We start from the raw sequence: 53,408 nt of genomic DNA, 5'->3' as shown, positions 1-53,408 counted from the left end.
ACGGCGTCGTGGACCGCCACGGCGTCGTCGCACTCGACGCGGACGCCCGGCATGTCGAACCCGCCCGCCCGGCGGGAACCGTCGGCGACGTCGGTCACGCGGTCCTTGGGCATGCTGATCGCCCAGTCGTTGTCCTCGATCACGAAGACGACCGGCAGGTCGTGAACCGCCGCGAGGTTGAGCGATTCGAGAAAGGCCCCTGACTGATCGCGCCCTCACCGAGGAAGGCGACCGCCAGGCTGTCGGTGTTTCGCCGCTTCGCGGCGAGTCCCGCCCCGACCGCCGGTGGACAGCCTTGGGCGATGATGCCGCTGCACGCGAAGTTGACCTCGGGGTCGAACAGGTGCATGTGCCCGCCCTTGCCGCTGCTCAGTCCCGTCTCCCGGCCGAAGATCTCAGCGGTCATCCGATTCAGATCGACGCCCCTCGCGATGGCGACGTGGTGGGGTCGATGCGGCGCCGTCACTACGTCGTCCTCGTGGAGGTGCCGACAGACCCCGGCCGCGGCGGCCTCGTGGCCGGCCGCGAGGTGCAACTCTCCGGGGATCGGCCCCGCAGAGATGTCGAACGCGGGCTGTTTTCCCTCTAGGTACTCCTCCTGAAGGCGCTCCTCGTAGTATCGGGCCGTCACCATGTCCTCGAACATGGACTGTAGTACGGTAGCAGCTACCATTGTGGGTCCCGATACGAACTCGTTACGGACGATAGTATAGTTACCGTTCAGGTCACGAAACCGTTGGATTCGGGCCGCTCGTTCTACAGCCACCGATGACGGTTCAGTTCGCCTTCTTCGACCCGCTCAACGCCTTTTTGACGAATCGGTATCCCGCGAGGGCGAGCACGGCCGAGACGAGCGCGCCGGGAACGCCGTATCTCTTGTAGCCGAACGTCGCCGCCTTCTTGACGATCGCGAGTAGGGCAACCATGGTACTCGTCAGTTGGCGGTCTCTGCTCAAAAGCGTTCGGCAGGAGCCCGTCAGCCACCCGTCGGACTGGCTGAGGCGTCCCACAACGCTTTTTCGCGCTCGCGGAGTGTCTTTGGATAATGGACACTGTCTCCGAGCTCCTCTCCGACATCGTCGAGAACGCGGATGCGGTCGCACTCTTTTCGCCGACCGGCTCGCTCTACGAGCGCTTCGTCGATGCCGATATCGACCTCGACGTGATCGTCGTGGGCACCGAAAACGGGGTCGACGCCGACGCCTTCGTCGAGATCCCTCTCGAGTTTACCGACATCACGGATCTCGTCGAGTTCGGGATCGGCGCGGCCGTCGGCGACGGCTACATCGAGGAGGGAGACGTCGTGATCTGTGCGACGAGCGTCTTCGACGAGGAGATCGACACCGTCTCGCGGGTGCGCGCCGCCGAATCGGTCCACTCCGATCTCTACGACCTGTTCGTCAACTCCCGGGCCGAACCCGAGGTGATCCGGAGCGTGCTGGAGGTCGCGATCGATCTGGGCAAGAAGGGCCAGAAGGGAAAGCCCGTGGGCGCGTTGTTCGTCGTCGGCGATGCGGGCAACGTGATGAACAAGTCACGCCCGCTCTCGTACAACCCCTTCGAGAAGTCCCACGTCCACGTCGGCGACCCGATCGTCAACGTGATGCTCAAGGAGTTCTCCCGGCTCGACGGCGCCTTTGTCATCTCGGATTCGGGCAAGATCGTCTCCGCGTACCGCTACCTCGAACCCGACGCGAAAGGGATCGACATCCCGAAGGGACTCGGCGCGCGCCACATGGCCGGCGGGGCGATCACGCGCGATACGAACGCCACCTCGATCGTCCTCTCGGAGTCGGACGGGCTGGTCCGGGCGTTCAAGGGCGGGAACCTCATCCTCGAGATCGATCCGGAGGAGTACTGAGATGCAGGTCTCGATCCTGCGCGAACCGCTGGTGCTCGCGCTCGTCGTGTTCGTCGGGATCGTCGCCCTCGGGTACGTCTTCGGCCAGTTCACCAAGCGGGTGCTGACCGCCATCGGCGTCGGCACCGCCGTCGAGGGAACGGCCTTCGAGCGGACCGCCCAGGGGCTGGGGAGTTCGACCGTCTCGGTGGTCTCGCGACTGAGTTCGTGGTTCATCTACGGCGTTGGTCTCCTGTTCGCGCTCTACGTCGCGGGCGTCCTCGACGTGAGCGTCCTCTTCGCCGAACTCACGTGGTTGCTCCCTCGCGCGTTCATCGCGCTGTTCGTGATCATCGTCGGTATCATCGCCGGCGACAAGGTCGAAGTGCTGTTCAACGAACGCCTGCGCGGCGTCAAGTTCCCTGAGGTCGGCCTGATCGGGACGGTCGCGAAATACAGCGTCATCTACGTCGCTGTCCTCATCGCGCTCGGCCAACTCGGGATCGCCACCAACGCCCTGCTCGTCCTGCTCGCCGTCTACGTCTTCGGGCTGGTCTTCCTCGGCGGGATCGCGGGCCGCGACCTGCTGGCCTCGGGGGTCGCCGGACTCTATCTGTTCCTGAACGAACCCTACGGGATCGGCGATCGGGTGCAGATCGGCGATCGAGCGGGCGTGGTTCAGGAGATCGAACTGTTCGTCACCCGCATCGAGGACGACGGCACCGAGTACATCGTCCCCAACCGGACGGTGTTCGAGGAGGGCGCGAGCAAGCGCCTCCCGTGATCCCGACCGTTGACACCGAGGGGACCGACCCGTTCGACATCGTCCCCGCTGACGGTCCGACTCGGACCGTCAGTCCTCGGTGCGGATCGCCGCGGGGACGCCGACGGCGGTCGCCCCCGGCGGGACGTCTTCGGTCACGAGCGAGTTCGCGGCGACGCTCGCGTCCGCACCGATCTCGACACCGGGTAGGACGACCGCGCCCGCACCGATCATGGCCCGCTCGCCCACTCGAACGGGTCCCGTCCGATACTCGTCCTGCAGGAACTCGTGGCACAGCAGGGTCGCGTCGTAGCCGATGATCGCGTCGTCTTCCACGGTGACGAGATCAGGCCAGAAGACGTCGGGGGTCGATTCGAGCCCCCACGAGACGCCCCGCCCTACGGTGACGCCGATCCGCCTGAGCAGCCAGTTCTTCAGCCTGAGGCTCGGCGAGTGGCGCGCCAGAACGATGGCGAGGTAGTTGAGCGCGACTCGAAGGGGGTGGCGCGCGTCGGGCCAGTGCCACAGCGAGTTCGCGCTGCCGGGGGAGGGATGGCGGGTCACGCGGTCGTGGCGGGGCGGGGTGTCGTCGCTCACGCTCCCTTGTAGGCCCGAGCGTCCCTTGAACTAGCGTGATTACTCGGGGTCGGTCTCGTCCTGTCCGAGCGCCTCCTCGTCCCCATCCTCCTCGTCGTTCTCCTCTCGCTCGTCCGTCTCGCCGCCGGCGCTTCGCTTCTCGTCGCCACCGTCCTCGGTGCCGCCGTACTGTCCGTCCTCGTCTTTCACGTCGTTGCTTCCGTAGGCCTGCTCGTCGTCTTCACTCATAGCTGAGGGGAGATCGGCCACGCCTGAAAACGTGGGGCCGTCAGGTGCCATCACTTTTCACGCGCCGCCCGGCGCGGCAGGTCCTCGATCGCCGGCCCGTCGAGTACCCGGCCTTCGGGGGTGAAGCGCGAGCCGTGACAGGGACAATCCCAACTGGCCTCGCCGTCGTTCCACCGGAGCACACACTTCATGTGCGGGCAGACGGCAGAAACGGCGTTCAGTTCGCCCGACTCGGATCGGGAGATGCCGACCGGCCCGTCGTCGGTTCTTACGACCGTCCCGTCGCCGGCGCGGAGCCTCGCCTCTTCACCAGCGAACAGGGAGCGCGCCCAGTCGGCCGTGAAGTTCGCGCCGACCTCGGCGTTGTGGGTGAGAAACGACTTCGCGGACTCGCCGTTCACCCGCGCGGGCGAGAACACCTCCTGATGTGGGTGTTCGCCGTCGCGGATCAGTCCCGAAAGTATCCGTCCGGCCGCGACGCCGCCGGTCATTCCCCAGCCGCCGAAGCCGGTCGCGACGGAGGCGTTCTCGCCGACAGGCCCGAGCCGGCCGATATAGGGCACCCCGTCGAAGGTCTTGTAGTCCTGTGTCGACCAGCGGTACTCGACCTCCTCGACGTCGAAGGTCCCGCGGGCGAACTCCTCGAGGCGGTCGTAGCGCTCGCTCGTCGAGCCCCCCTGGCCCGTCTCGTGGTTCTCCCCGCCCACGAGGACCAGCGGTTCGCCGTCCAATCGGTGAACGCGGATCGAGCGGTAGGGGTCGCCCGCCTTGTAATACATCCTCTTTGGGAGGTCGCCCGCAACCCTGACCCCGATCACGTGCGAGCGTTTGGTCTTCATCCGCGCGAAGTAGCCACCGCGGTCGAACACCGGGAAGTGGGTTGCACAGACGACGTGGTCAGCAGTGAGGGTCCCGACCTCGGTCTTGACCTCACAGGGCTCGCCCACCTCGAGGTCCGTTGCCCGGGTCTCCTCGAAGACCGCACCCCCCTCGTCCTCGACCCGTTCTGCCAGCCCGAGGACGTACTTCCGAGGGTGGAACTGACCCTGTTCCGAAAAACGGACCGCGCCAGCCGTCTCGTAGGGGAGGTCGACCTCCTCTCTTTCGACGAACTCGGCGGGCAGTCCCAACCGTTCGGCCGCCCGCGCCTCCTTGCGGACCTGCTCGCGGCCCTCGGCGTCGTCGGCGTAGACATAGGCGTCGGTCCGCTCGAACTCGGCGTCGAATCCGGCACTCCGGTCGGCGACCTCCTCTAGAGCGTCCCCGTTCGCCTCGGCGTACTGGCGGGCGCGCTCCTCGCCGACGGTATCGATCAGGTGGTCGTACTTCAGGCCGTGTTGGGAGGTGACCTTCGCGGTGGTGTGGCCCGTCACGGCCGCCCCGACCCGGTCGCGTTCGATCACCGCCACGCTCTCGCCGCCCTCGGCGAGGTGAATCGCAGTCGAGAGCCCCGCGATGCCCGCGCCGATCACCGCGACCTCGATGGTTCGATCCCCGTCCAACGGGGAGAATCGCGGCCCGTCGGTGGTCGCGAGCCACGGCGACTCGTCGCGGGTTCGTCCGTGATCGTCCATGAACGAACCATCACGGGAGGCATCCTCGTCGTTGCGCCTGCACTCGCCGGGCTACTCGCCGCGGAGGTCGCTCATGTGGTCGATCCGCGAGCGGACCAGTTCCTCGGTGCCGATGTCGTGGCGAATCCTGACGCCCTCGGTCGCTCCCGAGAGGGCGTCCTCGGCGATCGTCTCGGCCTCCGCGATGCTCCCTGCGATCCCCACGACCGCGAAGGCGCGCGAGGTCGTGGTGTAAATGCCGTCCTCGCGGTCGTCCACACTCGCGTAAAACAGCTGTGCCTCGCCGCCCTCGGCTGCCGCCCGCGCCACGCTCTCTCGCGGTTCGTCACTGCCCTCTCCGCTCGATTGTCCCGTAGCGCGCCCCGCCCGCGCCACGCTCTCCTCGTCGATGGTGATCCGTGTATCTCCCTGTGGCTCCTCCGGATATCCCTCGGGAACGGCGTACTTACAGACGGTCGCGCGGGGGGCGAACGACAGTTGAGGCAGGGCATCCCCCTCGCGGGCGGCCACGAGTACGTCGAGGAAGTCCGTGTTCATCACCGGGAGGGTGTTCATCGCCTCGGGGTCGCCGAAGCGGGCGTTGAACTCGACGACCTTGACACCCTCCGCCGTGAGCATGAACTGCCCGTAGAGAACGCCCGTATAGTCGCCCAGTGCCGCGACCGTCTCGTCGAGGATCCCGACGGCTTCGCGATACTCGTCCTCGCTCATGAAGGGTAGTTCGAGTCCCGCGTCGCTGTACGAGCCCATCCCGCCCGTATTGGGCCCCTCGTCGCCCTCGTAGGCGCGCTTGTGGTCCTGAACCGCTGGAGTGACTCTGAGAGAGCCGTTCGCGACGAGCCCCTGCACGGTGAACTCCTCGCCGACGAACCGTTCTTCGAGGACGACTCTCTCGTACCCCTCCTCCCGGAGGTACTCCTTCGCCCCCTCCTTGGTCACCTGATCCCCGATGACCTTCACGCCCTTGCCGCCGGTCAGCCCCGCGGGTTTCACGGCGAGATCAGTACTCGAAGAGTCGATGTACTCACAGGCCGCCTCGGTGTCCTCGAAGGTCTCGAACGCCGGACAGCCGGAGATGTCGTGTTCGCGCATGAACCGGCGCTGGTAGGCCTTGTCCGTCTCGATGCGTGCGGCCTCGGCGCTCGGCCCGAACGGATAGACGCCCGCCTCGGCGAGAGCGTCCGCCACGCCCGCCTGCAGGGCCGCCTCCGGACCGATGGCGGCAAGCGTCGCGCCGACCTCCTCGGCATAGGTCCGCACGGCGCTCGTGTTCGTCGTATCGAGCGTCTCGAACCCCGCGGCGATTCGGGCGATCCCCGGGTTCCGGTTGTCCGCACACGCATAGAGGTCACAGTCGCTCCCTTCGAGCGCCCGTGCGATGGCGTGTTCGCGTCCGCCGCCGCCGACCAGCAACACGGTCTCTGACATGGCTGAGAGACGCGCGGGCCACGGGGTAAAGATTCCCTTTCCGCGTCGAGTGACCGACGGGGCGTTCGACTCGGCGGACCGTCTCGACGGTGAAAAACCGCCTGCCGGATCGAACCGACAGCCGTTACCGGTGGGCGCGTGACGCTCGGCCCGTGAACGACACCGAACGCCGGATCCGCGAGCGCCTGCTCGCGACCCGTTCCGAACCGCTGGCGGCGACGATCGAAGCCGCCGACGCCGTCGCCGCCTCGTGGGATGGCCCGGCGACCCGACGCGAGGCGGTCGTCGAACCGCTCTCGGCCCTCCTCGAACACGCGGGGCTTCGAGAGGGGTATCCGGCACTGCTCGCGACCGGAGCCGAGGTCCTCGGGGAACCGCTGCCCGCACCGCCCGTCGCCGCCCCGCCCTACGTAGTGATCACGGGCACGGGACCCGTGTTGCGCGCGTCGCTCCCCTCGGGGAGGCTCGTTCTTCGACTCGCCGTCTTCGCCATCGAACGCGATCCGAAACGGTACGTCAGGTGCGGCGAGCGCCCCGAGGAGATCCTCGAAGTCGAACTTCGTTAGGCTTCGAGCAGTTCCTTCGTCTTTTGGTGGCGATACCGGAACATGGGCTCGAAGCCGACGACCGCGAGCGGCGAGGCCGGACGGGTGAGTCCGGGCAGTTCGTAGTGAACCGTATCGCGCAGGCGCGTCCCCTCCCCGTCGCGGCGGAACTGGTGGACGTGAGCCCACCGTGAGAAGGGGCCACCGCGCATCTCGTCTTTGAACAGCGCCCGCTCGTCGCTTTCCGCGCGCTCGGTGATGACCGAGGTCCACGACTGGGCCGGCCCGCCGAGCGGACGGAGTTCCATATCGATCTCTGCAGCCGCCTCGAGGATCTCGGGATTTCGCTCGCCATCGGGTCCACGGACCTCCCGAACGGAAAGCCCCATCCAGCCCGGAGTAAGTGCTTCGAGACCGCTCACTCGCGAGTGAAACTCCCAGACGTCTTCGAGCGAGGCCTCGACGTGCGTCTCGCGCTCGTAGGTCGCCATACCGGGCGTAGGGTCCGGACGCCTAAAACTACTTGAGCCGTTCCTGCAGGAAGGAGGGATGGGCGGCTGTCACGCCGTCGACGGAAAGGATCTCCTCGCTGATGATCTCGCCGACCGCGTTGCCGTCGGTCGCGCGGACCTCGGCCATCAGCATGTGATCGCCGGAGGAGGAGTACAGCGCCTCGACCGCCTCGATCTCGCCAAGTGCGCGCGTCGCCTCGACGTAGCGTTCGCTCTCGACATCGATGCCCACGAGCGCGATCGAGCGCCCCGAGAGCTTCTTCGGGTCGACGTCCGCGGAGTAACCGACGATCACGCCGTCGGACTCCAACTGGTCGATGTATTTCCGTACTGTTGGCTTCGAGACGCCCGCCCGGCGTGCGATCTCCGCGTACGACGCTTGCGCGTCCTCCTCGAGGACGGCGAGGATCCGATCCGATGTCGAGTTCGTCGCCACACTCGCTCTTTCGCGTCCGGGAAAAAATACCTTGCGAACCGACAATCGATATAGCGCATGACACAACGTCGGCTACCGGAACCGATACCGGTCCTCAACGGTGCCGGTCGAGCAGGTCGTAGCTTCGTTCCCACTCGTAGTCGTCGTCGAAGTACCGTTCGGCGAGCGGTTCCTCGGGCATCTCGCCGATCGCCTGTTTCTCCTCCTGATAGGAGGGACGATCCTCGTCGACGTAGAACCGTCCCGTCAGCACCGTTCCCTCCTTCAGGACGTTCTCCGTCTCGTACATCATCTCCTGGGCCTCTTGGCGGTCGTGGACGTCGAAGTCGTAATCGTCGGACTCCTGAACGTCGATGTACGGGACGTACTGTTTTGCGTCCTTGTTCCAGGTCGGACACTGGGTGAGGAAGTCGACGTGCGCGAAGCCGTCGTGCTCCATCGCCTCCTTCAGGATCTCCTTTGCCTGGTTGGGGTTGACCGCCGCGGTCCGGGCGATGTAGGAGGCTCCGGAGGTCAGCGACAGCGAGAGCGGACGGATGGGGTCCTTCGCCGAGCCGCTCGGCTGGGTCTTCGATTTGTGACCTTTGGGGCTTGTGGGCGAGGTCTGGCCCTTCGTCAGGCCGAAGATCTCGTTGTTGAACACGATGTAGGTCATATCGTGGTTCTCCCGGGCGGTATGCATGAAGTGGTTCCCGCCGATCCCGTAGCCGTCGCCGTCGCCGCCGGCGGCGATCACTTCGAGGCCGGGGTTTGCGAGTTTCGCCGCTCGCGCCACGGGAAGCGAGCGCCCGTGGATGGTGTGGAAGCCATACGAATCGAGGTAGCTGTTGAGCTTGCCCGAACAGCCGATCCCCGTCACCAGCAGCGTCTCCTCGGGGGTGCGGCCCACTTCGGGCAGGGCCTGTTTCAGCGATTTGAGCACGCCGAAGTCGCCACAGCCCGGACACCACGTCGGCTGGGGCTCAATACCCGGCGTGAACTCCTCGCGGTCGATCTCTCGCTCCTCTCCGATTGCGTTGAATGCACTCATTGTCTTAATCGCTTACCGCCGGTTCGAGTCTGGTGTTCGCGGTCGGTGCCTCCTCGTTGCCGGCGATCTGGATCTCGAAGCCTTCGACGACCTCGGCCGGCTCGAACGGGTTTCCGTCGTACTTCAGCAGGCTCGTCAGCTTCTCGCCGAACTGGCCGAGTTCGCGCTGGGTCAGCCCGCGGAACTGCGCCGTGGCGTTCATCTCGACGACGAGCGCCTCGTCGACGCTCTCTAAGAACTCCGTGACCTCCTTCTCGGCGAAGGGCATCAGGTCGCTGACGCCGATCGCTTTGACCGAGTGGCCGTCGTCGTTGAGGCGTTCGACGGCCTCGCGGACCGCGCCCTGACTCGACCCCCACGTGACGATGCCGTAGTCGGCCTCGTCGGGGCCGAAGTACGTCTGGTTTGAGGTCTCGGGGTCGCTGTCGAGGTCCTCCCGAATGGACTCGAGTTTCTTCATCCGCAGGTCCATCTGCGTGATCCGGTTGTCGGGGTCCTCCTCGATGTGGCCCGACTCGTTGTGCTCGTTGCCGGTCACGAGGAAGCGTCCCCTCTTCTGACCGGGCAGCGAGCGCGGTCGGACCCCGTCGTCCTCGGGGTCGTCGTGGCTGAAGCGCTGGAAGATGCCCGAGGGGTCGTGTGGGGCGTCTTCGAGTTGCGCCTCGGTGAGCGTCGGTCCCAGCGACGGGTTCGGGTCGCGGTCGAACGCGCTCGCGGGGACGTTCTGGTTCTCCCCCGAGAGCTTCTGGTCGATCACGACGATCGCCGGGATCTGGTAGTTGTACGCCATCTCGAAGGCCGTCCGCGTCTGCTCGTAGGCCTCCTGGGGCGTGCCCGGTGCGAAGACGACCCGACAGGAGTCGCCCTGACTCGTATAGAGGATGTGTTCGAGGTCTCCCTGTTCGGGTTTGGTGGGCAGGCCCGTCGAGGGGCCCGCACGCATCGCTTCAACGAGGACGATCGGCGTCTCAGACATCTCGGCGAGGCCCAGTGGCTCGCTCATCAGGGCGAATCCACCACCGGAAGAGCCGGACATGGCCTTGACGCCGGCATGGGACGCGCCGAGTGCGAGCGCCGCGGCGGCGATCTCGTCTTCGACCTGCTCGGAGATACCTCCGAATTTCGGGAGGTGTTGGGACATGATCGTGAAAACGTCGGTCCACGGGGTCATCGGATAGCCCGCGATGAACCGACAGCCCTCGTCGAGCGCGCCGTAGGCGACGCCGTTCGAGCCCGAAATCAGGACCTGTTCCTCCTCGTGCTCGCCCGTCGGGACCCGCAGGTCGTGGTCGAACTCGTACTCCTCGTTGACCATCTCGTAGGCCTCGTGGAGGATCGTCCGGTTGGGCTCGAGGATCTTCTCGGGCATCGCGTTCTCCATGAGGTTCTCGATCTCGTCGAGGTCCATCTCGAGGAGCGCGGCGGTGACGCCGATACCCGCCGTGTTGCGCATGATCTCGCGACCGTGTTCGCGGGCCATGCTCCGGAGGTCGATGTCGAAGACGTGCCAGTCGTTTTCCTCTGCTCGCTCCTCGAAGTCGGGAATCTCGCTTGCGTCCAAGAGTCCGGAGTCGTAGACGATGATCCCGCCCTCGCGGAGTTCGTCGAGGTTCTCGCTGAGTGGTTTGACCTCCTCGTTGCCGTAGTAGGCGTTCTCCTTCGGGTTGCGTGCGAAGGAGTCACCCAGTGCGAGCAGGAAGTTGTAGCCGTCCCCCCGGGAATCGACGACCTCGTCGCTCGCTCGGATCTCGACGTACGTGTGACCGCCCCGAATCCGTGAGGGGTAGTGTCGATGCGTGAATACGTTGAGCCCCGAGCGCATCAGGGCTTTTGCGAAGTTCTGGCTCGTCGAGTCGATCCCGTCCCCGGAACCCCCCGCGATTCGCCAGATGAGTTCGTTGTCTGCCATATGTGAAATCCCGGCCCGGATGGGCCATTGGAGACAGTTCGATTGGGGCAAAGTAAAGCCTTTGCCATCAATTAGCAAGCATCGATAATGAAGGATTCGGGGCTTCTCTCCGCCGATCACGCGCGATCTACGGCTGGGGTTCCGAGTTCCCATCGCCGACGTCGGTCGGGAGATACGTCGCGGACAGGTGATCGATAACGTACCTGACCGTGTCGGGGTCGTAGGTCCAAAAGCCGTAGAACTCGCCCGGTAAGCGCTCCTCTGCGAGCAATGCACACGCACTCCCGTCGAGGCCGTCCCCGTCGAAGGCGACGAACCACGAGGTGGCGATCTCCTCGCTTTCCTCGGCGTGGACGAGGAACGCCCCCCGAGTCCGGATCTCGGCGTCGGGCACCCCGTAGGTGTGGACGGTCAGCCCGTCGTGCTTTCCGAGGGCACGATAGGTCTCCAACTGGGGGCGGAGCGTCGAGAGGCGCTGGAAGCCCGCGTGGAGTTCGCCCCTCCCGACCCGCCACGCCCGGTCCTCGATCTCGCGGGAGGCCGCGAGCATCTCCCCCCGGTCGTAGGAAGTAAACAGCGTCTCGTCGAGATGGTCGAGGATCGGGCGGTAGGGATCGCTTTGGAAACCCGCTTGTTCGGCGTCCGGATCCGCGAGTAGGGCCTCGATCCCCGTCGCCGAGACGCACTCCCCGCTGCGACTGAGAACGGCGAACCGGTCGGGACCACCTGTTGCCGTGCCGACCTCGACGGTGAGGTTCCTGTCAGCGAACCGTTCGCGGAGGTCGGTCACGGCTTCCTCGGCGTTATAGACGGTCAGCGTCGTCTCGTGGGCCTCGACCCCCGCGATGAGTTCGGTGAGCGACATCCGACTAATGGGACGGCCGGCAGCGACATTTACGTACCGTTTGTACGACTGTTTCGATCGCTCGAACCGACGGGACGACGGGTTGATCTCTGGAACGGGACTCAGACCAACGAGTCGGGACGCGTCGAGAGGTACTCGAAGACCGATCCGAGCGCGAAGCCGTACGTCCAGTGGGCGACGAGCGTCAACACGGCGTACGCGACGAGCGCCAGCCCCGTGTAGTCGACGTAGAAGGCGAGAACGAACCCCGTCCAGAGGACCGTCCCGAAAACGACGCCCTTCAGCGGGTCGCGTCCGCCCGGCAGGTACTCCTTGAGCGAGGCAAAGAGCAACGGCCACGGGAACATTCCCCCCAGAAGGAAGACGAGATAGCCGAGCGCGACGGGGGGCAGGAATCCTTCGAGGCCGATCAACAGTGCGAGTTGAGCGAACGACTCGCGCGAGAACGCCCCGATCGACTCAGCGATGAGCAAGACCACCGTCATCGTCGCCGTCCCGACCAGTCCGCCCGCCGCACCGACCAGTCCGTCGGCGACGATACCGAACACCGAATCGAACTCCTCGAGTCCGCTCGACCGCTCCTCGCCGAGTACTGGATCGAGCTCCTTCCCGTTTGCCTGGTCGTTCACCCCGGACGTCGGATCGTTCATGATACTAACTACCACGCCAGTCGGCATAAGCTATTGGTGAACTGTCATTCTATCGGACTCGGACGTGACCCGATCCTCGTCCGAACGCCCTGTCGGAGCTCCGAGCCCGTTATCGGTTGTCGGGACTACTCGGGTGGTAGTCAGTGTCGTACTCGCCCGGCCGGCCGTCCATGCGATCGGGGTTGATCCGCCCGGCCAGCAACATGAAGTCGACGACCGTCAGCGCGCACATCGCCTCGACAACGGGCACGCCCCGTGGCGGCAGGACGGGGTCGTGTCGGCCGATCACCTGTACCGTCTTCTCCTCGCCGGTCTCCCAGTCGACCGTGGTCTGTTCCTTGGGGATCGAGGTCGGGGCATGTAGCGTCACCTCGCCGGTGATCGGCTCTCCTGTACTGATCCCGCCCTGAATTCCGCCGTGGTCGTTGCCGACGGGGACGGGATCTCCCTCCTCCGAGAACTCCCAGTCCTCGTTTCGCTCCGAGCCCGCGTACTCGCTGGCTTCCTTGCCGAGTCCGAACTCGAAGGCGGTCGTCGCGGGCACGCTCATCATCGCCTGCCCGAGTCGCGCCGGCAGGGAGTCGAAGCGGGGTGCGCCGAGCCCGCGGGGTGCGCCCCGGATCTCGAACTCGATCGACCCGCCGATGGAGTCGCCTTCCTCCTGATAGCGCTCGATCAGCTCCTGCATCTCCCGCGCGACCTCCGGATCGCCACACCGGACGGCGTTCTCCTCGCTGTGCTCGACCATCCCCTCGAAGCTCACGCCCTCGGCCTCGACGTCCCCGATCCGGTTGACGTGGGCCTTGATCTCGACGCCCTGCGAGGAGAGGACCTTCTTCGCGATCGCGCCCGCGGCGACCCAGTTGACGGTCTCGCGGGCCGAGGAGCGCCCACCCCCGCCCCAGTTGCGCGTGCCGAACTTCGCCGAGTAGGTGAAGTCGCCGTGGGAGGGCCGGGGCGCGGTGATGAAGGGCTCGTACTTGCCCGACTGGGCGTCCTTGTTCTGGATGACCATTCCGATGGGGGTCCCGGTGGTGTAGCCGTCCTGCACACCGGATTTGATCGAGACGGCGTCGGGTTCGCCCCGGCTGGTGGTGATCATCGACTGGCCGGGCTTTCGCCGATCCAGATCGCCCTGAATGTCTTCCTCGGAGAGTTCGAGGCCGGCGGGACAGCCCGACACCGTACAGCCCATCGCCTCGCCGTGACTCTCGCCAAAGGTCGTCACCTGAAACAGCCTGCCGAAGGTGTTGCCGTTCATTGTCGCTGGATGGTGGCTCCGAGGTCATAAAGCACGTCGAAGAAGTCCGGAAACGAGACGTCGACGTGTTCGGCTCCCCTGATGGTCGTTTCTCCCTTTGCGACCAGCCCCGCGACCGACAGCGCCATGATGACGCGATGATCGTCGTAGCCCTCGACGGTCGCTCCCGACAGCGCCGACTCGCCGCCGTGAACCACGAGTTCGTCCTCGCGCTCGGTGACCCTCGCGCCGAGTTTCTCCAACTCGTCGGCCATCGCGCTCACCCGGTCGGTCTCCTTGTACCGGACGTGCTCGCAGTTGGTGATCCGCGTCTCGCCCTCCGCGGCGGCACCCAGCGTGGCGATCGTGGGTAGGAGGTCGGGCGTGTCGCCCACGTCTACTTCCACACCCGACAGGTCGGACTTCGAAGCTTCGAGTATCCCCTCCTCCCGATTCCACTCGACCGCCCCGCCCATGCGCTCGACGATCCCGACGATGGCGGTATCGCCCTGCGCGCTCGGTTTGGCACCGCGGACCGTCAGCCCGTCCTCGGCGGCGAGCACGCCCGCCGCCAGCAGGTAGGAGATCGAGGAGAAGTCGCCGGGGACGCGGTACTCGCCGCCCTCGGGCTCGTAGGACTGGTTTCCGGGAACTCGAAAGCCCGATGCGCCGGCCGAGCGAACGTCGCCGCCACCGGCCCCCAGGGGTTCGGCTTCGACCCCGAACTCCGCGAGGACTTCGAGGGTGATGTCGACGTACGGCGCGGACTTGAGTTCGGTTTCGAGGTCGATCTCGATTCCCTCCTCGGTGACCGCGCCGGCCATCAACAACGCGGTGATATACTGGGACGAAACGTCGCCGGGGATCGAAACCGTCCCTCCCGAGATCGGCCCCCCGATTACTAAGGGGGCTTGTCCGTTCCCGCGGGTGCTCTCGGCACGCCCGCCCAACTGCGAGAGGGCGTCCAGAAGCGGCCCCTGCGGGCGCGAGCGAAGCGAGTCGTCGCCCGTGAGGACGGTGATCCCGTCGGCGAGCGCGGCGCTCCCGGTCACCAGCCGCATGGTCGTTCCGCTGTTTCCACAGTCGACGACGTTATCGGGCACGTCGGGAACTCCTGCAAAGCCCTCGATTTCAAGGCTTCCGTCGACCTCGCTCACGTCGCCGCCGAAGGCTTCGACCGCGCGGGCGGTCGCGTGCGGGTCGGCGCTGTCGAGCGGGTCGTATACTGTCGCGCCCGTGGAGTAACCCGCCGCGAGGATCGCTCTGTGAGTATAGCTCTTCGAGGGCGGGGCCCGTACGGTCCCGCGCAGCGCGGAGCGGGAGATGGTGGCGTCCATGCGCGAGCGTGCGTCCCCCGCACCATCACGGTGTCGATGGCGACAACCCAAAGGCCGTCGGCGCGTAGCCCCCCAGTATGTCCTCGGACGCTCGAAGGATTCGCTCGATCGCCGTCACGGCCGAGGACGCCGTTTCGGCCTACGAGGCCGCAGAACGAAGCGCCGCAGACCCCGTCCTGCGGGTCACGCCACCCTTTGCCGGACGGATGCGCGCCCGCCTCCACATGCCCGGGGATGACTCGACCGAGACGGGATCGGTCCACGTGCCCCCGAAGGACCTCTTCGATCCCGAACTGCTCCCCGCCTATCCGGAGCCTGCCGATACCGAAGCCGAGATCCGTACCGACCCCGATCTCGACTATTCGACGGAACTGCACCACGACCGTCACGTCGAGCGGGTCCGCGAGTGGCGCGCGGCGGCGAGGGGGGCGTTCGTCGAGTCGATCGGGATCGATACCCGAGACGGACGCCATCGAATCGGGGTGAAGATACTCGGTGATTGATACGTCTCGGAACCGATAACAGGGTCTGTCACCTACGATAGTCATGGTAGCCATCGAAGTGACCGATCTCACGAAGCGGTACGGGGAGGTGATCGGCGTCGACTCGCTTTCCTTTTCCGTCGAGGAGGGCGAGGTATTCGGGTTTCTCGGCCCCAACGGAGCGGGCAAGACGACCACCATCCGTACCCTTTTGGGATTGCTCTCGCCGACCGATGGCACCGCGCGGGTGCTGGGTGCGGACGTTCGCGACGAGGCCGCGCTGATCGAGGCCAAGCGCCGGATCGGCTACCTGCCCGCCGATCTGGGGTTCGACGAGGGCCTCACTGGAAAGCGGGTGCTCGACCACCACGCCTCGATCAAGGGCGACGCTCGCCGCACGGAACTGCTGGAGCTGTTCGATCCGCCCCTGGAGCGGGTGATCCGCGAGTACTCGACGGGCAACGAGCGGATGCTCGGGATCGTCCAGGCGTTCATGCACGACCCCGAGCTAGTGATCATGGACGAGCCCACCTCGGGGCTCGACCCGCTCAAACAGGAGCGCTTCCACGAGTTCATTCGGGCCGAGCGCGAGCGCGGCACGACGGTCTTCTTCTCCTCGCACGTGCTGAGCGAGGTGCGCCAGGTCTGTGACCGGGTCGGAATCCTCCGGGAGGGGCGACTGGTCGCACTCGAGGACGTCGAGACCCTGCTGAACCGCGGCGGCAAGCGGGTGCAGGTCCGACTGGTCGGGGAGACGAGTCCCGAGAAGTTCGTGACCGAGGGCATGGTCGACGTCGAACCCATCGCCGGCGGCCTCCAGTTCACTTACACGGGCGAGTACAACGCGCTTCTGGACTATCTCGCGGATCACGACGTTCTCGACATCGACATCGGTGAACCGCCGCTCGAGGACGTGTTCATGCACTACTACGGGGACGGGTTCGAGCGGGAATCCGAGTCCGCGACACCGAAAACGGAGGCGCTCGATGCTTGAGATCGCCCGCTACGAGACCGAAAAGCGTCGCCGGGGAACGGTCGCACTCGCCGTCGGAATCGGGGTCCTCGCGCTGGTGTTCGTCGCCTTCTTCCCGTCGCTGGATTCGGCCGACGTCGACATCGACGCCATGCTCGCGGCGTACCCGCCCGCGATCCAAGAGGCGTTCGGGATCGCCACACTCAGCACGATCGAGGGCTTTCTCGCCGTCGAGATCTACCAGTTCGTCTGGTTGCTCCTCCTCGGACTGTATTTCGCCTACAGCGCCGCCGGGCTGATCGCGGACGACGTCGAACGCGACCGGATGGACCTGACTCTCTCGCTGCCGGTCTCCCGGTCGCGCGTCCTCGCCGAGAAGTTCCTGTCCCTTCTGGTGCCGATCCTCGCGCTCAACGCCGTCGTCGCCGCCGCCGTCTACGTCGGCGTGCTCGCGATCGACCAGTCGATCGATCCCCTCGATCTGGCGATGGTCCACGCGCTGTCGGTCCCCTACCTGCTGGCCTGTGGGGCGATCGGGCTCGTCCTCTCGGTGCTGGTCTCCCGCGCGGACGTCGCCAAACGGATCGCCATCGCGCTGGTGTTCGTCCTCTTTCTGGTCGAGTCAGTCTCGGCGAGTACTGAAGAACTCGAATGGCTCGGCTACGTCAGTCCGACCCGCTACTACGACCCGACGGCGATCCTCGTCGAGGGGAGCTACGACTTCGTGGGCGCGGCCGTGTTGCTCGGCGCGGCCGTCGCGCTGGTACTGCTCGCCCGATTTCGGTTTTCCGGAGCCGATATCGGCACGTGAGGCCGCAGGATCAACCGTTATCGTTCCGGAGGTCACAGCGGGGATATGGACCCGGACCTCTCGGCCCTCGATTCGTTCCTCGCGGAGGCGGACGCCGACGGCTACCTGATCGACGCCGATTCCTCGGATTCGGATCAACGGTACCTCTCGGGGTTCGACGCCCACGACCCGTTTTTCACCCTCTATACCGGTGACACGCACCTGCTCGTCTCCGGACTGGAGTACGGCCGCGCGAGAAAGGAGAGTCGCGCCGACTCCGTTTCGCGCTATTCGGATTACGATTACCAGTACGGCTCGCCCGAGGAGCGCTATCGGATGCTCGCGGAGTTCCTCGCCGATCACGGCGTCTCTTCGCTTGCCGTCCCAGCGCGCTTCCCGCTCGCGAGTGCCGACGGTCTGCGCGAGCGCGGGGTCGGCGTCGAAGCCGAGACCGATGACGTGATCACGGGGATCCGCGCGACGAAGACCGACGCGGAGATCGACCACATCAGGGAGGCCCAACGCGCAAACGAGAAGGCGATGGCACGGGCCGAGGAACTGCTCCGAGAGGCCACCGTCGAGGACGGCCTGCTCCGCTTCGATGGCCGCGCGTTGACCAGCGAGCGCGTTCGTCGGGAGATCGAGATCGCCCTGTTGCGCGAGGACTGTGCCCTCGACGAGACGATCGTCGCCTGTGGGGCCGACGCCGCCGACCCCCACGACGATGGCAGCGGCCCCCTCGAAGCGGGCGAGACGATCGTGATCGACATTTTCCCGAAGAGCAAGGAGACGCACTATCTCGCCGACATGACCCGCACCTTCTCCGTGGGCGAGCCCTCGGCGCGCGCCCGCGAGTGGTACGAGCTCACTGCGGAGGCGAAGGAGGCCGCGCTCGCGGCGGTCGAACCCGGCGCGACCGGCGAGGACGTCCACGACGCGGCCTGTGACGTCTACGAGGAGGCGGGCCTGCCGACCCTCCGGGACGACCCCGCGACCGAGACGGGCTTCATCCACTCGACGGGCCACGGGATCGGGCTGGACGTCCACGAACTTCCCCGATTGGCTCCCGGCGGCGCGGAACTGAAGCCGGGCCACGTCATTACCGTCGAACCGGGCCTCTACGACCCCACTGTGGGGGGCATCCGAATCGAGGACCTCGTGGTCGTCACCGAAGGCGGGTACGAGAACCTGACCGACTACCCCGAGGAGTTCGTCATCTGAGACCCGACGAATTTCGTCGATCGTCGTACCTATCTTTATACACTGTCGAATCGAGGGGGAAAACAAGATGGACTGTCCAGAGTGTGGCGACCGACTGGCGAACGTACAGGGCTACGAGACCTGCCCCGACTGTGGCTACGTCAGGCCCCGCGAACGGACGCCCCCAGCGGCATAGCGTCCGCCGATCCGCCGTTTTTCGAGCGCGTGCGACCGGAGCGTATGCCAACGCCTTTTTCCCCGGACGGGTAATGAGGCGTCGATGGACGTACTGATCGTCGGCGCGGGGGCGATGGGGCGCTGGTTCGGGGAGGTGGTCGGGGGCGATGGACGGGTCGCGTTCGTCGACCGCGAGGCAGAAGCCGCCCACGAGGCCGCCGAGACGGTGGGCGGACGGGCGGTCCCCGAGGAGACCGCAGAACGCTTCGATCTCGTCTGTTTCGCGGTGCCGATCCCGGCCGTCGAGCGAGCGATTTCGCTGTACGCTCCCCTCTCAGATCGGGCGATCGCGGACGTCAGCGGCGTCATGGGCGCTCCCGTCGCCGCGATGGAGAGGTCCGCCCCCGAACGCGAACACGTCAGCCTCCACCCGCTGTTCTCCCCCGAAAACGCCCCCGGTAACGTCCCGATCGTCGCCGACGAGGGACCGGTCGCCGGGTGGATCAGGGAGCGTCTCCGTGAGGCCGGAAACACCGTCGTCGAGACCACGCCCGAAGAACACGACGCGGCGATGGAGACGATCCAGACGAAAGCCCACGCCGCGATCCTCGCCTTCGCGCTCGCCGCCGACGAGGTCCCGGAGGGCTTCGAAACGCCCGTCTCGCGCGAACTCGACGACCTCGTCGAGACGGTGACCGGCGGCAATCCCCACGTCTACGCCGACATCCAGTCGACCTTTCCGGGCGCCGACGAGGTCGCCGAGGCCGCCATCGACGTCGCGGAGGCCGACCGCGAGGGCTTCGAGGCGCTGTACCGCGAGGCGGGCACCGGACGGAGCAGCGAGCCGGGTCCGGAACCGGAACGATGAGCCGACAGTCGATCCTCGACGTCGCGAAATACCTCAGGAACGTCCGCCCGATCGACCCCGAGGAGGTCGTCGAGTACGTCGAGGGCGGCGCGCACCCGGCGGTCGTCCGCCAGACCCTCCGGGAGAACGCCCTCTCATTGGGACTGGTCGAACGTGAGGACGGCACCTTCGTCCCCGCGAGCGAGGGGCCGCTCTCGCCGGATTTCGACGGGGTACGCGAGGTTCCGGAACGATACCTCTCGCGCCTCGAGGACCTGCTCGTCGAGCGCTTCGGCCCCGACTGGTCCGACGGTGAGAGCGGGGCCGCTCTCAGGGAGGAGATCCGCCGTCTCAAGGAGCAATACTACCGCCAGCACCCCGTCGAGTACTCCTCCGAGGCGGCGCTGGGCTACGCGATCTATCACCTCCCCGACTACTACGCGGCGACCGGGTACGCGCTGGACGAACTGGGTTCCCGGAACCTGCTCCCCTCGCGGCTCCGGGTGCTCGACGTGGGCGCGGGCGTCGGCGGCCCGGCCCTCGGTCTGGCCGACTACGCCGAGGACGCGCTCGTCGAGTATCACGCGGTCGAACCGAGCGCGGCCGCAGACGTTCTGGAGGAGTTGCTCGCGGAAACGCCCCGGAACTTCCACCCGACGGTCCACCGGAGCACCGCCGAGGCGTTCGAGCCCGAACTGGAATACGACCTCGTCCTCTTTGCGAACGTGCTGATCGAGCTCTCGGATCCGGTCGCGGTTCTGAAGCGGTATCTGGCCCACCTCTCCCCCGACGGCTCGCTGCTCGCTCTCTCGCCGGCCGATAAGAACACCGCGACCGGCCTGCGGGAGGTCGAACACGAGGTCGTTTCGGGGGGCGAGTACACCGTCTTCGCCCCGACACTGCGGCTGTGGCCGGGTCGTGAACCGACCGATCACTGCTGGTCGTTCGACTGCAAGCCCGACCTCGACGTGCCACCGCTCCAGCGCCGCCTCGACGAGGGACGACGCGCCGAGGACGAGCGCGGCGAGCGCGACGCCGCGACTGGCGAATTCGTCAATCGGGACATCCAGTACGCCTACTCGGTCCTCCGGCGCGATAGACGAACCCGACTCGACGCGAGCGCGAGCCCCGAACGGTTCGCCCCGTTCGCCGAGAGCGAGGCCCACGTCACCGACCGGATCGACTGCATCGCTGTCAAACTCAGTCACTCCCTGTCGGAGGGCAATCCCCTCTTCTTGCTCGGGGACGGCAGCCAATCGGAGAGCCATTACGCCGTTCTCACGCGGGAAACGGGGCTCAACCGCCCGCTCGTCGAGGCCGACTACGGCGACGTGCTGGTCTTCGAGTCCGTGTTGGTCCTCTGGAACGACGACGAGGACTCGTACAACCTCGTCGTCGACGAGGAATGCGTGATCGACCGGGTCGGATGACCGTGTTTTTGTCGTCCGCCCCCGAGGCGGGCGTATGGACACGGACCTCGAGATCCTCCTGACCAACGACGACGGGATCGACAGTCCCGGGTTTCGCGCGCTCTACGACGCCCTCTCGGCGGTGGCGAACGTCACCGCTATCGCGCCCGCCAGCGACCAGAGCGCCGTCGGACGGGCGATGTCGAGCGAGGTGGGTGTCGAGGAGCACGAACTGGGCTTTTCCATCGCGGGGACGCCCGCCGACTGCGTGGTCGCGGGGCTGGAGGCGCTCGGTCCGTCGACCGATCTGGTCGTCTCGGGCTGTAACACCGGCGCGAACCTCGGGGCATACGTCCTCGGCCGGTCCGGAACGGTGAGCGCCGCCGTCGAGGCCGCCTTCTGCGGGGTGCCCGCGATCGCCGTTTCCCTCTACATCCCCGAGGACGAGTGGCCCCGCGAGACGGACGTCGAGGAGTACGCGGAGGCCTGTCGCGCCGCCCAGTATCTCGTCGAGCGCGCACCCGCGCGGGGCGTCTTCGAGCACGCCGAGTATCTGAACGTCAACGCGCCCCTACCCGGCGACGAGCCCGCGTCGATGGTCGTCACCCGCCCCTCGACGGTCTACGAGATGGGCGCCATCCAGAACGACGACTCCATCACGCTGCGCGACCTCTCGTGGGAGGCGATGAGCGAGGGGACGATCGACGACCCCGATGGAACGGACAGACGAGCGATCATGGAGGGCAAGGTCAGCGTCTCGCCGCTGACCGCGCCCCACACCACCGAACGCCACGAGGTGCTCGACGGCCTCGCGGCGGAGTACTAGAGCGATAGCGCCGAGAGGACGACCGCCAGCGCGAACAGCGCGAGCAGGACGACCCCGGCCCGCACGAGCACCGACCGGTAGGTCCCGAGGGCCACGGCGGCGTCGGCCGGCCCGCTCGCCCGTCTTCGGTGTCGACCCCGGTCCCGGACGACCCGCCGGGAGCGCCGGCGTCGCGGTTGCGGTCGGGACCGCTGGGAGCGCGACTTGCCAGCGGCCCGTGGCGGCTCCTCGACCGGCCACTCCTCGCCCAAGTGGTGGCGGGCGTACCGGCGATGACCCAGCGCGTCGTAGCGCGCTCGACTCTCCCCGTCGAGCAATACGTCGCGCGCGGTCGTGAGCCGGCGGAACGCCGCCGCGTCGCCACCGTCGACGTCCGGGTGGTGGCGTTTGACCCGTTCGCGATACGCGGTGCGGATCTCCCCCGGACCGGCGTCCGGATCGACGCCGAGAACGTCGTACAGCGTCTCCATCCGGCGGTTCGTAGGGACTCCGCCGTCAAAGCCGCTCGGATCCGACCCCGTCAGGTCCCGTCGTCTCCTGACTCCTCGCTCGCTCGCGTGATCGCGAAGTACGGTCGTTCGCCGGGCTCCTTGTACTCCTCACGGTAGTAGCGGCGGGCGGTGACGTAGGTCGTGTACATCAACACGACGAAAAACAGCGTGAAGGGCAGCGCCATCACCGGGGAGAACGCCTCCATCGCGCTGAAGGCGGGCAAGTTGAGCGTCATGACCCCCAGTACGGTCAGCAACGCGCCCCACCACGCCCGGTTTCTGGCGTTGGGCTCTTCCTCGCCCAGCGTGATCGCACTCAGCATGTACACGGCGGAATCGAGTGTCGTGAGCACGTAACCCGCCATGATGAGGACGAGTAGAACGCCAATCACCGTCCCGAACGGCGTCAGCGTGATCGCGGTTGCGACCGCCGTGGGGATGTCGTTCTGTGCGAACGCCTCGCTCACGGGTCCGACGTAGCCCGGCGCGAGCACCCAGCCGCCGATGATGCCGTGCTGGAGCCACGTGAGCAGGGTGGGTGCGGCGACCAGCGCGACGAAGGTCTCCCGGATCGTTCGGCCCTTCGAGACGCGGGCGACGAAACTCCCCACGAAGAGGCCCCACGCGGCCCACCACGCCCACCAGAAGCTCGTCCAGCTCTGGGGCCACTGCGCGCCGCTCGTGGGGGCGGTGTACAGCGCGAGCCGCGGGAGGTTGTTGAGCCAGATCCCCGTCGCGTCCAGCGTGATGTTGAGGATAAAGAGCGTCGGGCCGACGGCGAGCAACACGCCCGAGGTGACGAGCATCAACACGAAGGTGACCCGCGCGGCGTTTCGGATCCCCTTGTGGAGCCCGAGCCAGACGTCGCCGAGGAAGACCAGTCCGATGAGCGCGAACAGCCCGTAGGTGACGAGGTTCGTCTCGGCCCCGAAGACGTCGCTCAGGATCGTCGCGAGCTGCTGGGCAGTGAAGCCGAGCGTGGTCGCGAGCCCGCCGACGATGGCGATCAGCGCGGCCAGATCAACTAGCCAGAACAGCCAGCCGTAGCGCTCCCTGTCGAGGACGACCGACATCATCGAGCTGATGCGGTAGTCGTCGCTCTCGGTCGTATACGCCATCAGGCCGAAGCCGAGCGCGAAGGGGAGATACCACATCGCCATCCCCGGGAACGACTCGTGGAGGAACATGAAGGCCAGCGCGAGCGACTCGATCGACGCGCCCGGCACGGGCGAGGTCGGCGGCGGCTGGGTGACGATCGAGATGGGTTCTCCGACCCCCCAGACGACGATCGAACTCCCAAATCCGACGGTAAAGACCATCGCGATCCACGAGAACACCCCGAACTCGGGTTCTGCGTCCTCGCCGCCGATGCGGATCCGGCCGTATCTGGAGAACGCCATGAAGAACGTAAAGGCCACCAGCGCGACCCCCAGCGCCATGAACCACCAGCCGAAGCGGTACAGCACCCAGTCGAACGCGCTGTTGAGCGTGGTTTCGAGGGCCGCGGGATAGAGCAGTCCCACGCAGACGAGCGCCGCGAGGGCGGTGATCGTCCCGAAGAAGAATCCCTTGGTCGCCCGATCGGTGCCTTCCAGCCCGAAGACGTTCCAGCGGTTCATCGTCGGGTGACCTCCGAGTCGTGTTTGCGGCCCTGTTCGACGTCGTAGACGCGTCTCTCGCTCCCAGTGGATGTCATGAGTGAACGGATCGTGCCGACCGATCGGTTCCCGCTCGATTCGTCCGAACAGCACCGCCCCGCGTGGAACGCCACGTCCGAAGTGCTGGCGCTTCCTCTCGTTTGAACCTGTCGTTCTCGACACCGAACCGTTCCCGTCTGCGAAACGAATCCATTTGGTTCCGAACCGAGTACTGTCCGTATGGCCGAGACCGACGTCCGAGTGTGGCTGGTCGAGCGCACGTACTCCGACGACGAACAGAATCTCATCATCCTCGTGTATGCAACCCCCGACGGCGAGCGCTACTTCCGGAAGGAACGCGCCCTGACGAGTTTCACCGGCGACTCCCGGAACACGACCGCCGCCCTCGACGTCGACCCCGACAACCTCGGATCCGTCGACGAGGCGGACCTCCGCGAGCAGTACGCCGCCGAGGCCACGCGGATGGCCGACGAACACGACCCAGAGGACCCGATCTAGCGCCGGCGATCAGCGCCCGTCGAGGCGCTCGCCCACGAGCACGCCGACCTGGTCGTGGACCCGCCGGGCGTGGGTGATCGCAAAGCCCGCCTCGGTGAACGCCTCGACGAGAGTGCCGACGGTCGCGGGGTCATCTACGTCGGGACTGTAAAACGGCTCGTCGGGATCGGGGAGTCCGAAGAACATCACGTCGCCCAGCACGAATTTTCGAGGGTTCAGCGAGCCGATCACGGCGATGGCCTCGCGTTTCTCCTCGTTCGCGAGGTGGTGCATCGCGAAGTTCGAGGTCACGATATCTACCTCGCTGCCGTACTGCGGATCCCGAAACCGACCGTCGCCGAATTCGGCGTTCGTAATCCCGTGAGCCTGCGCTTTCTCCCGGGCCTGCTCCAACATCCCCTCGCTGATGTCCCGACCGACCACGCGCTCGGCGTCGGGAGCGAGCGCCAGCGCGATCGCGCCGGTCCCACAGCCGAGATCGAGGACCGTGTCTTCGGGACCGGGATCCGCGAACTCGATCACGAGGCTCGCACAGGCCGCGTACTCCTCGCTGTCCTGGTCCTCGTCGTAGTCGGCGGCGTGCTCGTCGAACCGGGCGGCGTGTTCCTCAACCGTTTTCTTCATACCGTCCCCTACGCACCCCCGGCTCTATGAACGACTCGGAGCCGATCTCACGGTTTCGTTCGGCGAGCCGTCCCCACTCCCGTAACCCTCGCTCGACCCCCTCGGCGGAAAAGCCGACCCGCTCGCCGGCCGCGATCAGTTCGCGCGGCCCGCGCAGTTGGAGGTGGCTCTGAGGGGCGCCGCTCACGACGTAGGGGGCGTCGTACTGCTCGACGAGTTCGCGGAGCTTTCGCATGTCCGAGAGCGCCTGCACCCGCGGGCCCCCCTCCAGTCGGAGCACCGTCGAGAGGTCGAACTCGACGCGAACCCCGTTTCGTGCGGCGGCCTTCGCGAGGACGTGGTTGAAATCGCCCTCGCCGGCCATCGGCTTCACGAGGACGTCGATCCGTTCCTGTTCGACCGCAAAGCGATTCAACTCGGCCGTCCCGCCCCGGATCGCGAGGATCGTGTACTGCTCGCGGCGGTTCCCGAGGTAGCCGCTCGCCCGCTGTGGGTCCTCGACCCGAATCTCGGTCCCCGAGACGACGTCGATTCCGTAGGCCTCGGCGATCGCCTCGGGGTCGTCCTCACGGACGTCTGCGTTGCGGACGACGAGCCCCTCGAAACCGTACTCGTGGGCCGTGTGGGCGAAGCGTGCGGGCGTCGAACGGCCCTCGGGGGTGGCGTAGACCGCCTCGTACATACCCCTTCTTCAGGGGGGCTCGCCATACCCGTGGCGGTTCGGTCGGGTTAGGGTTAACATCCTCGAAAGCGTAGGACCACCCGTATGTCCCGACGTAGAAACCCCTTTGACGACCTCGAGGAGTTCTTCGAACGTTTCAGCCGACAGTTCGAGGACCAGCCCGGTTTCGACCAGGACGTCTTCGGCATGGGCGGATCGAACCGCATGAGCATCGATCTCGCCGACCGGGACGAGGAGTTCGTCGTCACCGCCGACGCTCCCGGTTTCTCGAAGGAGGAGATCGACGTGCGCGTCACCGATCGACGACTCACGATCGAGGCGAACCGAGACGAACGAAGCGAGGAGAGCGACGAGATCTACCTCCGGAGCGAGCGCCACAGCGAGGCGCTCCGCCGGACAATCCAGCTTCCCGAACCCGTCGAGGAGGATGGCGTCTCGGCGACGTACAAGAACGGCGTGCTGACGATTACGCTTCCCAAGCGCGAGCCCGAAACCGGCGGGAAGTCGATCGACATCGAGTAACGCGTTCGTGGCCGTCGGTCCCGCCCGCTCCGTCGCCAGTAACAGCCATACGATTGGGATGCTAAGTAGTCCCATGACGATCTGCGGACGTTGCGAGGGCGAGTTCACCGCCGAGGAGCTGACGCGCCACGAACGCGGCCCGCTGTTGCTCGTTCACTGTCCGGACTGCGGGATGGTTCTGGGGAGCTACCGTCGGCGGTAGCCCGACGGGCGGATCAGGAACGCGAGAGCGCAGGGCCAACCCCTATGGGCATGTCGGTCGTAGCCGGACGCGAGCCGGTCTCGCGGTGGACCGGAGGATCAGCATGGAAAGCGTGAACCCAGCGACCGGCGAGGTACTCGAAACGTACGACGACCACACCGAGGCGGACGTCGACAACGCGCTCGACCGGGCCACCGGGGCGTTCGAGGAGTGGCGCGAGCGTCCGATCAACGAACGACAGGTGCTTCTCTCGCGGGCCGCCGAGGTGCTCCGCGAGAACCAGGAGGAATACGCCGAGTTGATGACCGAGGAGATGGGCAAGCCCATCACCGGGGCCCGCGCCGAGGTCGAGAAGTGCGCGTGGGTCTGTGATTTCTACGCCGAACGCGCAGACGAGTTCCTCGCCGACGAGGTGCTCGGCAGCGAGCCCGAATCGCGCTCGCTCGTCTCGTACGAACCGCTCGGGCCCGTGCTGGCGGTGATGCCGTGGAACTTCCCGTTCTGGCAGGTGTTTCGCTTCGCCGCCCCGCACCTCACCGCGGGCAACGTCGGCCTGTTGAAACACGCCTCGAACGTGCCGGGCTGTGCGAAAGCCATCGAGGAGGTCTTCTCCGAGGCGGGCTACCCCGAGGACGTCTTCAGCAGCCTGCTCGTGGGCTCGGACGCCATCGAGGACATGATCTGCGACGACCGGCTCGCGGCGGTCACACTAACGGGAAGCGAGGGTGCCGGCCGGGCGGTCGCGGAGACCGCCGGCAGCGAGATCAAAAAGAGCGTCCTCGAACTGGGGGGCAGCGACCCGTTCGTCGTGCTCGACGACGCCGACGTCGAGGCCGCAGCCGAGACGGGCGCGCAGGCCCGCACCATCAACTCGGGGCAGTCCTGTATCGCCGCCAAACGGTTCGTCGTCCACGAGGCCGTCTACGACGAGTTCGTCGAGCGCTTCACCGAGGAGATGGAGTCGCTCTCGATGGGGGATCCGAAGGACGAAAGCACCGATATCGGCCCGCAGGCTCGCGAGGACCTCGTCGAGGACGTCCACGACCAGGTCGAACGCAGCGTCGAGGCGGGCGCACGGCTCCGGACTGGCGGTGAACGGCCCGACGAGGAGGGCAACTTCTACCCGCCGACCGTCTTGACCGAGGTGCCACGGGACGCCGCCGCCGCGACCGAGGAGGTGTTCGGCCCCGCCGCCGCCGTGTTCCGCGTCGAGAGCGAAGAGGAGGCCATCGAGGTGGCCAACGACACCGACTTCGGGTTGGGCGCATCGCTCTGGACCGAGGACCTCGATCGGGGCGAGCGCCTCGCCCGCCGGGTCGAAGCGGGCTGTGTGTTCGTCAACGAACTCGTCAAATCGGATCCCCGGATCCCGTTCGGGGGCGTGAAGAACTCGGGCTACGGTCGGGAACTCGCCGAGAAGGGTATCCACGAGTTCGTCAACGAGAAGACCGTCTGGGTGCAGTCGCCCGAGGGATCCGATGACGTCGCGACGGAGTAAAGGGGGCGGGCGCGTAACGGGGAGCAATGGCTGACGGGCGAGGATTCGGGAGACGGCGGCTGCTCCGGGTCGGCGGGCTCTGTGCGGTGGCGGCGAGTGCGGGCTGTACGGGCCTTCGCTCCGGGTCGACACCCGGCGGGAACGAGGACGACTCCGCGATCCACACGCTGACGGTCGTCCTCGAGGAGACGAACGGGGAGCCGGCCCCCGAGGCGTCAGTCTCGGTCCAGTCGAGACAGCTGGTCCCGCAGGGCGACGCGAAGGTGCCCGGCACCGACGGGGTCGTCACCTTCTCCCTCGAAAACGGCGAGTACGTCGTCATCGTCGAGAGTCAGGAGCACACCAACGTCGAGGAGCCGGTGACGATTGACGGCGAGGACCACACGGTGACGATCACCCTCCAACGGGGCTACGGCTAGTCCCGCACGACCAACACGGGAACCGGAGCGTTGTCGACGACCCGCTCGGTGACGCTGCCCATCGACAGCAGTTTCTCGCGCGGGCTCTTGCCGTGGGTGCCGATCGCGATCAGATCGATCCCCGCCTCCTCGGCGTACTCGACGATCTCCTTTTGTGGGGTTCCGGTGCGGATCTCGCCGACTGCCTCCAGTCCGGCCTCCTCCGCCCGCGTACGGACGTGTTCGACGGCCCCCTCGCCCTCGGTCCGAAGCGACTCCTCGACGGACTCGCGGGCGTCCTCTGCGGCACGAGCAACACGGGAGTCGACGACGTAGAGCGCGTGGACCGTCGCGTCGTGGTCGCACGCGATCCGCAGGCCGTGTTCGAGGGTCGTATCGACCATCTCGCTGCCGTCGGTCGGAATTAGGACGCTGTCGTACATGGACGGGCGTTCGTCCCCCGGGCACTTCTAATTACGCCGCCCGTCTCAGAGCACCTCGACGTAGTAATCCTCGGCCGCAGCCGTGCGAGCTCGAACACGCACGGAAACGACCGCGTGATTCCGCCGAACAGTGAAGAACGACGGCCATCGCCCGGTGAGGATCGAGCACGAAAGGACTATCCCGAATCCAGCAGCGCGAGGAGATCGTTCGTCTCACGCGATTCGAGGTCCCGAACCGTCCCGACGATCGTGGCCTTGTGATCCGCACCATACCGTTCGCCAACAATCGTGTCGAACTTCGCTTCGATCTCGCGCCACTCCATCGGGTTCCGGGGATGGCCCGCGAACGCCGACTTCTCGACCCGGTAGGTGGTCCCCTCGTCGGTCGAGATGTCGATGACTGCGGGCATCTCGCCGGCCTCGAATCGCTCGGTGAGTTCCTCGTCCTCCTCGACGTCGACCCGTTTGAGGAGGCTCTGGACGTCCGCGCGCCGGATGCGCTCCCGGTCGTAGGCGTCGTTCGTCAGTTCGCGGTCGATCAGCGCCGCTGCGAGCATATAGGGCAGGGAGTGGTCGGCCTCCGCTTTCGTCGCGACCTCGTAGCGACTCCCCTCGCCGCCGCCGATGATCAGCTTCGCGCCGGCGAAGGTGTCGAGACGGATCTCGCTCACCTCCTCGGGGTCGATCTCCTCGCGTTCGGCGAGTTCGACGATCCCCTCGATCGCCGACTGGGCGTAGGTCTCTGCGACGTAGCGTTTCGTCATCGTTTCGAGGACCCGCCCACAGCCCGGATCGGGGTCGATTTCGAACGGTCCCGAGACGACCGCCTGCCAGCCCTTGCGCCCCTCGAAGACGTCGGTGGGACCCTCCATGCCGTTTCGGGCGAGCATCGCCGCGTACGCCCCATTGCGGGCGGCGTGGGCACTCGCGACGCCCTTCCACTCGTTGATCCCCTCCGTGCGGGTGACCCGCAAGGCGTTGTTCGCGGTGGCGGCGATCCCGATGGCGTTGCGGAGCTCTTCGTGATCCAACCCGAGGACCTTGCCCGCGCCCGCCGTCGCCGAGATCACGGTGTGGGTGACGTGGTCGAACCCCCGGTCGCGCACGGGCGCGTTCCACGCGAGTTCGCCCTGTATCTCGTAGGCGACGCCGATCGCCTCGAGGAGCTCGCGCCCGCTCGCGCCCTCGGCCTCCCCGCAGGCGATCACCGCCGCGACGTTGTCGCTCGGGTGGGGCGTCTCGCCGGGCGCGAGAAACGAGTCCATGAAATCGAGGTATCTGGTGAGTGCGGTGTTGTACATCGTCGCCTCGGGGATCGAGGCGCGCTCCTCGGATCCCCAGAGGTGACACGGGCCGTCGGGACTCACCTCCCTGACGGTAGCCCGGACGGTCTCGGGTGTCCCTTCGTCCAGCGCACCGATGGCGATTCCGAGCGAGTCGAGCACGCGCTTTTTCAGTTCCTCCCGGACCGCCTCGCGCAGGCCGTCGTACTCGACGGCGAGGACGAACTCCGCGAGTTCGTCGGTAGTCGTCATGGATACCCTACCATGGTCCGCGTAAAAAGTGTTGTTCAGACAATATCTAGAGGTCGGCGGTGCAATGATAGGGTTCGCTCCCCTCGTGCGGGTATGGTCAAAGCCTCGGACCTATTGGTCGAGTGTCTCGCCGCCGAGGGGGTCGAGTACGTCTTCGGCGTACCGGGCGAGGAACTCGAGGATCTACTGTTCTCGATTCGGGACTCCGACATCCGGTTCGTTCCGACACGCCACGAACAGGGCGCGGCGTTCATGGCCGACGTTCAGGGTCGCCTGACGGGCGAGGCAGGGGTCTGTCTCAGCACGCTCGGTCCGGGCGCGACGAACCTGCTTACCGGGGTCGCGGACGCCCACCTCGATAAATCCCCGCTGGTCGCGATCACCGGCCAAGGCGGGCGCGAGCGCCTCCATAAGGAGAGCCATCAGGCCCTCGATATCGTCCACACGTTCGAACCGGTCGTGAAGTGGAATACCCAACTGGGTGAACCCGAGATCGTCGCCGAGTCAGTCCGCAAGGCATTCAAACTGGCCGAACACGAGAAACCCGGCGCGACCCACCTCGAGTTCCCCGAGGACGTCGCCGCCGAAGAGACGACCGACACGCCCCTCCCCACCCGCGAGCGAGTGCGCCGGTCCGATCCCGATCCCGACTCGATCGAGCGGGCGGCGACGCTGCTCGAACGCGCCGAACGCCCCATCGTGCTCGCGGGCAACGGCGCGGTGCGAACGCGGGCGCGCGGCGCGGGCCGCGATTCCGCGAGCGCGAACCGGCTTCGCGACCTCGTCGAGCGGGCGGGCGTGCCCGTCGTGGCGACCTACATGGGCAAGGGCGCGATCTCCGACCGCCGACCGCACTCGCTTCTCACCCTCGACTCGGGTCCCGACGGCGAGGCCGCCGACGCGATCGAGAACGCAGACTGCGTGCTCGCGGTGGGCTACGACATCGCCGAACACGACCCGGCGGGCTGGAACCCCGACCTCGATACGACCGTGATCCATATCGATCACGAGCCCGCGGAGGTCTATCGCCACTACAACCCCGAGATCGAGATCGTCGCGGACATCCCCGCGAGCCTGCGGGCGCTCTCGGAGGCGGTGCGTTCCGGCGCGGGCAAGGCGTGGTGTACCGACGTTCACGACCGGATTCTGGAGGACGTCACTCGCCGACCCGACCCCGACGAGCCCTTCAGCGTCCGGCGCACCCTGCCGATCCTGCGGGAGGTGATGGCCGACGACGATATCCTGATCTCGGACGTCGGGAGCCACAAGATGGCGATCGCCCAGAACTTCCCGACCTACGAGCCCAACACCTGCATCATTTCGAACGGTCTGGCGAGCATGGGAATCGCCGTCCCCGGCGGGCTGGCGGCGGATCTCGCCTGCGAGTCGAACGTCGTCGCCGCCACCGGCGACGGCGGCTTCCTGATGAACGGCGCCGAGATCGAGACGGCCACCAGACTGGGTCTCGACTACACGATCCTACTCTTCAACGACGACGACTACGGCCTGATCAGCGAGAAACAGATCGACCATACGGGAGAGCACTTCGGTACCGAGCTCTCGAACCCGGATTTCGTCGCGTTCGCTGAGAGCTTCGGGATAGAGGGACATCGTCCCGAGACGTGGAGCGCGCTCGAGGAGACCCTGAACGAGGTGGTCACCTCGGAGGGGATGGCGCTCGTGGAGGTCGGACTCGGATGACCCTGTCGCTCTCCCGGCGGGCGGCCCTCTGGGGCGAGCGCCCGGCCGTGATCGACACCAGCGAGGGGCGCCGCTACAGCTACGCACAACTCGATTCGCTCGCCGATCGGTTCGCCCGGAAACTCGCCGGACTCGGCGTCGAATCCGGCGACCGGATCGCGCTGCTCGCGCGCGATCGGACCGAGGTCCTCGCGTTGGTCTTTGCGGCCCGGCGGGTCGGCTGTGCGCTCGCCTTTCTCTCGCCCTATCGCTCGAAATCCGAGATCGCGGACCTCGTCTCCCGGCTCGATCCCCGCCTCGTCCTCCACGAGGAAGCCGAATCCGACCGTTTGTGGAAGGTTCGCTCGACGACGAACTTCGGCGAACTCGCGGATACCGAGGGCGATGAGTACGATCCGGAGGAGTCGACGGTCGATCCGTGGCTGCTGTTCCAGTCGCCCGACGGGGCGGATTCGACCGTCTATACGTACTCGGCGACGAGCGCCGAGTGGAACTGTATCGCCGGGCTGACGGCGTGGGGGCTGGGACGGTCGCGGGTAGCGAACCTCGCCTCGCTCTTCCGAACCGACGGCCTGCTCGTGGGGGTTCTCCCGGCGCTGTACGCCGGGGGAACCGTCCTCCTCCACCGGGCGTTCCGCCCCGACCCGGCCCTCGAACTGATCGAGCGCCACGACGCGACCCACGTCTACGGCACACCCCTCGAGTTCGACCGGCTGACCGGTGCCGAAGGGTTCTCGATGGCGAACTTCGCGAGCGTCGAGGCCTTCTATTCGAGCGTGCCGCTCCCCGCGGAGCTTCACGACGCGTATCTGGTAGCGGACCACCCCGTCGGTCGGCTGTTCGGGACGCCCGCCGTACCGCACCTGCTCGCGTTCCCGCCGGGGCGCGGGGACGTCCTCGAGAAAGGCGAGAGCGTCGGCAGGCCCGTCCTCGACTGCGAGGTCCGTATTAATGAGGATCGACTCGAGGCCCGCGGGCCCGTGGTCGCCGAGGGAACCCTCGACGAGGCGTTCGAGGGATGGGTCGAGACGGGCGTGCGGGCACGATGCGACGACGACGGGGATTACTGGATTGAGGACGATAACTAGAGGAGGTCACGCCCGCGTGGCGAGAGCGCGAACAAGCCGACGCCCAAAAGCGCCCATAGCAGGACCATCAGCCACTCGTAGGGCCAGACCAGCGCCGAGGGACCGCCCGGCAGGTAGAGGAAGACGAAGAAGGCCGAGAGGGCGAGCGCGACCCCACCCGTCGCGTAGCCGGCGGGGACCTTGAACGGTCGGTCCATCCCGGGTTCGCGCCGGCGGAGGACGAGAAACGAGACGCAGACGAACAGCCACGCGAGGACGATCCCCAGCCCGCCCGCGTTGACGATCCAGCCGAGCATCCCCTCGCCGAACAGCGGCGCGAGCACCGAGGAAACCCCGATCAGCAGGATGGCGTTGTGGGGCGTGTTGTACTCGGGGTGGGTCTTCGCGAGGAAGGTGGGCAGCATCCCCGACTCGGCCATCGCGAAGATCGCGCGGCTCCCGCCGATGACGAAGGCGTTCCAGCTCGTGAGGATGCCCGCGATGCCCGCGAGCGCCATCAGTTGGCCGACGGTGACGCTGTCGTACAGCGTCTCCATGGCCGCCGCCGCTGGAAGCGGGCTCTCGACCAGCTGTGCGCCCGGCAGGGCCCGACTGGAACCCCAGAGGACGGCGATGTAAAAGAGGGTCGCCATCAGGACGGCGGCGACGATGATCGTTCCCAGCGAGCGCGTCGGAACGTCGGCCTCCTCGGCGGCCTGGGGGATCACGTCGAAGCCGACGAACATGAACGGTGTCGCGAGCACGACCCCGAAAACGCCCGCGAGCCCGCCGATCACGGGTGGGTCGGGCGACGGTTGGCCGCCGGTGATCGCGCCGATCACGAGAACGACTCCGGCGAGCGCGATGACGAGGGTGACGATCGCCTGAAACTGGGCGGCCGGGCGGATCCCGACGTAGTTGACGCCGGTCATGACGGCCGCGCCGAGCGCGCCGACGAGCACCCACGTCCCGTAGACGGGGTCGCCCGCGATCGACCAGAGTTCGATCGCGTTGAACCCCGGGATCACGAACGCGAGTGCCGACGGCAGGGCGACGGCCTCGAAGGCGGCGACGCTGACGTAGCCGAAGGCGATCGCCCACGTACAGACGAAGGAGCCGAGCGCGCCCAGCGCCCGGTGGCTGTAGACGTGTTCGCCGCCGACGAAGGGCATCGCCGAGGCGAGTTCGCCGTAGATCACTGCGACGAATATCACGAGAACGCCTCCGATGACGAACGCCGAAATGGCACCGACGGGGCCACCTTCGTTGATCCACTGGCCCGAGAGGACGATCCATCCCCAGCCGATCATCGCGCCGAACGCCAGTACGAGCAAATCGCGTTGCGAGAGCGCCTTCACCAGTCCGCGTTCGGTCGTGTCTGCCTCTGACATACACGGCCCCTCACAGTACGGGTAAAAATACGTTCGGGGGACGGCAACGGGGTGTCGCGAGGCCTACAGGAACTCGCGGACGTTTTCCACTGCCGACTCCTTTTTCGCGGGGTAGGCCTCGACCTTCGCCCGGAGCGTGATCCCCTCGCCGAGCGCGGCCTCGCCGCCGAAGGCGGCCTGCTTGTCGAGATACAAGAACAGTTCGCAGTTCTCGGTCACCCGCTCGTCGAGTTGGTCGCGGACCCGTTCCAAGTCAGTCGACCCCCGCAGCTGATCGAGCACGTGGCGGATCCCGTCGGCGTTCTCGATGCGCGCCGAGAGCACGAGGATGCGGTCGCCGTGATAGCCCTCGGTCTCGGCGCGCTCGATCTCGAAGCCCTCGGGCAGGTAGGTTCTGAGAGCGTCCTCGACCCGCTTTTCGTCCTCGGTCGCATAACAGAACGTTCGGAGGTCGACGTAGTGAAGCGGGACGGAGGCCATCGCGTGTTACTCTTCGGTTTCGTCGTCGGCGGGCGAGAGGTCGGACTCGGGGATACCGGTCTCCTGGCCGTCCTCGAAGCTCACCGTATATGTGGCGTCGCCGAACATCGTGTCCATCACCTGCGTGATCCGTCCCTCCTGGCCGTCGAACTCGCTGTGGTCGTCCGACAGCACGACGCGGTCGTCCTCCTCGAAGCTCATACCCACAGGTAGCCCCCGGTTCGGTAAAAGTAGCGTGGTTCGGCCGGCGAAGCGTTATTCCCGATCCGTACCGTTCCCCCGGTATGCACATCGTCGCGTCCGTACCGGTTCCGAGGGGTGGCTAGTGACGACGATCGACCGGCTGTGGTTTCGCGCGAACGAGGCGAGCCAGCGAGCCGAGCAGGCGTATCACCGCCTGTGCGAGCGCCACGAGGGCTTTCTCGAACGCGAGCGCCACCGGCACGTCTCCCGACGGCGCTTTCGTACCCTGACCGAGCGCGTCGAGCGCACGGGCGCGCCCTACGGGGCCCACACCATCGTCTACCGACCCTCCGGCCAGCTCCTGCTCGTGCGCCACGAGGGCGTCGACCTGTGGGTGCTGCCGGGCGGCGAGGTCGGCCCCGAGGAGGACTTCGAGCGCGCGGCGGTTCGCGAACTCGCCGAGGAGGCCGGCGTCGACGCCGATTATGACGGGTTGGGGATCCTCACGCAGGTCCGGATCATCGCCGGGGAGTACGAGACGTGGGGCGTGATCCCCGTCTTCGCCGCCCGCGCGCTCACGACCGAGACCCACATCGCGGACCCCGACGACGAGATCTCCGCGGCGCGGTGGTTCGGGGATCTCCCGGAGGACACACGGGATCGCGAGGACCTGCTCGCGTGGCGCGAACGCGATCTGTGAGTTACGCCGAATCGGGGCCGTAGCTCTTCCCCTCGCGTGAATCGGCACGCATCCGTCGGAGAGCGGCCTGTGCGTTCGCGGCGTCGTAGCCGAAGAAGACGTCCTCGCCGTATGCCTCTGCGACCTCCGCGGCGTGGATCAGGTTGTCGAGATCGAGGTCGACCGCGTAGAGTTCGACGCTGAAGGGGGTGTCGAGGAGCGTCTCGAAGCCGCTGGCGATCGTTTCGAGCCAGTAGGTCGTCGAGTAGGCCATGTCGTACAGCGGGATCACGAACTCGTCGACGTACGGTTCGACGGCCTCGATGTCGAGGCCGGCGCGCTCGTAGAGGTGGCCCGGGTACGGGTCGGGATAGAGGGTAAGATAGGTCGTGCCGGGGATCCTCGCGCTGGCGTCGGCGATAAAGTCGGTGATGACCGACGCGCGCCACGCGAAGCGGTCATCGAACTCGCTCTCCTCGAACAGCCGGTTACAGCGCTCGCAGTAACAGTACTCCTGACGGGGGAATCCCACGTCGTCGAGACGGACGTCCGCGTTGGCTTCCGCAGCCTCGCTGACCATTTCGAGAAGCCCCTCGCGATAGCCCTCGTGAGTCGGGCAGATGTACGCCCAGTCGAAGTACGGCCGTTCGCGGGTCGCGAGTTCACCCTCCCGGTTCCGGGGGACGAGTTCCGGAGAACTCTCGGCTGCGGCGTTGTCGCCGAAACAGGAGATCATGTTGATGGCCCCGGAGATCGGCTCGGTAGAGCGCCCGCTCACGTCCTTGGACTCGTAGAAGGCGAGATCGAACTCGGGCCAGGTACACTCCTCTCGGTTCCGCGTGACGACCCCGAACATGGGGGCCCTACCGCCGCGGCGCGTAAGTGCGTTGCTACGTGGCCGACAACGTTTTTATCGGCGATGGTCGTGTACCGAGGTATGGGACAGTACCAACGGCTGTCGTACTCCCAGTACGCCCGCGGTGGCTTCGCGTTCGGGGTTACGGTATTCGCCCTCGGAATCCTCGGTCACGCGCTCGGCCCGACGCTGTTCGGGTCGTTGCCTCCGTGGGAGGTGACGCTGTTTACCGTCATGGAGTTCGGTGGGATCGCCCTCGCGCTCTGTTCGCCTATCGTCTTCGCGATCGTCCTGCCGTTGATCGAGTGAATGCGCCTCCCCAGCGTGCGAGACCCGCAGTCACTCTGGGACGTCCTTCTGATCAGCCTCGCGGTCATCCTGCCGGTGAAACTCGTCCTGTTGTGGCTCGATTCGCCCATCGTCCGGATCGAAGTCGTCCTCCTCTGGCTCGTCGTCATCGCGTGGGACCTCTGGGCGATCCGGCGGATCCTCGACCGGTCGATTACGTAGACTCGAAGGCGGCATCGAAGAAGTCCACCTCGAACGCCATCGCACGCGAGAACAGCGCGTCGAGACGCGCCTGTCGGCGCTCGGAACACGCCGCCCCATAGGTGTCGAGCTCCGAGCGCAGCCACTCGACGGTCGATTCGAACTCGGGTATCGCGTGGAGTTCGACCCACTCCGCGAAGTAAAACGCCTCGGGCGGCTCCTCGATCGCGCTCGCCCATTCGAGATACGACCACTCGACGGGGACCAGCACGGCGAGCGTCTCGGCGTACCCTCCCTCGTGGGCCGCTCTCAGGATTAGATCTCGAAACCCGGCCGTCGTCGGGTTCATCTCGGGATCGGCCCACCTCGATTCGGGAACCCCGAGGGCCTCAAACGACCGACGGAAGTACTCGTCCTCGTCGCCGGTGATCGCCGAGAGAAACGCCGTCAGGCGGGCTTTCGACTCCATGTCCGGTGCCTGTCCGACGCCGTAGCCGACCAGCGAGACGAGGGTCTCGACGAACGCGTAGTCCTGAACGAGATACCGGGCGAACACTTGCTCGGAAAGGGCTCCGTCCCCGAGTTCCTCGACGAACCGGTGGGTCGTCGTCGCCGTCCAGTCCGGTTCCGAGCGCTCGCGGAGCCAGTCGGTGAAGCGGGCGTCCTCACGGTCGCGCGCATAGGCGTCGAAACTCCCGGGCGCGCTCATATCGTCCACTCCTCCTCGTGCCACGCCGCGTCCCAAAACCGGTACTCGTAGCGCGCGGAGGTGAGAAACGCCTCACGGTACCGTTCTCGACCGGCCTCTCCCGCGTCGGCCGCCATCTCGTCCATGAGGTCCTTGCACCACTCGGCGAGTTCGGCGAACTCCTCGCCCGAGTACATCTCGATCCATGCGGCGTAGCCCTCGTGCTCGGGAAGCCCGGCGTCTGCGAGCCTCCTCCCCGTTTCGTTGAACCCCCACATACAGGGCAACAGAGCGGCGATCAGTTCGCCGAAACCCCCGGTGGCCGCGATCCGGACGAGGAAATCGGTGTACGCTCGGGTCGTCGGCGAGGGATCCGTGTCCTCCAACTCCGCCTCGCTGATCCCGAACTCCGCGGCGTAGGAGCGATGCAGGTCCATCTCGGTCGAAACCGTCTCCGAGAGCAGGTCCGCAAAGCGCTCGATCCGGGCGAGATCCGGCGCGCGGGCGGCTCCGTACGCGAAAACGCGGTTGTACTCGATCAGGTAGTAGTAGTCCTGTCTGACCCAGTAACGAAACGGCACCTCCTCCAAGCTTCCGTCGCCGATCCCCTGCACCATCGGGTGGTCGTGGATGGCGTCCCAGATCCGTTCGGCCTCGGGTTCGAGCGACGCGACGAACGACATACCGCGAGATGACGCCTCCGAATCGAAGTACCTTCCGGTCGTACTACCGGGTTATTTCCGATTCCGAACGACGATCACGGGCCGGTCGGCGGTGCGGACCACCCGTTCGGTGACGCTTCCGACCAACATCCGGTCGAGTCTGGAGCGTCCGCGCGATCCCATAACGATGGCGTCGATGTCGTGTTCGGCGGCGTAGTCGTTGATCTGACGGTGGACCGACCCCTCCCGAAGTTCGGTGACGGTCTCGACGCCGCGATCGGCGGCGACGCGCTCGACGGTCGCGAGCGCCTCCCGTCCAATTCCCTCTAGGCGTTTGTCGAGCGGGTCGAAACTGCCGACGCTGCCGTATCGGTCGAGGTCGACGACGTAGAGGCCGTGGATCGTCGCGTCGAACGCCGCCGCGAGTTCGACCGCGTGTGAGAGCGCGTTCTCCGCGTCGGTGCTGCCGTCCGTCGGAACGAGGATCCTGTCGTACATCCGTCTTCGAGCGGGTCAACGTCGTCCAGAAATATAGCTCTACTAGCAAATCACCTACGAGAAGAGGCGGGAACTCGCCTCCCCGTCGGATTCGGCGGCGCGGAATACCGATCGTTCTCAGAATTCGGGGATCCGCGAACCGATTTTACGTCCCTCTACCGTAACAACGATTATGAGAGACGTAACCAAGGTCCTCGTTCCGGTCGACGACTCCGACCAGTCACGCGAAGCGCTGCGGTACGCCCATGGAACGTTTCCCGACGCCGAGATCACTGCCGTACACGTGATCCCCGTCGAGGGCTACTGGGCCGCGTTCACGGACGATCCAGAAGTCGCACCGGGCTACGAGCGGGCACGCGAACACGCCGAGGAACTGTTCGAAACGGTCCGAGGCGAGGTCGATACCGAGATCGAGACGCGCATCGAGACCGGGAGCCCGGCCAAGGAGATCGTCGATCTCGCGGGAAAAGGCGGGTTCGACGCGGTCGTGATCGGCAGCCACGGCCGTACTGGAGCGACGAGGGTCCTTCTGGGTAGCGTGGCGGAAGCGGTCGCCCGACGATCGCCCGTCCCGGTGACGATCGTTCGCTGACAGTCCTGACAATCGGGAGCGACCTCGTTGTGACCGCCCTCCGCCAGCCCCTCAGTCGACCTCGATGTATCGGGCGAACCCCTCGCGGATCAGCGTCCCGCAGTACGCACAGCGCACGCCGTCCTCGAGGACCGCAAAGCGCGAGTCGACGGGTTCGTGGGCGGTCGTGATGCAGTTGGCGTTCGGACACGAGAGGACGCCGACGACCTCCTCGGGGCGCTCGACGCGGTGTTTCTCCACTACGTCGTAGTTCCGGACGATGTTGATCGTCGCGTCGGGCGCGATCAGCGAGAGGACGTCGACTTCCTCCTGGCTCAACTCCCGGCCCTCGACCTTGACGATGTCCTTGCGGCCGACCCGCTCCGAGGGGACGTTCATCCCGACCGAGATCTCCTCGCCGCCCGAACCGTCGATATCGAGGATCGCCAGCACGTTGAGCGCCTGACCGCCGGTCACGTGGTCGATGACGGTGCCGTTCTCGATCTTGCCGACGCGGAGTTGGTGGTCGTCTGTCATAGCAGTGAATCGAGCAGCGCCATCCGTACGGGGACGCCGTTGTGTGCCTGATCGAAGTACGTCGCGTGGTCGGTGTCGTCGATCGCGGGGTCGATCTCGTCGACCCGCGGGAGCGGGTGCATGATCGAGAGGTCCGCCTTCGCCTCGTCGAGCATCGCGAGGTCGATCCCGTACTCGTCGGCCACTGCACGGTACTCGTTCTCGTCGGGGAACCGTTCCCGTTGGATTCGGGTGACGTAGAGCACGTCGAGATCGGGGAGGACGGACTCGAGGCCGGTGTGTTCTGTGACCGACGCACCGGCCTCGTCGAGGTCGTATCGCACCTCCGCGGGCAGCGAGAGGCTCTCGGGACTGATGAAGTGCTGGGTCGTCTCGAAGGTGGCCAGTGCGTGGGCCAGCGAGTGGACCGTCCGGCCGTACTTCAGATCGCCCATGATCCCTATCGAGAGGTCGTCGAGGCCGGCGTTCTCACGGATGGTGTAGAGATCCAGCAGCGTCTGGGTCGGGTGGTGGCCCGCCCCGTCGCCCGCGTTGATCACGGGCACGTCGACGAACTCGCTGGCCATCTTCGCCGCGCCCTGCTGGGGGTGGCGAAGGACGAGCGCGTCGGCGTACCCCTCGATCACCCGGACGGTGTCTGCGAGGCTCTCGCCTTTCGACACCGACGAGGAGTCGATCGAGCCCATGTCGATGGTGTCGCCGCCGAGGCGTTTGATCGCCGTCTCGAAACTCATCTTGGTGCGCGTGCTGGGTTCGAAGAACAGCAGACCGAGGAGGGTGTTCGTGTGGCGAGTTCCGCCCGTCGGACCGTCGAAGTCGGCCGCGCGGTCGAGAACCGCCTCGATGTCCTCGCGGGAGAACTGTTTTGCGGTCAGCACGTGGTCGTGCCGCATCACGCTGACAGGGGAGACAGGGGACCTTCAATCTCGCGGTCGGCGACGACTGCCGGGTGTACGCTTAACAGCGATGCCGCCGAACCCGAGTACGATGATCGATCTCGGATACACCCTCTCGAGCGAGGAGCACGACCCGACCACGCTGGTCGAGAACGCCGCCCGTGCCGAGGAGGCGGGCTTCGAGTTCGTCTCGATCTCGGATTCACTTCCACCCGTGGGTCGAAGCGCAGGGCGAGAGCCCGTTCGTCTGGAGCACGCTCGGCGGGATCGCCCACGCGACCGAGGAGATCGATGTCGGCGTCGGCGTGACCTGTCCGACAGTCAGGATCCACCCCGCGATCCTCGCACAGGCGGCGGCGACCACGGCCGATATGCTCGACGGGCGTTTCTTCTTCGGCGTCGGGAGCGGCGAGAACCTCAACGAGCACGTGCTGGGCGACCGCTGGCCCGAGGCGCCGGTCCGCCTAGAGATGCTCGAGGAGGCCGTCGGCGTGATCCGCGACCTCTGGGAGGGCGAGAACTACAGCCACCACGGGACACACTACGACGTCGAGAACGCGAAGATCTACACATTGCCCGACGAACTCCCGCCGATCGTCGTCTCCGCGTTCGGCCCGAAGGCCGCCCGCTCGGCGGCCGACATCGGCGACGGCCTGTGGTGTGTCGGCCCGCAGGAAGACCCCCTCGAGACCTACGACGAAGCCGGCGGCGACGGCCCGAAATACGCCCAGATCGACGTCTGTTACGCCGAGAGCGAGGAGGAGGCGCTCGACACCGTCTACGAGACGTGGCCCAACGGCGAGATATCGGGCGAACTGAGCCAGGTCCTGCCGACGCCGGCGCACTTCGAGCAGGCGACCGAGATGGTCGACCGCGAGGACGTCGCAGAGAGCGCCACGCCGCTGGGATCGGACCCCGAACCCTTTATCGACAGCGTCGAGGCCTGTCTCGATGCCGGCTACGACCACGTCTACTTCCACCAGATCGGGCCGGATCAGGAGGGCTTTTTCGAGTTCTACGAGGAGAACATCGAAGGCGAGTTCTGATCGGGCGAAGGTTTATTCGAGTTGAAAACAAATATATATTGATATGTCCCGGCGCCTTCCAACCGGTATCGACGTGCTCGACCGTCGGTTGGACGGCGGGATCCCTGCAGGAAGCGTCGTCACACTGTCGGCATCGCCGGCGAGCCAGTCGGAGCTACTGTTGTACGAACTCACCGTCTCACGCGAGACGCTGTATCTGACGACCGAGCGCTCCTCGGAGGCGGTCCTCGACGCGCTCGAACGGACGAACGCACCCACTGGGAGCCCCGAGATCCGTCACGTCGCGGGCGAGGCGCCGCTCGACGGGATCAACCGGCTGCTGGGAACGCTTCCCCAGGAATCGACGCTGCTGATCGACCCGGTCGACGCACTCGAACGCCGGGAGCTCGGCCGGTATCGTCGGTTCCTGAACGGGTTGCAGACCGCGATGGTCAACACGGAGAGCGTCGCCGTGTTACACTGTCTCTCAGGGCGATCCCCGCCGGCGGGGCGCGACCTGACCGAGTACATGGCCGACGTGGTCTTCTCGCTCGATACCAGAGTGAGTGGCGAGTCGATCGAGAACAGGCTCGCGGTCCCGAAGTTCCGCGGCGGGCGCGCGCTCTCGGAGACGATCAAACTCGAACTCGGCGATCGGGTTCGGATCGATACGAGCCGGGATATCGCCTGATTACTCCTCGGAATCGACGTCGATTTCGTCCTCGAGTTCCTCGACGATCTCGTCGGCGTCGACGTCGGCGTCCTCGAGCGCCTCTTCGATGTCGCCGCCACCGCCACCCATGCCACCCATCATGCCGCCGAGACCGCCCATCATGCCGCCGCCCTCGATGGTCTCCTGGATGATGACGCGGTCGAGTTCCAGTCGATCCATCAGGTCCTGGGCGATCTGTTGTTTCTGGAACATCCACTGCTGATTCATCGTCAGCTGTGGGGTCGCCTCGATGTAGAGCGTCTCCTTCTCGACGGTTTCGACTTCCGTTTCCGGCTCCGCGTCTTCGTCGGCATCCTCGTCGGGCTCGACGACGGTCTCCTCCTCGACCTCGTCGGTCTCGATCCACATCTCGAGGTCGGCGTCGACGAACATCGAGAGCATCCCCTTCGCGCGGTCGACGCGGTCCTCGACCTCCTCGATGATCTCGTATTCGTACTCGACGTCCTCGCCCGCGAGCGGGTGGTTGAAGTCGACGCGGGCGCGCCCACCGATGACGGTCTCGACGTGGCCGTGCTGGTTGTCGATGTCGACGTGGGCACCGGGGTAGCGGTCGTCCTCGGGGATCTTCTCGGCGCTGACGGTCCGAACTTCGTCCTCGCTGTACTCGCCGAAGGCCTCCTCGGCGGGAACGACGACGGTCCCCGAATCACCGGCCTCCTTGCCCTCGATGTCTTCTTCGACCGCCTCGAAGAGGTGGCCCGCGCCGAGCGTGATCACTCGCGGCTCGATGTTGCGTTCTTCGACGTCGACGCCCTCGTCTTCTGCGATCTCCCGGTCCGTGGTGTCGACGAGCTGATCGCCCTCGACCGTACGCGCCGTGTAGGCGAGCCGGACGAAATCACCGTCTCCGAGCCCCTCGGATTCCTCCTCGGTCGCTTCGGTTTCGGTGTCTTCGGCTGCGTCTGGCGCTTCTTCGTCACTCATACCACAGACGACAGGCGTTCGCGCCTTAAGAACAACGTTTCGTGTCCGTCACGGGCGCGGACGATCGACGGAAATTCAATCGTCAGCGTACGTTTCGATCGCCTCCTCGATGTCTTTCCCGTCGATGTCGCCCTTCTCGTAGGCGTCGAGGATTTCCTCCAGATCCTCCTCCGAGACCTCGCCCTCCCTGTACGCATCGAGGGCTTTCTCGATGTCTTTCTCATCGATATCGCCGTCGACGTAGACTTCGAGCGCCTTTTCGACCGTCTTCCGGTCGATGTCGCCGTCGGTACGGAAGGCGACCGTGCCGTCCTCGTCGATGACACAGATCGTTACCGTAGTCTCGATACCGTACTTCTCGAGGAGGTCCTTGGTACCCATGGCGTGGTCCCAATCGCCGCCGTATCTCTCGTGGAACTCCTTCAGATCCTCCATCGAGACATCCATGTTGGTGTTGACCGTGAGCATGTACGCGCGGTCGCCGTACTCCTCGTGGAGGTCGACCAGCGTCTCGGAGTAGGACTTACACTTCTCGTTTTCGACGTCACCGAACATCACGACGACCGGCTTGCCCTTCGACTCGATCGTGACCGTCTTGCCGTCGTCGGTCTCGACGTCGGCCTTCGGCGCGTCGTCCCCGCTTTCGGGCTTGTCGTTGTCTTTCGTGTCTTTACCGCCACCGGTATCGTCGTTCTTATCGCCAGTATTATCCTTCTCCTTCGGGTCGTCGTCGCTCCCGAGACAGCCGGCCATACTCGCGAGTGCTATGCCACCGGACAGCTGGATCATACGTCGACGGTTTATGTCGCGCATCGGCCGAACAATTCCTGCGTTGACACTTATTTATCCACGATAATATCAGAGAATAGACACCCACTAATCGGCACGCATCGCCGTGGACGGTTCACCCGTCTACGAATCGCGATAGCTGAATCCGATCAGTGGTTCTAGTGAGTGGCTAATCGACGGATACCAGTACCCTCTACTGGGAGTGTTCGACCACTGTTAGCGGGTGGAAAAGCGTCCTCCCAGTGTGAAACGGGTACTTTTCGAGGCCGCGTTCGCTATGGGGAGTCATGTACGAAGTCGAGATGAAGGTCCGGGCGAACCACGAACAGGTCCGACGGGCGCTCGACGAACACGGAGCAACCCCGCTCGATACCATTTCACAGGAGGACACCTACTACAACGCGCCGATGCGTGACTTCGCCGAGACGGACGAGGCACTTCGGGTCCGTCGTGAGGAGGCGGATGGAGACGAGCGTGCGAAACTCACGTACAAGGGTCCGCTCGTCGGGGAGACTTCGAAGACGCGTGAGGAGTACGAGACGGAACTCGGGGACGCCGATGTGATGGACTCGATCCTCGACTCGCTCGGATTCGTCCCCGTCGAAACCGTCGGGAAGGAACGGGAACGCTTCTCGATCGCCGAATACGTCGTGACGCTCGATACTGTCAATGTCCTGGGCGAGTTCGTCGAGGTAGAAACGGAAGTCCGGGAGAAAGGGATCGATGCCGCGCGCGCAGGCGTCGCGGAGACGGTCGAAACGCTCGGGCTGGATCCCGATTCGGAGATCAGAACGTCGTATCTCGAACTCCTGCTGGATAATGCATATTAGTTATATTTCCGGGCCGGGTAGTTATCGCAAGGTATAGCACACCCGGACGTGTAGCCTCGCCAATGACCGAGCGGAACATCCGAGTCGAGCCGATCGATCGACGGGCCGTCGAGGATCAGGAAGTCGAGATCGTCGAGCGAAAGGGGCTGGGCCACCCCGACTCGATCTGTGACGGCGTCGCAGAACGCGTTTCTAGCGCCCTCTCGCGGGAGTACATCGAGCGCGTCGGCAAAGTGCTACACTACAACACCGACGAGACACAACTGGTTGCGGGTAACGCCGCCCCGGCCTTCGGCGGCGGCGAGATGATCGATCCGATCTACCTGCTGATCGTCGGCCGGGCCACGAAGGAGTACGAGGGAACGCGGATCCCCACCGGGAAGATCGCACTCGAGGCCGCCCGCGAGTACCTCGCGGAGACGGTCCCCGAACTCGAGTTCGGTACCGACGTGATCGTCGACGTGAAACTGGGCGAGGGAAGCGGCGACCTCCAGGAGGTCTTCGGCGAGGAGGGAACGACCGTGCCGATGGCCAACGACACCTCCTTTGGGGTGGGTCACGCCCCGCTGACGGAAACCGAGCGAATCGTTCTGGAGGCCGAGCGAAGTCTCAACAGGGCCTACAGCGATACGAATCCCGAGATCGGCCCCGACGTGAAGATCATGGGCAAGCGCGAGGGCGACCGGATCGATATCACGGTGGCCGTGGCGATGATCGATGAGTACATCGTCGACATGAACGCGTACACTGACGCCGTTTCGGGCGTCAGCGAACACGTCGCCGACCTCGCCGGTGAGTACACCGACCGGGAGGTCTCCGTTTACGTGAACACCGCCGACGACTACGAGGAAAACTCGATCTACCTCACGACGACCGGCACCTCCGCCGAACAGGGCGACGACGGCTCCGTGGGGCGGGGCAACCGCGCCAACGGCCTGATCACGCCCAACCGCTCGATGTCGATGGAAGCGACCAGTGGAAAGAACCCCGTCAACCACATCGGGAAGATCTACAACCTCCTCTCGACCGAGATCGCCCACTCGGTCGTCGAGGAGGTGGACGGGATCCGCGACCTCCGGATCCGATTGCTCTCCCAGATCGGTCGCCCGATCGACCAACCCCACGTCGCCGACGCCCACGTCGTCGCGGAAGAGGGCGTTTCGCTCGCCGACATCGAGGACGACGTGACCGAGATCGTCGACCGCGAACTCGCCGGCGTCTCGGAGATCACGCAGCGCACCATCGACGGCGAGCTCTCGACCTTTTAGGCCCCGAGAGGGGTTCGAAGCCCGTTTATCCCTCCTCGGACTACGTCCGATCATGACACCGCCCGGAGCCGACACCGTCCTCGTTCGCTACGGGGACATCGGCGTCAAGAGCACGAAAGTCCAGCGGGACATGGAGCGCTCGTTGGAGACGAACCTTCGGGCGATGTTCGACTCGCGGGACGTTAGTGCCCAACTCGACTGGCAGTGGTCGCGTCCGCGGATCCGCACCACCGATCCAGAGGCCGCCACCACGGCTGCCTGTGAGACCTTCGGGATCGTCTCGGCCAGCCCCGCCATCTCGACGGAACCGACCATCGAGGCGATCTCCGAGGCACTCGTCGAGACCGCCGACGCGACCGAGTTCGAGGGTCCCTTCGCCGTGGACGCGCGGCGTGCCGGCGAGCGCGACGCCCATCCGTTTACGAGCGAGGACATCGAGCGCGATGGCGGGCAGGCCGTCTGGGACGCCCTTTCCGATCCCGTGGTCGATCTCGAGAACCCCGCGAGGACGTTCTACGTCGAGTGCCGCTCGGACGAAGCGTTCGTGTTCACCGATAAGCGCGCGGGGCCGGGCGGCCTCCCGCTGGGAACCCAGCGCCCGCTCGTCGCGCTCCTCTCCGGGGGTATCGACTCGCCCGTCGCGGCGTGGGAGGTGATGAAACGCGGCGCTCCGGTGATCCCGCTGTACTTCGATTTCGAGGCGTATGGCGGGGTCGATCACGTCGCACGGGCGGTCGAGTCGGCCCGCACACTCGGGGGCTATACGCCGAACCACGAGTTCGATCTCCGGATCGCGCCCGCGGGCGCGGTGGCCGACCGATTGGTGGGCGAGATCGGTCCGACGCGGATGCTCTCGCTTCGTCGGTTCATGCTTCGGGTCGCCGAACGGGTCGCCGAGGACTCGGGCGCGGCGGGGATCGTCACCGGCGAGGCGATCGGACAGAAGTCGAGCCAGACCAGCGCGAACCTCGTAGTGACTGACTGCGCCACTGACCTGCCCGTCCACCGCCCGCTTTTGACGCGGGACAAACAGGAGATCATCGCACAGGCGCGAAAGATCGGGACCTACGAGGACGCGACCATCGAGGCGGGCTGTAACCGGATCGCGCCCGACTATCCCGAGACGAACGCCTCGCTCGAGGAAGTCGAAGCCGCGGAGCCGGATCTGGAGGCACTGGTCGCCGAGGCGGTCGCCGGGATCGAGCGGGGCGACCTGTAGCACGAACGGGCGACGGCAACCAAAACCACTTTTCGATGGCCTCGACATTCTCCGTCCGTGACGACCGTCTGTATCGTCGGCAAGCAAGGGGTAGACGTGCGCTTCGAGCTTTTGAGCCGCGAGACTGCCCGCGAGGCGCTCGCGACCCACGACCTCTCGGAGCCGTGGGAGAACTCCGTCGCCATCGAGACGGTGAGTCTGGGCGGGGCGGTCTCGCTGTTGAACGATCTGAACTGGTATCTGGTCCGCTTCGCCGAAACAGCGTTCGTCAGGGACCCCTCGATCAGCACCGACGAGTGGCTCTCGCGGACGCTCGCAGAGCGGGTCCGGGACAACGAGATCGGTGTCGGGGCGACGGCCCAGTCGCTCGCGGTCTACGGCGTCGAGGACGGGCGGCTCGTCGAACCGATGTACGTCACTCGCCGCGACGGCGAGATCCCGGAGTACGACCTGCGCGATGTCGAGGAAACGGTCGTCGTGCGCGTCGCCGAGGGGGAGTTCGGGAGCTAGTCGAACAGCCCAGTCGAGAGGTAGCGCTCGCCGCTGTCGGGGAAGATCGCCACGACGAGCGGGCAGTCGTCGTAGCCCGCCTCCGCGCCGCCGTCGGCGCTGAAGGTCACGTCGGGCGCTTCGGGGCAGTTCAGTTCGGGTCGTGCGCGCCGCTCGGCCACGCGGCGCGCGGCGATCGAGGCCGCGCCGCTCGACTGGCCCACGAGGATCCCCTCCTCGCGCGCGAGGCGGCGACACTCTGCCTCGGCATCCGCGAGCGCGACCGTCTCGATGGCGTCCAACAGATCCACGTCGAGCAGTTCGCTCACGAAGCCCGGCCCCATCCCCTGAAACTCGTCCTTGCCGGGCTCGCCCGTCGAGAGAACCGCGTTTTCGGCGGGTTCGACCGCGATCACGTCCATCTCGGGGTACTCCTCCTTGAGCCGTCGGCCCGTGCCGGTGACGGTACCACCAGTACCGACGCCCGCGACCAGCGCATCGACCTCGCGACCGTCGACGGCCTCGATGATCTCGGGGGCGGTCGTCCGGTAGTGGGCCTCGGCGTTCGCGGCGTTCTCGAACTGGCCCAACTGGACGGCGCCGGTCTCGGCGACGATCTCGTTGGCGCGCTCTCTGGCGTCGGTCATCTCCCCCGAAACGAGTTCGATCTCGGCGCCGTAGGCCCGAAGCAGGCGGCGACGTTCCTCGGACATCGTATCGGGGAGAACGATCGTCAGATCGTAGCCCTTCGCGGCGGAGGCGACCGCCAGTCCGATCCCCGTGTTCCCGCTCGTGGGTTCGACGATCGAATCGCCCGGCGAGAGCAGTCCCTCACGTTCGGCGGCCTCGATCATCGCGAGTGCGGGCCGGTCCTTCGCCGAGCCCCCCGGATTGAACGACTCCAGTTTCGCCGCCACGGTGGCGCCCTCCGGGGAGTCGACCTGGACCAGCGGCGTCCCGATCGCGTCCAGAATGCTCCCGTGCATACCCGACAGCTAGGGAACACAGGTATAAACCCCTGATGGACGCGGGTAATAATTCGACCGAGTCATATTAACAACTCTACCCGGAATCCACCGATACTGCCGGGACCGACAGTCGAATGAGACCGCTTGGCGTGGGGCTGACTGTGCAGTCAGCCGGAACCACAGCCCTCCGAACCCTCGCGCGTGACCTCTGGAGCGGCGGGCGCGGCTGGATCCTGTTGGGAGTCGCTGGCGGCTGGTTCCTCTCGCTCGGCGTTCGTCTCGTCTTTCCCGCCCTACTGCCCTACATCCGTACGGAGTTCTCGCTCGGGCTGACCACTGCGGGCCTGTTGATCACCGTTCTGTGGGTCGCCTACGCGCTCGGCCAGTTCCCCGGCGGGGTCATCGGCGACCGGCTGGGCGAGGGGAACGCGCTCGTGGTCAGTACGCTCGTCTCGGGGACGATGATCGCGGTCGTGGCCGTCTCGAACACGGCCCTGATACTCTTTCTCGCGACCGCCCTGTTCGGTTTCTCGACGGCGCTCTTCGGCCCCGCCCGATTCACGATCCTCTCGGGGATCTACGACGAGCGTGACGGCACCGCCATCGGGCTGACGCTTGCGGTCGGCGAAGCGGGCAACGCGATCCTGCCGGTGGTCGCGGGCCTACTCGCGGCGACCGTTTCGTGGCGACTCGGGTTCGGCATGACGGTCCCCCTCTTCTTCCTGATGACTGTCGTCCTCTACCGTGTCGTTCCGGGAAAGCTGACCGAAGAGAGCGCGGTCGACAGCCTCTCGATCGGGACCCTGAAATACGTCGGCCGCGGGATCGCCGAACGCTCGATACTGATCGTCACCGGCGTCCACGTCTTCCTCTTTTTCGTCTATCAGGGCTTTACCGGCTTCTATCCGACCTACCTCGTCGAGATGAAGGGGCTCTCTCCGAGCCTCGCGGCCGGCCTGTTCGGCCTCTTTTTCGCGAGCGGCGTCGCCGTCCAGCCGATTGCGGGCGCAAGCGGGGATCGCTTCGGTACCCGCCCGACGCTGTACGTCGTCATCGCCATCACGACGCTCGGGCTCGCGGCCCTCCCCTTCATAGAGGGCTTTACGGGCCTCGTCATCGTGACGATCGTCGCGAGTTCCCTCTTGGGGGTGACGCCGCTGACCCAGACGTTCCTCGTAAACGCCCTGCCCGAGGACATGAAAGGCAGCGGGCTCGGCCTGCTCAGGACCGGCCATATCGCCCTCGGCGCGACCGGCCCGCTCGTCGTCGGCGTCGTCGCCGACTTGAACTACTTCGACGGCGCCTTCCTCGGACTCGCCGTTCTCTCGGCGGCGGGTATCGCGCTGACGGCACTCGTCCCCGACGACTAGCACACGCGTTAATATCCTCGGTCCCGAACGCCCGGCCATGACCCTCGAAACGATGCGCCCGAACCCGACTTGGGACCCGAACGCACACGAACGCGAACTCGAACCCTTCCGACGACACGCCGAGGACCTCACCGTCAGAGTGTGGGGTGGCGACTGGTGTGGGGACTGTCGGGCCGTCCTGCCCGACGTGGGTGCGGCCCTCGACGCCGCCGGAATCCCCGACGAGCAGGTTCACGAGTACCCCGTCGAGAAGCGCGATGACGGCTCGAAGGAGGGCGAACTGGTCGAGGAGTACGACATCGAGTACATCCCCACGATCATCATTGAGCGTGAGGGAGAGGAGGTCGCCCGCTTCGTCGAAAGCGAGCCGATTTCCGCCGTCGCACACCTCGCCGAGCAGCTCCGCGGGATCGAAGCCTCGGCCTAGCTCGACTCTTCTGTTGGGGTCGCGGGATCGAGATTCTCGACCCACTCTAAGGCCTCCTCGACGTCGCTGACCGGCGGCGAGCAGGTAAAGGAACGACAGACGTAGGCAGTCGGCTCGCCCTCACGAGCCTCGCGACCCGCCCAGATCGGCGGCGCCTCCTCTAGCCCGAGTTCGTCGAGCCATTCTTGCAAACCTTCCTCGGTCGGCGGGCGCCGCGCGAGGATCCTGTTTGGGAGGTACGTCCCGCCTAACCGCTCGCGCCACTCGTCGGGAAGCTCCTCTGCGGCGACCGTCATCTCGAGCGAGCCGTTCTCGAAGCGATCCGCGACCAGCGCCAGCGTCGCGTGTTCGAGCGGATTGCCTCGAACGCGGTCGCCGTGTCGGGTGAGCACCCGCTCGACGATCCCTTCGAAATCTGCGTCGGCGAACGGCGCGAGGGAGAGCAGGACGTCACAGGCCACGCCCAGGCTCGACGGCGTGGACTGATCGCCCAGTTCCTGCGGGCGGGCGACGAGTTCCTCGCCGGCCTCGGGCGTGAAATACAGCGTCTCTCGATTCGCGTCCCAGAACTCCCGCTCGATCGCCCGCGCGAGGTCGAGGGCGAACTTCAAATGGTCGAGTTCGCCGGTCGCCTGATAGGTGTCGAACGCGCCCCGTGCAAGGAACGCGTAGTCCTCGAGGTAGCCGTCGATCTTCACTTCATGATCCTTGAACCGCCGCGAGAGGCGCTTTTCCTCCCCGTCCCAGAGCTGCTCGCGGACGAACTCGAGGGCCGAAACGGCGCTTTCGGCGTACGATTCGTCCAGTATCAGTCCAGACTCCGCGAAGGCCGAGATCATCAGGCCGTTCCACCCCGCGAGCACCTTCTCGTCCCGGCGCGGCCGCGGGCGCTCCTCGCGGACCTCGAACAGCTTCGCTCGGGCCTCGGCGAGCCGTTCGTCGACCTCGCTCTCGTCCATCCCGTACTCCTCGGCCAGCGACCCGATACTCCGGGCGAGCGTCAGTACCGTCTTCCCCTCGAAATTGCCCCGCTCGTCGATCCCGTATCGGTCACAGAACAGTTCGACGTCCCCCTCGTCGAGCACCTCCTCGACCTCCTCGGGCGTCCAGACGTAGAACGCACCCTCCTCGCGCTCGCCCGTTTCGGGGTCCGCGCTCTGGGCGTCGAGCGTGCTGTAAAACCCGCCGTCGGGATGCTGGAGTTCGCGGCGGACGAATTCGAGCGTCTCGCGGACGATCCGTGCGTAGCGCTCCTCGCCGGTCGCTCGGTAGCCCGCGAGGTAGGTTCGGGGGAGCTCGGCGTTGTCGTAGAGCATCTTCTCGAAGTGCGGGACGACCCACTGGCGGTCCGTGGCGTACCGATGAAATCCGCCGCAGAGCTGGTCGTACATTCCTCTACTCCCCATCGCGTCGAGTGTCTCGGTGACGACCTCGCCGTAGGGTCGCCGTCCAGTGCGGTCGTGTGCCCGCAGGAGAACCTCCAAGCGGGCTGTCTGGGGGAACTTCGGACCGTTCTCGCCGAACCCGCCGTGTTCGCGATCGGCTCCCCGCAGCGCGGCGTCGGCGGCCTCGATCAGCACGCCATCGGGACGCTCGCTCGCATCGGGCACCTCCTCCAACTGGTCGGTGATCGCGCGGGTCCACTGGTCGGCGCGGTTCTCGATCTCCTCGCGATCGCTCTCCCAACTTTCCGTGATGTTCGAGAGGAGGTCGCCGAAGCCGGGCGTCCCGCGGCGCGATTCGCGCGGGAAGTAGGTGCCGACGTAGAAGGGCCGGCCGTCGGGGGTGAGCCACACGGAGAGGGGCCAACCACCCCGTCGCGTGACGAGTTGGCAGATCGTCTGGTAGATGCTGTCCAGATCGGGGCGCTCCTCGCGGTCGACCTTGATCGGAACGAACCCCTCGTTGAGCTTCCTCGCTATTTCCTCGTCCTCGAAGCTCTCCTCTTCCATGACGTGACACCAGTGACACGCCGAATACCCCACTGAGAGGAAGATCGGCACGTCGCGCTCCTCGGCGGCCGAAAGCGCCGCCTCGTCCCACGGTTGCCAGTTCACCGGGTTGTCGGCATGCTGTCGGAGGTACGGACTGGCCTCCTCGTCGAGTCGGTTCCGGTCGGTTTCGCTCATGACCCGGGATAGGAAGTCACGGCAGGTAAACGTGGCCACAGGGCTATGCCCTTCGAGTCCGTATCACGGGTATGGCTGACGAACGGGACGAGGGGCTGGGATCGGTGTCGGGACTCCCCGACGAACTGGGCATCGACGACGATCTGGCACGCGCCGACCAGCGCGCGACGGTCCGGGTCGAATCCAGGCGCTACGGCAAGCCGATGACGCTTGTCGAGGGATTGGACCCGAAGGCGGTCGATCTGAAGGCGCTCGCCTCGGAACTCAAGCGGGCCCTCGCGGTCGGGGGCACCGTCGAGGACGGCCGGATCGAGCTTCAGGGCGATCACG

General features: G+C 66.2%; 61 protein-coding genes and 2 pseudogenes (1 of these 63 running past the window's edge). 30 read left to right on the top strand and 33 right to left on the bottom strand.

The annotated features are described in order from the left end of the window. Together HAPAU_RS03270 and HAPAU_RS21530 are read right to left on the bottom strand one after the other, a co-directional pair. Nucleotides 1-646: pseudogene (locus tag HAPAU_RS03270) on the bottom strand (thiamine pyrophosphate-dependent dehydrogenase E1 component subunit alpha); its annotated part reaches 355 nt to the left of the window's first position; the annotation flags it as partial. Nucleotides 647-776: 130 nt separating this feature from the next. Further along, complete coding sequence (locus HAPAU_RS21530) at nucleotides 777-926, bottom strand: hypothetical protein (protein WP_169802613.1); 150 nt, start codon at nucleotides 924-926, stop codon at nucleotides 777-779. Nucleotides 927-1,045: 119 nt separating this feature from the next. Here HAPAU_RS21530 and dacZ point away from each other — a divergent pair, with 119 nt between their 5' ends. Next, nucleotides 1,046-1,861 carry a diadenylate cyclase DacZ gene (gene dacZ / locus HAPAU_RS03265; protein WP_066379567.1) on the top strand — a complete coding sequence of 272 codons (816 nt, stop codon included), beginning with the start codon at nucleotides 1,046-1,048 and terminating at the stop codon, nucleotides 1,859-1,861. A 1-nt stretch (nucleotide 1,862) separates the two neighbouring features. Continuing rightward, a complete protein-coding gene (locus HAPAU_RS03260; protein WP_066379566.1) occupies nucleotides 1,863-2,624 on the top strand; it encodes a mechanosensitive ion channel domain-containing protein in 762 nt (253 codons plus the stop codon). Between the two features lie 69 nt (nucleotides 2,625-2,693). On the opposite strand, the gene HAPAU_RS03255 is transcribed toward HAPAU_RS03260, so the two are convergent. The 4 genes from HAPAU_RS03255 to purD are packed head-to-tail and all read right to left on the bottom strand — an operon-like array spanning nucleotide 2,694 to nucleotide 6,430. Continuing rightward, nucleotides 2,694-3,200: an acyltransferase gene (locus HAPAU_RS03255; RefSeq protein WP_066379565.1), complete on the bottom strand. Its 507-nt coding sequence runs from the start codon at nucleotides 3,198-3,200 to the stop codon at nucleotides 2,694-2,696. A gap of 39 nt (nucleotides 3,201-3,239) precedes the next feature. After that, nucleotides 3,240-3,428 carry a hypothetical protein gene (locus HAPAU_RS03250; RefSeq protein WP_066379563.1) on the bottom strand — a complete coding sequence of 63 codons (189 nt, stop codon included), beginning with the start codon at nucleotides 3,426-3,428 and terminating at the stop codon, nucleotides 3,240-3,242. Nucleotides 3,429-3,478: 50 nt separating this feature from the next. Continuing rightward, a complete protein-coding gene (locus HAPAU_RS03245) occupies nucleotides 3,479-5,002 on the bottom strand; it encodes an FAD-dependent oxidoreductase (RefSeq protein ID WP_066379560.1) in 1,524 nt (507 codons plus the stop codon). A gap of 51 nt (nucleotides 5,003-5,053) precedes the next feature. Then, nucleotides 5,054-6,430, bottom strand: coding sequence for a phosphoribosylamine--glycine ligase (purD, locus tag HAPAU_RS03240; protein WP_066379557.1), 1,377 nt, complete (start codon nucleotides 6,428-6,430; stop codon nucleotides 5,054-5,056). Nucleotides 6,431-6,582: 152 nt separating this feature from the next. On the opposite strand from purD, the gene HAPAU_RS03235 reads away from it, so the two are divergent. After that, nucleotides 6,583-6,996, top strand: a complete 414-nt coding sequence (locus HAPAU_RS03235) for a hypothetical protein (protein WP_066379554.1) — start codon at nucleotides 6,583-6,585, stop codon at nucleotides 6,994-6,996. Here the strand turns inward: HAPAU_RS03235 and HAPAU_RS03230 are convergent. The 8 genes from HAPAU_RS03230 to aroA all read right to left on the bottom strand — a co-directional run bounded on the left by HAPAU_RS03230 (nucleotide 6,993) and on the right by aroA (nucleotide 14,954). Continuing rightward, a complete protein-coding gene (locus tag HAPAU_RS03230; RefSeq protein WP_066379551.1) occupies nucleotides 6,993-7,466 on the bottom strand; it encodes an SRPBCC family protein in 474 nt (157 codons plus the stop codon). The two genes, HAPAU_RS03235 and HAPAU_RS03230, sit on opposite strands and share 4 nt — an antisense overlap. 28 nt (nucleotides 7,467-7,494) lie before the next feature. Continuing rightward, nucleotides 7,495-7,923, bottom strand: coding sequence for an HTH-type transcriptional regulator LrpA1 (gene lrpA1 / locus HAPAU_RS03225; RefSeq protein WP_066379550.1), 429 nt, complete (start codon nucleotides 7,921-7,923; stop codon nucleotides 7,495-7,497). A 94-nt stretch (nucleotides 7,924-8,017) separates the two neighbouring features. Beyond that, the gene (locus HAPAU_RS03220) at nucleotides 8,018-8,953 is read right to left on the bottom strand and encodes a thiamine pyrophosphate-dependent enzyme (RefSeq protein WP_066379547.1); all 936 of its coding nucleotides are present in this window, start codon (nucleotides 8,951-8,953) and stop codon (nucleotides 8,018-8,020) included. Between the two features lie 4 nt (nucleotides 8,954-8,957). Then, nucleotides 8,958-10,862, bottom strand: coding sequence for a 2-oxoacid:acceptor oxidoreductase subunit alpha (locus HAPAU_RS03215; RefSeq protein WP_066379546.1), 1,905 nt, complete (start codon nucleotides 10,860-10,862; stop codon nucleotides 8,958-8,960). A 127-nt stretch (nucleotides 10,863-10,989) separates the two neighbouring features. Continuing rightward, nucleotides 10,990-11,727, bottom strand: a complete 738-nt coding sequence (locus HAPAU_RS03210; protein ID WP_066379544.1) for a DICT sensory domain-containing protein — start codon at nucleotides 11,725-11,727, stop codon at nucleotides 10,990-10,992. Between the two features lie 101 nt (nucleotides 11,728-11,828). Then, entirely contained in the window at nucleotides 11,829-12,377 is a 549-nt protein-coding gene (locus HAPAU_RS03205; protein WP_066379542.1) for a DUF6789 family protein, read from the bottom strand. 109 nt (nucleotides 12,378-12,486) lie between these two features. Beyond that, nucleotides 12,487-13,638 carry a chorismate synthase gene (gene aroC, locus HAPAU_RS03200; RefSeq protein WP_066379539.1) on the bottom strand — a complete coding sequence of 384 codons (1,152 nt, stop codon included), beginning with the start codon at nucleotides 13,636-13,638 and terminating at the stop codon, nucleotides 12,487-12,489. Next, a complete protein-coding gene (aroA, locus tag HAPAU_RS03195; protein ID WP_066379537.1) occupies nucleotides 13,635-14,954 on the bottom strand; it encodes a 3-phosphoshikimate 1-carboxyvinyltransferase in 1,320 nt (439 codons plus the stop codon). Before aroA ends, aroC begins: the two co-directional genes overlap by 4 nt. Nucleotides 14,955-15,031: 77 nt before the next feature. Here aroA and HAPAU_RS03190 point away from each other — a divergent pair, with 77 nt between their 5' ends. The 7 genes from HAPAU_RS03190 (at nucleotide 15,032) to surE (ending at nucleotide 21,658) form a co-directional block, all read left to right on the top strand. After that, nucleotides 15,032-15,457, top strand: a complete 426-nt coding sequence (locus HAPAU_RS03190; protein ID WP_066379534.1) for a hypothetical protein — start codon at nucleotides 15,032-15,034, stop codon at nucleotides 15,455-15,457. Nucleotides 15,458-15,500: 43 nt separating this feature from the next. Beyond that, nucleotides 15,501-16,430 carry an ABC transporter ATP-binding protein gene (locus HAPAU_RS03185; RefSeq protein ID WP_066379531.1) on the top strand — a complete coding sequence of 310 codons (930 nt, stop codon included), beginning with the start codon at nucleotides 15,501-15,503 and terminating at the stop codon, nucleotides 16,428-16,430. After that, on the top strand, nucleotides 16,423-17,220 hold the full coding sequence (locus HAPAU_RS03180) for an ABC transporter permease subunit (protein WP_066379529.1): 798 nt from the start codon (nucleotides 16,423-16,425) through the stop codon (nucleotides 17,218-17,220). The genes HAPAU_RS03185 and HAPAU_RS03180 overlap by 8 nt, the downstream gene beginning before the upstream one ends. Before the next feature lie 45 nt (nucleotides 17,221-17,265). Then, nucleotides 17,266-18,420: a M24 family metallopeptidase gene (locus HAPAU_RS03175; RefSeq protein ID WP_066379526.1), complete on the top strand. Its 1,155-nt coding sequence runs from the start codon at nucleotides 17,266-17,268 to the stop codon at nucleotides 18,418-18,420. A 259-nt stretch (nucleotides 18,421-18,679) separates the two neighbouring features. After that, nucleotides 18,680-19,444, top strand: a complete 765-nt coding sequence (locus HAPAU_RS03170) for a prephenate dehydrogenase/arogenate dehydrogenase family protein (protein WP_066379523.1) — start codon at nucleotides 18,680-18,682, stop codon at nucleotides 19,442-19,444. Then, on the top strand, nucleotides 19,441-20,853 hold the full coding sequence (locus HAPAU_RS03165) for a small ribosomal subunit Rsm22 family protein (RefSeq protein WP_066379520.1): 1,413 nt from the start codon (nucleotides 19,441-19,443) through the stop codon (nucleotides 20,851-20,853). The genes HAPAU_RS03170 and HAPAU_RS03165 overlap by 4 nt, the downstream gene beginning before the upstream one ends. 34 nt (nucleotides 20,854-20,887) lie before the next feature. Further along, nucleotides 20,888-21,658, top strand: a complete 771-nt coding sequence (gene surE, locus HAPAU_RS03160) for a 5'/3'-nucleotidase SurE (protein WP_066379514.1) — start codon at nucleotides 20,888-20,890, stop codon at nucleotides 21,656-21,658. On the opposite strand, the gene HAPAU_RS23210 is transcribed toward surE, so the two are convergent. Together HAPAU_RS23210 and HAPAU_RS03150 are read right to left on the bottom strand one after the other, a co-directional pair. After that, nucleotides 21,655-22,128, bottom strand: a complete 474-nt coding sequence (locus tag HAPAU_RS23210) for a J domain-containing protein (RefSeq protein WP_066379512.1) — start codon at nucleotides 22,126-22,128, stop codon at nucleotides 21,655-21,657. The two genes, surE and HAPAU_RS23210, sit on opposite strands and share 4 nt — an antisense overlap. Before the next feature lie 50 nt (nucleotides 22,129-22,178). Continuing rightward, nucleotides 22,179-23,768, bottom strand: coding sequence for a BCCT family transporter (locus HAPAU_RS03150; protein ID WP_066379510.1), 1,590 nt, complete (start codon nucleotides 23,766-23,768; stop codon nucleotides 22,179-22,181). Nucleotides 23,769-24,026: 258 nt separating this feature from the next. On the opposite strand from HAPAU_RS03150, the gene HAPAU_RS03145 reads away from it, so the two are divergent. After that, on the top strand, nucleotides 24,027-24,305 hold the full coding sequence (locus tag HAPAU_RS03145; protein WP_066379509.1) for a hypothetical protein: 279 nt from the start codon (nucleotides 24,027-24,029) through the stop codon (nucleotides 24,303-24,305). A gap of 9 nt (nucleotides 24,306-24,314) precedes the next feature. Here HAPAU_RS03145 and HAPAU_RS03140 read toward each other — a convergent pair whose 3' ends face one another. Then, nucleotides 24,315-24,929 (bottom strand): class I SAM-dependent methyltransferase, encoded by a 615-nt coding sequence (locus HAPAU_RS03140; RefSeq protein WP_066379507.1) that lies wholly within the window; start codon nucleotides 24,927-24,929, stop codon nucleotides 24,315-24,317. Continuing rightward, a complete protein-coding gene (locus HAPAU_RS03135) occupies nucleotides 24,913-25,611 on the bottom strand; it encodes an RNase P subunit p30 family protein (protein ID WP_066379505.1) in 699 nt (232 codons plus the stop codon). The genes HAPAU_RS03140 and HAPAU_RS03135 overlap by 17 nt, the downstream gene beginning before the upstream one ends. A gap of 84 nt (nucleotides 25,612-25,695) precedes the next feature. Here HAPAU_RS03135 and HAPAU_RS03130 point away from each other — a divergent pair, with 84 nt between their 5' ends. From HAPAU_RS03130 to HAPAU_RS03120, 4 genes are all read left to right on the top strand, one after another. Then, the gene (locus HAPAU_RS03130; RefSeq protein WP_066379502.1) at nucleotides 25,696-26,133 is read left to right on the top strand and encodes an Hsp20/alpha crystallin family protein; all 438 of its coding nucleotides are present in this window, start codon (nucleotides 25,696-25,698) and stop codon (nucleotides 26,131-26,133) included. Between the two features lie 73 nt (nucleotides 26,134-26,206). After that, nucleotides 26,207-26,335, top strand: coding sequence for a hypothetical protein (locus HAPAU_RS22725; RefSeq protein WP_281177857.1), 129 nt, complete (start codon nucleotides 26,207-26,209; stop codon nucleotides 26,333-26,335). A gap of 103 nt (nucleotides 26,336-26,438) precedes the next feature. Further along, complete coding sequence (locus tag HAPAU_RS03125) at nucleotides 26,439-27,833, top strand: NAD-dependent succinate-semialdehyde dehydrogenase (protein WP_066379500.1); 1,395 nt, start codon at nucleotides 26,439-26,441, stop codon at nucleotides 27,831-27,833. Nucleotides 27,834-27,859: 26 nt separating this feature from the next. After that, complete coding sequence (locus HAPAU_RS03120; protein WP_066379498.1) at nucleotides 27,860-28,252, top strand: hypothetical protein; 393 nt, start codon at nucleotides 27,860-27,862, stop codon at nucleotides 28,250-28,252. Here the strand turns inward: HAPAU_RS03120 and HAPAU_RS03115 are convergent. Together HAPAU_RS03115 and HAPAU_RS03110 are read right to left on the bottom strand one after the other, a co-directional pair. Then, nucleotides 28,249-28,674 carry a universal stress protein gene (locus HAPAU_RS03115; protein ID WP_066379495.1) on the bottom strand — a complete coding sequence of 142 codons (426 nt, stop codon included), beginning with the start codon at nucleotides 28,672-28,674 and terminating at the stop codon, nucleotides 28,249-28,251. The two genes, HAPAU_RS03120 and HAPAU_RS03115, sit on opposite strands and share 4 nt — an antisense overlap. 176 nt (nucleotides 28,675-28,850) lie before the next feature. After that, on the bottom strand, nucleotides 28,851-30,209 hold the full coding sequence (locus HAPAU_RS03110) for an MmgE/PrpD family protein (RefSeq protein WP_066379493.1): 1,359 nt from the start codon (nucleotides 30,207-30,209) through the stop codon (nucleotides 28,851-28,853). Nucleotides 30,210-30,302: 93 nt separating this feature from the next. Between HAPAU_RS03110 and HAPAU_RS03105 the strand changes: the two genes are divergently transcribed. After that, nucleotides 30,303-31,910: an acetolactate synthase large subunit gene (locus tag HAPAU_RS03105; RefSeq protein ID WP_066379491.1), complete on the top strand. Its 1,608-nt coding sequence runs from the start codon at nucleotides 30,303-30,305 to the stop codon at nucleotides 31,908-31,910. Next, a complete protein-coding gene (locus HAPAU_RS03100; protein ID WP_066379488.1) occupies nucleotides 31,907-32,998 on the top strand; it encodes an AMP-binding protein in 1,092 nt (363 codons plus the stop codon). The genes HAPAU_RS03105 and HAPAU_RS03100 overlap by 4 nt, the downstream gene beginning before the upstream one ends. Here the strand turns inward: HAPAU_RS03100 and HAPAU_RS03095 are convergent. From HAPAU_RS03095 to HAPAU_RS03085, 3 genes are all read right to left on the bottom strand, one after another. Then, a complete protein-coding gene (locus HAPAU_RS03095) occupies nucleotides 32,995-34,368 on the bottom strand; it encodes an APC family permease (protein ID WP_066379485.1) in 1,374 nt (457 codons plus the stop codon). The genes HAPAU_RS03100 and HAPAU_RS03095 overlap by 4 nt on opposite strands. Nucleotides 34,369-34,431: 63 nt before the next feature. After that, on the bottom strand, nucleotides 34,432-34,848 hold the full coding sequence (locus HAPAU_RS03090; RefSeq protein WP_066379482.1) for an RNA-binding protein: 417 nt from the start codon (nucleotides 34,846-34,848) through the stop codon (nucleotides 34,432-34,434). Nucleotides 34,849-34,854: 6 nt separating this feature from the next. Beyond that, nucleotides 34,855-35,049, bottom strand: a complete 195-nt coding sequence (locus HAPAU_RS03085) for a hypothetical protein (protein WP_066379479.1) — start codon at nucleotides 35,047-35,049, stop codon at nucleotides 34,855-34,857. Between the two features lie 124 nt (nucleotides 35,050-35,173). Between HAPAU_RS03085 and HAPAU_RS03080 the strand changes: the two genes are divergently transcribed. After that, nucleotides 35,174-35,731 (top strand): NUDIX hydrolase, encoded by a 558-nt coding sequence (locus tag HAPAU_RS03080; protein WP_066379477.1) that lies wholly within the window; start codon nucleotides 35,174-35,176, stop codon nucleotides 35,729-35,731. Between the two features lies 1 nt (nucleotide 35,732). Here HAPAU_RS03080 and HAPAU_RS03075 read toward each other — a convergent pair whose 3' ends face one another. After that, the gene (locus HAPAU_RS03075; RefSeq protein WP_066379476.1) at nucleotides 35,733-36,566 is read right to left on the bottom strand and encodes a hypothetical protein; all 834 of its coding nucleotides are present in this window, start codon (nucleotides 36,564-36,566) and stop codon (nucleotides 35,733-35,735) included. 81 nt (nucleotides 36,567-36,647) lie between these two features. Between HAPAU_RS03075 and HAPAU_RS03070 the strand changes: the two genes are divergently transcribed. Beyond that, nucleotides 36,648-36,875 (top strand): DUF7860 family protein, encoded by a 228-nt coding sequence (locus tag HAPAU_RS03070; RefSeq protein WP_066379701.1) that lies wholly within the window; start codon nucleotides 36,648-36,650, stop codon nucleotides 36,873-36,875. After that, on the top strand, nucleotides 36,876-37,076 hold the full coding sequence (locus HAPAU_RS03065) for a hypothetical protein (protein WP_066379474.1): 201 nt from the start codon (nucleotides 36,876-36,878) through the stop codon (nucleotides 37,074-37,076). Here the strand turns inward: HAPAU_RS03065 and HAPAU_RS03060 are convergent. From HAPAU_RS03060 to HAPAU_RS03050, 3 genes are read right to left on the bottom strand one after another with little or no spacing between them, the layout of a single operon-like run. After that, nucleotides 37,069-37,764, bottom strand: coding sequence for a TenA family protein (locus tag HAPAU_RS03060; RefSeq protein WP_066379473.1), 696 nt, complete (start codon nucleotides 37,762-37,764; stop codon nucleotides 37,069-37,071). The genes HAPAU_RS03065 and HAPAU_RS03060 overlap by 8 nt on opposite strands. Further along, nucleotides 37,761-38,426 (bottom strand): thiaminase II, encoded by a 666-nt coding sequence (tenA, locus tag HAPAU_RS03055; protein WP_066379466.1) that lies wholly within the window; start codon nucleotides 38,424-38,426, stop codon nucleotides 37,761-37,763. The genes HAPAU_RS03060 and tenA overlap by 4 nt, the downstream gene beginning before the upstream one ends. 51 nt (nucleotides 38,427-38,477) lie before the next feature. Further along, entirely contained in the window at nucleotides 38,478-38,903 is a 426-nt protein-coding gene (locus tag HAPAU_RS03050) for a universal stress protein (protein ID WP_066379464.1), read from the bottom strand. A 172-nt stretch (nucleotides 38,904-39,075) separates the two neighbouring features. On the opposite strand from HAPAU_RS03050, the gene HAPAU_RS03045 reads away from it, so the two are divergent. Further along, entirely contained in the window at nucleotides 39,076-39,495 is a 420-nt protein-coding gene (locus HAPAU_RS03045) for a universal stress protein (protein WP_066379453.1), read from the top strand. A 51-nt stretch (nucleotides 39,496-39,546) separates the two neighbouring features. Here the strand turns inward: HAPAU_RS03045 and pyrI are convergent, their stop codons facing one another. Then, the gene (gene pyrI, locus HAPAU_RS03040) at nucleotides 39,547-40,011 is read right to left on the bottom strand and encodes an aspartate carbamoyltransferase regulatory subunit (RefSeq protein WP_066379448.1); all 465 of its coding nucleotides are present in this window, start codon (nucleotides 40,009-40,011) and stop codon (nucleotides 39,547-39,549) included. Then, on the bottom strand, nucleotides 40,008-40,904 hold the full coding sequence (gene pyrB, locus HAPAU_RS03035) for an aspartate carbamoyltransferase (RefSeq protein ID WP_066379446.1): 897 nt from the start codon (nucleotides 40,902-40,904) through the stop codon (nucleotides 40,008-40,010). Before pyrB ends, pyrI begins: the two co-directional genes overlap by 4 nt. Before the next feature lie 94 nt (nucleotides 40,905-40,998). Here pyrB and HAPAU_RS03030 point away from each other — a divergent pair. Next, nucleotides 40,999-41,953 (top strand): annotated as a pseudogene (locus tag HAPAU_RS03030) (TIGR03557 family F420-dependent LLM class oxidoreductase). Between the two features lie 43 nt (nucleotides 41,954-41,996). Next, on the top strand, nucleotides 41,997-42,623 hold the full coding sequence (locus tag HAPAU_RS03025) for an RAD55 family ATPase (protein ID WP_066379444.1): 627 nt from the start codon (nucleotides 41,997-41,999) through the stop codon (nucleotides 42,621-42,623). Here the strand turns inward: HAPAU_RS03025 and HAPAU_RS03020 are convergent, their stop codons facing one another. Continuing rightward, the gene (locus tag HAPAU_RS03020; protein ID WP_066379442.1) at nucleotides 42,624-43,589 is read right to left on the bottom strand and encodes an FKBP-type peptidyl-prolyl cis-trans isomerase; all 966 of its coding nucleotides are present in this window, start codon (nucleotides 43,587-43,589) and stop codon (nucleotides 42,624-42,626) included. Between the two features lie 75 nt (nucleotides 43,590-43,664). Next, nucleotides 43,665-44,378, bottom strand: a complete 714-nt coding sequence (locus HAPAU_RS03015; RefSeq protein WP_084383653.1) for a TlpA family protein disulfide reductase — start codon at nucleotides 44,376-44,378, stop codon at nucleotides 43,665-43,667. 287 nt (nucleotides 44,379-44,665) lie between these two features. Here HAPAU_RS03015 and cyaB point away from each other — a divergent pair, with 287 nt between their 5' ends. The 4 genes from cyaB (at nucleotide 44,666) to HAPAU_RS02995 (ending at nucleotide 48,205) form a co-directional block, all read left to right on the top strand. Next, a complete protein-coding gene (gene cyaB, locus HAPAU_RS03010; RefSeq protein WP_066379440.1) occupies nucleotides 44,666-45,208 on the top strand; it encodes a class IV adenylate cyclase in 543 nt (180 codons plus the stop codon). A gap of 62 nt (nucleotides 45,209-45,270) precedes the next feature. Further along, nucleotides 45,271-46,476: a methionine adenosyltransferase gene (locus tag HAPAU_RS03005; protein ID WP_066379432.1), complete on the top strand. Its 1,206-nt coding sequence runs from the start codon at nucleotides 45,271-45,273 to the stop codon at nucleotides 46,474-46,476. 52 nt (nucleotides 46,477-46,528) lie between these two features. Beyond that, entirely contained in the window at nucleotides 46,529-47,695 is a 1,167-nt protein-coding gene (locus HAPAU_RS03000) for a tRNA sulfurtransferase (protein WP_066379431.1), read from the top strand. A gap of 57 nt (nucleotides 47,696-47,752) precedes the next feature. Continuing rightward, nucleotides 47,753-48,205, top strand: coding sequence for a DUF5804 family protein (locus tag HAPAU_RS02995; protein WP_066379430.1), 453 nt, complete (start codon nucleotides 47,753-47,755; stop codon nucleotides 48,203-48,205). Here HAPAU_RS02995 and HAPAU_RS02990 read toward each other — a convergent pair. After that, nucleotides 48,202-49,170: a PLP-dependent cysteine synthase family protein gene (locus HAPAU_RS02990; RefSeq protein ID WP_066379429.1), complete on the bottom strand. Its 969-nt coding sequence runs from the start codon at nucleotides 49,168-49,170 to the stop codon at nucleotides 48,202-48,204. The genes HAPAU_RS02995 and HAPAU_RS02990 overlap by 4 nt on opposite strands. Before the next feature lie 143 nt (nucleotides 49,171-49,313). On the opposite strand from HAPAU_RS02990, the gene HAPAU_RS02985 reads away from it, so the two are divergent. Both HAPAU_RS02985 and HAPAU_RS02980 read left to right on the top strand, forming a co-directional pair. After that, nucleotides 49,314-50,522: an MFS transporter gene (locus HAPAU_RS02985; protein WP_084383652.1), complete on the top strand. Its 1,209-nt coding sequence runs from the start codon at nucleotides 49,314-49,316 to the stop codon at nucleotides 50,520-50,522. Nucleotides 50,523-50,559: 37 nt separating this feature from the next. Beyond that, a complete protein-coding gene (locus HAPAU_RS02980) occupies nucleotides 50,560-50,949 on the top strand; it encodes a thioredoxin family protein (protein ID WP_066379426.1) in 390 nt (129 codons plus the stop codon). Here HAPAU_RS02980 and HAPAU_RS02975 read toward each other — a convergent pair. Continuing rightward, a complete protein-coding gene (locus HAPAU_RS02975; RefSeq protein WP_066379421.1) occupies nucleotides 50,946-53,078 on the bottom strand; it encodes a thioredoxin domain-containing protein in 2,133 nt (710 codons plus the stop codon). The genes HAPAU_RS02980 and HAPAU_RS02975 overlap by 4 nt on opposite strands. Before the next feature lie 71 nt (nucleotides 53,079-53,149). Between HAPAU_RS02975 and HAPAU_RS02970 the strand changes: the two genes are divergently transcribed. Further along, nucleotides 53,150-53,408, top strand: a 259-nt coding sequence (locus tag HAPAU_RS02970; protein WP_066379418.1) for a translation initiation factor IF-1, incomplete at its 3' end; no start/stop codon positions are given.

The sequence above is a fragment of the Halalkalicoccus paucihalophilus genome (assembly GCF_001593955.1).
Lineage (GTDB): Archaea > Halobacteriota > Halobacteria > Halobacteriales > Halalkalicoccaceae > Halalkalicoccus > Halalkalicoccus paucihalophilus.
The sequence above is the reverse complement of the archived record's forward strand: the minus strand, read 5'-3'. Positions and strand labels throughout refer to the sequence as shown.

Coding starts and splice junctions, on each gene's coding strand:
- HAPAU_RS21530 (WP_169802613.1), bottom strand. CDS start 926: ATGGTTGCCCTACTCGCGATCGTCAAGAAGGCGGCGACGTTCGGCTAC.
- dacZ (WP_066379567.1), top strand. CDS start 1,046: ATGGACACTGTCTCCGAGCTCCTCTCCGACATCGTCGAGAACGCGGAT.
- HAPAU_RS03260 (WP_066379566.1), top strand. CDS start 1,863: ATGCAGGTCTCGATCCTGCGCGAACCGCTGGTGCTCGCGCTCGTCGTG.
- HAPAU_RS03250 (WP_066379563.1), bottom strand. CDS start 3,428: ATGAGTGAAGACGACGAGCAGGCCTACGGAAGCAACGACGTGAAAGAC.
- HAPAU_RS03245 (WP_066379560.1), bottom strand. CDS start 5,002: ATGGACGATCACGGACGAACCCGCGACGAGTCGCCGTGGCTCGCGACC.
- purD (WP_066379557.1), bottom strand. CDS start 6,430: ATGTCAGAGACCGTGTTGCTGGTCGGCGGCGGCGGACGCGAACACGCC.
- HAPAU_RS03230 (WP_066379551.1), bottom strand. CDS start 7,466: ATGGCGACCTACGAGCGCGAGACGCACGTCGAGGCCTCGCTCGAAGAC.
- HAPAU_RS03220 (WP_066379547.1), bottom strand. CDS start 8,953: ATGAGTGCATTCAACGCAATCGGAGAGGAGCGAGAGATCGACCGCGAG.
- HAPAU_RS03215 (WP_066379546.1), bottom strand. CDS start 10,862: ATGGCAGACAACGAACTCATCTGGCGAATCGCGGGGGGTTCCGGGGAC.
- HAPAU_RS03210 (WP_066379544.1), bottom strand. CDS start 11,727: ATGTCGCTCACCGAACTCATCGCGGGGGTCGAGGCCCACGAGACGACG.
- HAPAU_RS03205 (WP_066379542.1), bottom strand. CDS start 12,377: ATGAACGATCCGACGTCCGGGGTGAACGACCAGGCAAACGGGAAGGAG.
- aroC (WP_066379539.1), bottom strand. CDS start 13,638: ATGAACGGCAACACCTTCGGCAGGCTGTTTCAGGTGACGACCTTTGGC.
- aroA (WP_066379537.1), bottom strand. CDS start 14,954: ATGGACGCCACCATCTCCCGCTCCGCGCTGCGCGGGACCGTACGGGCC.
- HAPAU_RS03190 (WP_066379534.1), top strand. CDS start 15,032: ATGTCCTCGGACGCTCGAAGGATTCGCTCGATCGCCGTCACGGCCGAG.
- HAPAU_RS03185 (WP_066379531.1), top strand. CDS start 15,501: ATGGTAGCCATCGAAGTGACCGATCTCACGAAGCGGTACGGGGAGGTG.
- HAPAU_RS03180 (WP_066379529.1), top strand. CDS start 16,423: ATGCTTGAGATCGCCCGCTACGAGACCGAAAAGCGTCGCCGGGGAACG.
- HAPAU_RS03175 (WP_066379526.1), top strand. CDS start 17,266: ATGGACCCGGACCTCTCGGCCCTCGATTCGTTCCTCGCGGAGGCGGAC.
- HAPAU_RS03170 (WP_066379523.1), top strand. CDS start 18,680: ATGGACGTACTGATCGTCGGCGCGGGGGCGATGGGGCGCTGGTTCGGG.
- HAPAU_RS03165 (WP_066379520.1), top strand. CDS start 19,441: ATGAGCCGACAGTCGATCCTCGACGTCGCGAAATACCTCAGGAACGTC.
- surE (WP_066379514.1), top strand. CDS start 20,888: ATGGACACGGACCTCGAGATCCTCCTGACCAACGACGACGGGATCGAC.
- HAPAU_RS23210 (WP_066379512.1), bottom strand. CDS start 22,128: ATGGAGACGCTGTACGACGTTCTCGGCGTCGATCCGGACGCCGGTCCG.
- HAPAU_RS03150 (WP_066379510.1), bottom strand. CDS start 23,768: ATGAACCGCTGGAACGTCTTCGGGCTGGAAGGCACCGATCGGGCGACC.
- HAPAU_RS03145 (WP_066379509.1), top strand. CDS start 24,027: ATGGCCGAGACCGACGTCCGAGTGTGGCTGGTCGAGCGCACGTACTCC.
- HAPAU_RS03140 (WP_066379507.1), bottom strand. CDS start 24,929: ATGAAGAAAACGGTTGAGGAACACGCCGCCCGGTTCGACGAGCACGCC.
- HAPAU_RS03135 (WP_066379505.1), bottom strand. CDS start 25,611: ATGTACGAGGCGGTCTACGCCACCCCCGAGGGCCGTTCGACGCCCGCA.
- HAPAU_RS03130 (WP_066379502.1), top strand. CDS start 25,696: ATGTCCCGACGTAGAAACCCCTTTGACGACCTCGAGGAGTTCTTCGAA.
- HAPAU_RS22725 (WP_281177857.1), top strand. CDS start 26,207: ATGACGATCTGCGGACGTTGCGAGGGCGAGTTCACCGCCGAGGAGCTG.
- HAPAU_RS03125 (WP_066379500.1), top strand. CDS start 26,439: ATGGAAAGCGTGAACCCAGCGACCGGCGAGGTACTCGAAACGTACGAC.
- HAPAU_RS03120 (WP_066379498.1), top strand. CDS start 27,860: ATGGCTGACGGGCGAGGATTCGGGAGACGGCGGCTGCTCCGGGTCGGC.
- HAPAU_RS03115 (WP_066379495.1), bottom strand. CDS start 28,674: ATGTACGACAGCGTCCTAATTCCGACCGACGGCAGCGAGATGGTCGAT.
- HAPAU_RS03110 (WP_066379493.1), bottom strand. CDS start 30,209: ATGACGACTACCGACGAACTCGCGGAGTTCGTCCTCGCCGTCGAGTAC.
- HAPAU_RS03105 (WP_066379491.1), top strand. CDS start 30,303: ATGGTCAAAGCCTCGGACCTATTGGTCGAGTGTCTCGCCGCCGAGGGG.
- HAPAU_RS03100 (WP_066379488.1), top strand. CDS start 31,907: ATGACCCTGTCGCTCTCCCGGCGGGCGGCCCTCTGGGGCGAGCGCCCG.
- HAPAU_RS03095 (WP_066379485.1), bottom strand. CDS start 34,368: ATGTCAGAGGCAGACACGACCGAACGCGGACTGGTGAAGGCGCTCTCG.
- HAPAU_RS03090 (WP_066379482.1), bottom strand. CDS start 34,848: ATGGCCTCCGTCCCGCTTCACTACGTCGACCTCCGAACGTTCTGTTAT.
- HAPAU_RS03085 (WP_066379479.1), bottom strand. CDS start 35,049: ATGAGCTTCGAGGAGGACGACCGCGTCGTGCTGTCGGACGACCACAGC.
- HAPAU_RS03075 (WP_066379476.1), bottom strand. CDS start 36,566: ATGTTCGGGGTCGTCACGCGGAACCGAGAGGAGTGTACCTGGCCCGAG.
- HAPAU_RS03070 (WP_066379701.1), top strand. CDS start 36,648: ATGGGACAGTACCAACGGCTGTCGTACTCCCAGTACGCCCGCGGTGGC.
- HAPAU_RS03065 (WP_066379474.1), top strand. CDS start 36,876: ATGCGCCTCCCCAGCGTGCGAGACCCGCAGTCACTCTGGGACGTCCTT.
- HAPAU_RS03060 (WP_066379473.1), bottom strand. CDS start 37,764: ATGAGCGCGCCCGGGAGTTTCGACGCCTATGCGCGCGACCGTGAGGAC.
- tenA (WP_066379466.1), bottom strand. CDS start 38,426: ATGTCGTTCGTCGCGTCGCTCGAACCCGAGGCCGAACGGATCTGGGAC.
- HAPAU_RS03050 (WP_066379464.1), bottom strand. CDS start 38,903: ATGTACGACAGGATCCTCGTTCCGACGGACGGCAGCACCGACGCGGAG.
- HAPAU_RS03045 (WP_066379453.1), top strand. CDS start 39,076: ATGAGAGACGTAACCAAGGTCCTCGTTCCGGTCGACGACTCCGACCAG.
- pyrI (WP_066379448.1), bottom strand. CDS start 40,011: ATGACAGACGACCACCAACTCCGCGTCGGCAAGATCGAGAACGGCACC.
- pyrB (WP_066379446.1), bottom strand. CDS start 40,904: ATGCGGCACGACCACGTGCTGACCGCAAAACAGTTCTCCCGCGAGGAC.
- HAPAU_RS03025 (WP_066379444.1), top strand. CDS start 41,997: ATGTCCCGGCGCCTTCCAACCGGTATCGACGTGCTCGACCGTCGGTTG.
- HAPAU_RS03020 (WP_066379442.1), bottom strand. CDS start 43,589: ATGAGTGACGAAGAAGCGCCAGACGCAGCCGAAGACACCGAAACCGAA.
- HAPAU_RS03015 (WP_084383653.1), bottom strand. CDS start 44,378: ATGATCCAGCTGTCCGGTGGCATAGCACTCGCGAGTATGGCCGGCTGT.
- cyaB (WP_066379440.1), top strand. CDS start 44,666: ATGTACGAAGTCGAGATGAAGGTCCGGGCGAACCACGAACAGGTCCGA.
- HAPAU_RS03005 (WP_066379432.1), top strand. CDS start 45,271: ATGACCGAGCGGAACATCCGAGTCGAGCCGATCGATCGACGGGCCGTC.
- HAPAU_RS03000 (WP_066379431.1), top strand. CDS start 46,529: ATGACACCGCCCGGAGCCGACACCGTCCTCGTTCGCTACGGGGACATC.
- HAPAU_RS02990 (WP_066379429.1), bottom strand. CDS start 49,170: ATGCACGGGAGCATTCTGGACGCGATCGGGACGCCGCTGGTCCAGGTC.
- HAPAU_RS02980 (WP_066379426.1), top strand. CDS start 50,560: ATGACCCTCGAAACGATGCGCCCGAACCCGACTTGGGACCCGAACGCA.
- HAPAU_RS02975 (WP_066379421.1), bottom strand. CDS start 53,078: ATGAGCGAAACCGACCGGAACCGACTCGACGAGGAGGCCAGTCCGTAC.